Here is a 57,671-nt window from a genome sequence, read left to right as displayed (position 1 = left end):
GTGGCCCGCAGCGCGTCGACCGCGGCACGGAAGGGCACCGGAGTCGTCTCCGTCGTATGCGCCTCCCCCTCCTGCGCTTCGTCCATTCCGCCAGCGTCGTCCGTCAGTCGTCCCTGAGCCGCAGCCATGCGGGGAAGATTAAGCGGAAGAAAGCGGCTTCGCAGGGATTGCCTGCGGCGGTTTGGCCGGGAACGGCCGGGGTCTTGCCCCCGATGTTCCCCGCCTGTGCCTCATGGGAGACTTTCGGCGTGAGTGCGAACCTCCGCCCCGCGACGGGCCAGCCGACAGCGACGTACGACTCCGCCTTCCTGAAGGCGTGCAGGCGCGAGCCTGTGCCGCACACACCGGTGTGGTTCATGCGCCAGGCCGGGCGCTCGCTGCCCGAGTACCACAAGGTGCGCGAGGGCGTCCCCATGCTCGAGTCCTGCACGCGGCCCGAGCTCGTCGCGGAGATCACCCTCCAGCCGGTCCGTCGCCACGGTGTGGACGCGGCGATCTACTTCAGCGACATCGTCGTCCCGCTCAAGGCCATCGGTATCGACCTCGACATCAAGCCCGGCGTCGGCCCGGTCATCGAGCAGCCGATCCGCTCCCGCGCCGACCTGGCCCGGCTGCGCGATCTGACCCCCGAGGACGTCCCGTTCGTCACGGAGGCCGTCGGGCTGCTCACCGCCGAGCTGGGTGCCACCCCGCTGATCGGCTTCGCGGGCGCCCCCTTCACCCTGGCCGCGTACCTCATCGAGGGCGGCCCGTCGCGCAGCTACGAGCACACCAAGGCGATGATGTACGGCGACCCGGAGCTGTGGGCCGACGTGCTCGACCGGCTCGCGGACATCACGGCCGCCTTCCTCAAGGTCCAGCTCGACGCGGGCGCCTCCGCGGTGCAGCTCTTCGACTCCTGGGCCGGCGCGCTCGCCCCGGCCGACTACCGCCGCTCGGTCATGCCCGCCTCGGCCAAGGTCTTCGACGCCGTCGAGGAGTACGGCGTCCCGCGCATCCACTTCGGCGTCGGCACGGGCGAGCTGCTCGGTCTGATGGGCGAGGCGGGCGCGGACGTCGTCGGCGTCGACTGGCGGGTGCCGCTGGACGAGGCCGCCCGCCGGGTCGGCCCCGGCAAGGCCCTCCAGGGCAACCTCGACCCGGCGGTCCTCTTCGCCCCGCGGGAGGCCGTCGAGGCCAAGACCCGCGAGGTGCTCGACGCCGCCGCCGGACTCGAGGGCCATGTCTTCAACCTCGGCCACGGCGTCATGCCCCACACCGACCCGGACGCCCTCACCCGTCTCACGGAGTACGTCCACACGCAGACGGCCCGCTGACCACCCCGCCACCGGCCCACCGGGCGGTGGGCGGGTCAGGCATCGTGGATCTCCCCGGTGAGGGCGGCGTAGGCGCGGAGGCGGTCCGGGTGATCGGGCGTGCCGTCGATCCGCCGGGCCGCGAAGAGGCCGGCCGAGGCCGGCAGCCACGGTGCCTGGCGGACGACCAACTCGTCCCCGGGGCCGACGACTTCGTCCAGTACGGCTTCGACGAGCAGGTGGTTGAGGTGGACCAGACAGTCGGCGATGGTCACCCCGGCGGTGGCCACATGCAGCTCCCGCCGGACGGGAGCGCGGCCTCGCGGGTCCCGGTCGGCCAGGACCCGTACCACGGTGGACAGACGGGTCGGCAGTTCGGCCGACCCGTCGAAGAGCTTCAGCAGTCGGCGCAGGGTGGTGCTCTCCTCGGCGGGTGCCGGTCCCTGCCAGGCGGCTGACCCGTCGTCGGCCACATGGCCGAAGACGAACCGGTCCCTGAGGTTGTCCGGGTTTCCGGCGAGGAAGACGGTCCGGGTGAAGTCGCGGCGCCAGCCGACGGCCGCGGACGCGTCGACGCGCGCGGCGAACGCGCACGTGGCGCGCACCCAGGTCGGCAGGTCGAAGTCGCGCAGCACGCAGACCGCCTGCACCTTGGCATCCTGCGCGGCCCGAGTGATCTCCCGCTGTGCGGCGAGCAGCCCGTCGGCGGTCAGCAGGTCGAAGCGCGCGGCCAGTTCGGGCCGGGCGGTGGCGATGCGCCGAGCCACCTCCGCACGGAGCAGTTCCTGGGAAGTGGTCACAGGTAGACCGCCGACAGCAGGTCGTCACTCGGTGCCGGCCGGTGTCTGGCCAGCAGACCGGACGTCAGCCGGTACGGATTGACGTAGAGGTGGTCACCGCGGTGGCGGGAGAGTACCTCCGGCAGCGGCGCCGGGTCGGTGGTCCTCGTGCCGGACAGCAGCCGGGCGGCACGCGCCAGACTCTGGCGCAGCGCCTCGTGGCGGAAGGACTGCTGCTGGCCCTGGCCCAGCCCGGCGATGAAGTACAGCCGCATGCCCAGTCGGAGCACCGGCTCGTCGTACTCGGCCGCGGCCCTGCTCAGCAGCGCGCCGGTGGTGTGGTCGTGCCAGTCACCATGGCGCGCGGAGCGGATCTGCCCGTCGATGGGGACCCGGCCGAGAGTGACCCTGCGGATGGTTGCTCCGAACTCGGACAGTGTGCGCTCCAGCAGCAGGTAGTCGGGTTCCAGCTCGCGGTCGTACAGCAGCACCGTCTCGTCGAACCGCGGTGCCAGCGGTATGAGTTCCCGTAGCGCGCAGGCCAGGTAGTTGGGTCGGCCCCGGGCATCGACGATCTGGCGCAACGGCAGCCCGTACCGGGTGGCGTCGAGGAAGACCGGTCCGCCGTAGGCGCGTTGGTCGAGACACATACCGACGGCGCCGAGGCGGTCGATCGCCTCCTCCAGCCGCAGTCCGGGCGGCTGATGCGCGAGCAGTCCGGGGTCGTGCATGCCGAGGCGTGCGTAGTGCGCCGTCCACAGTTCCAGGACGCGGGCGCTCGCCGGGTGAACCCAGCCGTGCAGCTCGACCGCCTCCGCGTACGGCCGCAGGGCGGCGAGGCCGGCCCGCTGCCCCGCGGCCCGGTAGCCGACGTACAGCTCGCCGATGGCCTCCTCCGTGAGACCGGAGTAGTCGGTCTCCCCGGCGGTGCGGTCGAGGTACTCCCAGAACCCGAGGGTCTGCTCGGTGGGGTGGTAGGTGGTGGGGCTGTACCGATAGGTCACCTCGGCCAGTCGCGCGGTGGCCCGGTACATCACGTCGGTCCACAGCAGCCCTTTGAGATGGCTCGGGGTCAGGGGCTTGGACGGGGTCACGGTGATCGGTGCCAGCAGCACCCGGCGTCGCGCCGCACCGCGGGGCAGCCGCGCCTGGTCGCGTGCGGGGGCCGGACCGGCGGTGCTCCCGCCGGTCCCTGTCGCGCTCGTCATCTCAGCTCCGTCGACCGTGGACGAAGAACACCCGGCGTACGGCGGTCACGGAACGGTCCGGTACCGGGTCGGGCCAGCGCCCGTAGTCGGCCGCCGGTTCGCCCGGCTGCGTGGCCTCCACGGTGAAGCCGTGCGCGGCGAACAGCGCTTCCGGCTCGTCCGTGCCGGACACCCACGGGCAGCCCCAGTCGGCGAACACGTCGAGCAGGTCACGCATGTCCGGCAGGGTCAGCGAGGCCGCGTTGACGACGTCGGCGGCGATCCGGCTGCCCGGCTTCATGATCGCCGCCACGCGGTCGAGGACGCGGCGCGTGTCGTCGTCCGGGAGGTAGTAGAGCAGCCCCTCCAGCAGCCAGGTGGACGGTCGTTCCGGGTCGTAGCCCGCGGCTGTCAGCTCGCTCTCCCAGTCGGGCGAGGTGAGGTCGAGGGCGATCGAGCGATGGTCGACCCGCGGTCGTACGTCCCGCAGCAGCTCCTCCTTGTAGGCCAGGATCGCGGGCCGGTCGACCTCGAAGTAGCGGATGCGGGAGGGCCAGTCGAGCCGGTAGGCGCGCGAGTCCAACCCGGCGGGCGCCAGCACGATCTGGTTCATCGCCGGGTCCTCGGCCGCCTCCTGGAGGAAGTCGTCGAAGAACCGCGTGCGGATGGCGTTGTAGTCCGGGGTGCTCGGCACGGTGCGGTCCGCGTCCTTGGGGAAGGTGGCCGCGCGGACCGCGCGGAGCAGATCCGGGCCTCCCTCCCCGGCCAGCCGGGCCGCATACGGGTCGTCGTAGAGCCGGTCCTCCCGCGCGGTCTCCGCCGCGCGCAGCGCCGCCGTCAGGAGCGCGGTCCGCTCGACGGCGTCCAGCTTCTCGGTCATGCCGTGCCCCCTTCGCCGACCGGATCGGTGCCGGTCAGCCGCTCCCAGAGTTCGTGGTCCTGCCGGAACAGCCGGTCCTTGACCTGGGTCGGCCGGATGCCGGTGGCGACGCGGGCGTGCCAGTCCCGCAGGAAGGCGTCGCCGTCCAGACGCCGCACGGTCACGAGGCCGAGGCGGCCGGTCGAACGCGCCGTCCGATACGCGGCGGACTCCCGGCCGATGGCCGTGTCCAGCTCGGAGGCGAAACGATTCGTCTCCTGTTCGCTCCACCTGTCGCGGGCCGCGACAGCGAACTCGTAGTGCGCGACCGCGCCCTCGGGCCGGTCCGCCACCCGGCAGGCGGCGTTGCGGACGTCGAGACCGGTCGCCCGGGCGGCCTCGGCGAGCGCGCGGATGACCTGGGCGTCGCGCAGCCGCTCGCCGACGGCGTCCGACCGGGTGCTCCGGCCCGCGTACTCCACCCGTGGGACGCCGCGGACCCGGTCGACGACCCGGACCACGTCACCGACCGCGTAGCGGTACAGGCCGCCGATGTGGCTGAAGATCACGTGGTAGTCGCGGCCCGGCTCCAGCTCGTTCATGGTGAGGGTCAAGGAGTCGGGCCTGATGTCGGACTCGGCGTCCAGGAACTCGTAGGCCGAAGCGGTCACCACCAGGGAACCGGCGGAGCCGTGCCGGTCGAGGGCGACACCGACGGGTCCCTCGGACGCGGCCACGGGCGCGGGCAGCGCGGTCACACCGGGACCGAACTCCTCACGCAGCCGCTCCAGATAGAGCGACGCCATGCCTGTCGTCCAGAAGAACAGCGCCCGCATACGAGGCCAGACATGGGCCGGGCGCACCGTCCCGAAGTGGTCGGCCAGCCGCTCCAGCGTGGCCGCCCGCTCCGGGTCGGGAGTGCCGTACGGTACCCCGCCGAGCGTGCCGTCGCGGATCTCCTTGACCAGCCGGGGCCACCAGAGGGTGAGCTGGTAGGGCAGGGCGGCGACCATCGCCGGGTTGATCCCGATGACGCAGCGGACATCGCTCTCCACCGCGAGGCGCAGCCGCAGGTAGGCCTTCTCCAGGTGGTCGTTCTCCTCGACGGGCACCGGGAGAGTGCCCCACGATGCGAACGTGCCGGGCTCGGCGGACAGCGGCTCGCCGAACCTGGTGCCGAGGTCGACCTGGCTCGCGCCGACATGGGGCCGGCCCGAGGCGGTGGTCGGGGGCGTGGGGCGCGGGTCGTGCTTCAGGTTCAGGACGGCGTCCGGCCGGTCGAGCACGTCGGGGAAGTGCTCGATGAGCGGGGCCCAGGCCGCGTAGTAGAAGGGGAAGAAGGTCCGGCGCATGAAGCCCGGGGTGACCGGGATCTTCTTGTGGGAGCCGGTGGTGCCGCTGCTGGTGAAGTACACCGCCGGGTCGTCCGCGCTCAGCAGGTTGCTCTCGCCCGCCGCCATCCGCTCGATCCAGGGGGCCAGCGCCGCGTAGTCGTTGATCGGCACCGCTTTGCGGAAGTCGTCCAGGGAGCGGATCGCACCGAAGGAGTGGGCGCGGCCGTACTCGGTGTCGGCGTTGTGTTCCAGCAGTTCGGACAGGACCCGGCATTGGTGGTCGTCCGCGTCCGCGAGCGCGGCTTCGAGGTTCGCGCGTTCTTCGAGGACCCGCTTCCGGTAGTCGCGCATCCTGGACGGGTCCGTCCATAACTCAGCCGATTTCACGGTCCATCACCTCTCCTAGTATCTGTACGGTCCGCGAGACGTGTTCCTGCTCCTCGACGACGGTGACCGGAAGGTGCTGGACCTCTTCCCACATGGCCGCGCGCAGGTCGGACTGGAACTTCTCGAACGATGCCTGGTCGGGCTGTTCGCCGTAGTACTCCAGGGAGTTGGTCCAGGCTCCTTCGCCGCAGCGCTGCCAGGCGGTGGTCGTCGACACCTCGAGGAAGACCACGCGGTGCGGCTGGGGAAAGGTGCGCCACCAGTCGAACACCGGATGTCTGTCGACTCCGGCGAGCCGGCACTTGGCGAGGATCTTGTAGTAGTACGAGTCGACCAGAACCGGTGCTCCGCCCGGACTGCGCTCGATGCTGTCGCGCAGATGGACCGTCGCCGTCTGCAGCAGGCTGACCATGAAGTCGAGGGAGTAGCCGTGGTGCAGATCCGGCAGGACATCGGCGACCAGGTTGCGGCGCAGTCGTCCGATCAGGGAGTGGCCGGACTCCAGGAAATCGTCGTCGAGGGAGACGATGTGCCAGGACGGCGCGTGGTCGGCGAGTTCTGTCAGCGCGGACGACTTGCCGGCGTAGTCGGTGCCGAGAAGCACGACGAACGGGGGTGTGGTGCGCAGCGCACCGGATGCGGGGTCGCGGGTGCCCATGAGGGTCGTGGCATCCCCCGTCATCAGCGGGCCTCCGCGCCCGGACAGTGTGTCCCGGCGCCGTGAAATCCGCGCCGCACGGGGTATCCGGAAGCGGGCACCGGTCGGTGGACCGGAGGGCGGTGCCTTCTCCGCGTGGAATTACTCAATGAGTCAGGGACGGTGGACCGTAAACCGGAACCTGCCGAAGTCGACACGCTTTCCCCCAATTTCGATGTGCGGTTCCATCGGCTCGCGCAGTTCATCCCCCTGTGCGGAGCCCATGGCTTGACCAACCGGGCAGACCATATTGCACCTCGCATTGTGGATCAAGACCCGATAGTCCCCCGCCCGATGGGCCGAAAGGGATCGTTGCACGCTGAATGTGCCTCTGGTTATGGGGCATCAGGGGGCCTGCCGCTTTCCGTAGACCGAGGCCGAAGGCTCTTCGCGGGGGCGGCTTTGCATCGCCTTCAACGGCGTTTCTTCTTCGCCCTGCCAGGGCCCCGCCCCTACCAGGACCCTCGCGCCTGACTGCCCCACAGTGGGCCGGGTGGTTGGGCGGGCTGTGGTGGCGATGGGGTGTTCCGGCGCAGTGGCCAGGCGATCAGCATGCCCACGATGAAGCCGACCACGTGGGCCACATACGCCACGGTCCCGGCCGAGGAGACGGCGCTTCCGGACGAGTAGATCGCCTGGAGCACGAACCAGAAGCCGAGCACGATCCACGCGGACAGCCGCAGCGGCAGGAACAGCAGGAACGGCACCAGGATCCAGACCTTGACCCGGGGATAGAGCACCAGATACGCGCCGAGCACGCCCGCGATGGCCCCCGAGGCGCCGATCAGCGGGTCGCGGGAGTCGGCGTTGAGGAGCGCGAAGCCGTACGCCGCCGCGTATCCGCAGGCCACGTAGAACACCAGGTACCGGATGTGGCCCATGCGGTCCTCGATGTTGTTGCCGAAGATCAGCAGGAACAGCATGTTGCCCAGCAGATGCAGCCAGCTTCCGTGCAGGAACATCGCGGTGAGGACGGAGACCGGCGGCGACTTGTCGTAGTCCGGTGGCGCGACCACACAACCCGCGCCGTGCGGGCCGACGCCAACCTCGCCCGTGGGGACCAGGTGGGGCATCTGGCCGTGGATCAGCTCGCGCGGGACCGCCGCGTACTGGTCCAGGAACGCCTGGAGATGACAGAGCTGCGCGAGGTTGCCCTGTCCCGCCACCGAGCCCGCGAGGCCCGGGGTGCGCAGGAAGACCACGACGTTGATCAGGATCAGCGCGTACGTCACGTAGGGCGTACGCCGCAGCGGGTTCACATCTCGGACGGGGATGACCACAAGGAAGTACTGCCCGGGATGGACCGGGCGAATCGGTGAATCCGGCGATCAGGAAGGGTGGACTTCAGCGGCGCGTTCCTCGGTGGTCTCAGTGGGGGGTGGCCGGTCCTTCTGGGCCGTGGCCGGGGTACTGGGGCGGTGCGGGCGGTGCCGGGAGCCTGCGCGCCGCCCGGCGGGGGCGTACCAGCCGTATCCACACCAGCACCAGCAGCCCGACCGGTACCAGGAAGGGCAGGGCCGCGGCGAGCGCGAGGCCGATCCAGCGCAGCATCGTGGCCAGGACATGCCAGCCACCCGCCAGCGCGTCCCCGAAGCCCGTCCGCTCGTCGTCCTTCGCCGCCTCGTGCACCGGCGTCTCGGACAGCGAGAGGGTGATGGTGGCGAAGCCGGTGCGGTTCTTCAGGGACGCCTGCTGGGCCAGCAGCGCCTCCAGATCGGCCTCGCGCGAACTCAGTTCCCCTTCCAGGGAGACCACATCGCTCAGCTTGGTCGCCTTGTCCATCAGGTCGCGCACGCGTGCCACGCTGGCGCGCTGCGACTTGATGCGGCTGTCCACGTCGACGACCTGCTCGGTGACGTCCTCGGCCTGGGCGGTGCGATCGAGGAGCTTGCCCGTGCCCTGGAGGTCGGCGAGCACCGCGTCGTACTTCTCGGTGGGCACCCGCAGGACGATCCGGGTGTGCTCACGGCCCCCGGAGTCGCGGTCGGTGTTCTCCTTGCCGACATAGCCACCCGCGTTCTCGGCGGCCGTCCGTGCCGTGTCGATCGCCTTTGGTACGTCCTTGACCTGCACGGTCAGCGACGCCGTACGGATGATGTCCTGCGCGGCGAGGCGGGGTGCGGCGGTAGCCCGCCCGGCGCCGCCGCCCTTGGCGTTGTCGGTGGCCCCCTGCTGCTCGGCGCCGGGCGCGGCGGCCTTGGCACCGGCGCGGTCGGCGGAACTCTTGCCGCCGGAATCGGTGGCGGTGCCGCTGCAGCCCGCGAGCGCGAGCGTGGCGGCGAGCAGGGTCGCGGACAGTAACCGGACCGGCCGTACACGGGATCGTGGAGCGTGCATGCGGGTGTCCCCCCGAGGGTCGTTGGTGACGGATGTTCCTGTCGAACATTCGACGCACGACCCGGCCGGAACGTTTGGCCGAATCCGGTCCCGATGCGGTCACGGTTGGGACTCGGCGGGGACACCCGGCCCATGCGGGACGGGGTCATGATCGGGACGCGGCAGGGTCCACCCGGCCCATGCGAGCGCCGTCACGGGGTCTGAGAGGCTTGGGGTCATGAGCGCAGATCGGGCCCGCGCGGACGCGGGGCATGTCGTTGTCGTCGGAGGCGGGATCGCGGGACTGGCCGCGGCCCACCGGCTGCTGGACCGAGGCGCCCGGGTGACGGTTCTGGAGGCCTCGGACCGGATCGGCGGGAAGCTGCTGCCCGGCGAGATCGCGGGCGTACGGGTGGACCTCGGGGCCGAGTCGATGCTGGCGCGGCGGCCCGAAGCGGTGGCGCTCGCCCGCGAGGTCGGCCTCACGGACGACCTGCAGCCCCCGGCCACCGCGACCGCCTCGATCTGGACACGCGGCGCCCTGCGGCCGATGCCCAAGGGGCACGTCATGGGCGTGCCCGGCGCCGCGTCCGCGCTCTCCGGCGTGCTGTCCGACGACGGCCTGCGCCGGATCGAGCGCGACGCCGAACTGCCGCGCACGGAGGTCGGCGACGACGTGGCGGTGGGCGAGTACGTGGCGGCGCGCCTCGGCTGCGAGGTCGTGGACCGCCTGGTGGAGCCGCTGCTCGGCGGGGTGTACGCGGGCGACGCGTACCGCATCTCGATGCGCTCGGCCGTCCCGCAGCTCTTCGAGGCCGCCAAGGAGCACGACTCGCTCACGGAAGCGGTCCGCGCGATCCAGGCCAGGGCCGCCGCGGCGCCGCAGACGGGCCCGGTGTTCATGGGCATCGCGGGCGGTGTGGGCCGGCTCCCGCTCGCCGTCGCGGAGTCCGTACGGGCGCGGGGCGGCGAGATCCTCACGGGGACCCGGGCGGACGCGCTGAACCGCACCCCCGAGGGATGGCAGGTCCTGATCGGGAACCGCGTGCTGGACGCGGACGCGGTGGTCGTCGCCGCGCCCGCCCGGGCAGCCGCCGAGCTGCTGCGCCCCACGTCCCCCGGCGCCGCCGACGAGCTGCGCGCCATCGAGTACGCCTCCATGGCCCTCGTCACGCTCGCCTACCGCCGTGCGGACATCGCCCTGCCCGAGGGCAGCGGCTTCCTGGTGCCGCCGGTCGACGGGCACACGATCAAGGCGTCGACGTTCGCCTCGCAGAAGTGGGGCTGGCTCGCCGAGCAGGACCCGGACCTGGTCGTGCTGCGGACGTCCGTCGGCCGCTACGGCGAGACCGAGATCCTGCGGCGCGAGGACGACGACCTCGTGGACGTCTCCCGGCGCGACCTGCGCGAGGCGACCGGCCTGGACGCCGCCCCGGTTCAGACCCGCGTGACCCGCTGGACCGACGGGCTGCCCCAGTACCCCGTCGGCCACCACGCGCGCGTGGCGCGCATCCGCGCGCGGGTCGCGGAACTTCCGGGCCTGGCCGTGTGTGGTGCGGCCTACGACGGCGTCGGCATCCCGGCCTGTGTCGCGAGCGCGTACGCGGCCGTGGACCAGCTCGGCGGTGACCTGTGCGGTGTGCAGCAGCTCACCGCACACCCGGTGCAGAGCCTTCACGGCGGAGCGGGAGAATAGGAACATGAGTGACGACGCCACCACCACCGAGACCGGCAGGATCCCGAACAAGGGCAAGCTGGCCAAGGACCTCAACGAGGTCATCCGCTACACCCTGTGGTCGGTCTTCAAGCTGAAGGACGTGCTGCCCGAGGACCGCACGGGGTACGCCGACGAGGTCCAGGAGCTGTTCGACCAGCTCACCGCCAAGGACGTGACCATCCGCGGCACGTACGACCTGTCGGGCCTGCGCGCCGACGCCGACCTGATGATCTGGTGGCACGCGGAGAACAGCGACCAGCTCCAGGAGGCGTACAACCTCTTCCGCCGTACGAAGCTGGGCCGGGCCATGGAGCCGGTCTGGTCGAACATGGCGCTGCACCGCCCCGCCGAGTTCAACCGCTCGCACATCCCGGCGTTCCTCGCCGACGAGACGCCGCGCGACTACATCTGCGTCTACCCGTTCGTGCGCTCGTACGACTGGTACCTGCTGCCCGACGAGGACCGTCGCCGTATGCTCGCGGACCACGGCAAGATGGCCCGCGGCTTCCCGGACGTGCGCGCCAACACGGTCGCCTCGTTCGCCCTCGGCGACTACGAGTGGATGCTGGCCTTCGAGGCCAACGACCTGCACCGCATCGTGGACCTCATGCGTCATCTGCGCGGTTCCGAGGCCCGGATGCACGTCCGTGAGGAAGTGCCGTTCTTCACCGGCCGCCGCAAGTCGGTCGCGGACTTCGTCGCCGGGCTCGCCTGACGCTACCGGCTACCGGCTACCGGCTACCGGCTACCGGCTACCGGTTCACCGGCACCGGCTCCTCGACGACCCCGCCGTGCGCGGGGTCGTCGGTGTTTCCAGGCCCGCCTTGCCGCGCTCACACCGGCTGCCGGAACAGGACCCGGCGGGTGGCGCGGGCCAGTCGGGCCGCGGGGTGGCGGGACGGCGGGGTCGGGCCCGAACGCTCCAGCCACCAGGCGCGCAGCCGCCGCCGGGTGGCGGTGTCCGCCGACTGCCCGCTGAGGAGCACCTGTTCGGCGAAGTCGAGGGCGTCGCGGCGATAGCCGCCGGTCATGGGGTGGCCCTCGGCGTAGGCGAGGAAGGCGGGCCGGTACGACTCCCCGAGGATCACGGGCAGTTCGGGCGCGACCTTCGCCACGACACTCGCCCGCTTGGCGGCGAGCGCACGCGCCTGCACACCGAGCCGCACCCGGTCGAACCCCTCCGGCGCGGGGGTACCGGCGACGAGCGTGGAGAGCAACGCGGCCTGCGCGAGCGCGAGTTGCTGACGGGCCGGGGCGGTGTCGACGGCGGCCTTTCGTTCCACCGCTTCGCGCGAGAGCGGGTCACGGGCCTTCACCGTCGCCGTCTCCACCCGCTCCGCCGTCTCCACCCTCACCGCCTTCTCCACCGTCTCCCGGATGACCGCCAACTCCCGCTCCAGCTCGGCCGGTTCGGGGAAGTTGTCGTCGCGTTCCAGGAGCACGCCGGGCGGGGATGTCCGGGACGCGAGGTCGGCCAGGACGTCGAGGACGGGCCGTGTCACCGGGTGGGCGTGGCTGTCGTGCCAGACGCCGTCGCGTTCGAAGCCGCCCGCGACATGGACGTACGCGAGGGCCTCGACGGGCAGTTCGTCCAGTGCCCTCGCCGGGTCCTCGCCCCGGTTGACGTGGTTGGTGTGGAGGTTGGCGACATCGATCAGCAGCCGTACGCCGGTGCGGTCGGCCAGCTCGTACAGGAACTGACCCTCCGTCAACTCCTCGTCCGGCCAGGCGAACAGCGCTGCGATGTTCTCCACGGCGAGCGGGACGGGCAGCGCGTCCTGCGCGATGCGGACGTTCTCGCACAGGACGTCCAGCGCGTCGCGGGTGCGCGGGACCGGGAGCAGATGACCGGCCTCCAGGCGCGGCGAGGCGGTCAGCGCCCCGCCCGCCCGTACGAACGCGATGTGCTCGGTGACCAGCGGTGAACCGAGCACCTGCGCGCGCTCGGCGAGGGCGGTCAGCCGCTTCTCGTCGGGCCGTTCCGCGCCGCCGAGGCCGAGGGAGACGCCGTGCGGGACGACGGTCACGCCGCGCTCGCGCAGCCGGAGCAGCGACTCGGGGAGATGCCCCGGGCAGACGTTCTCGGCCACGGTCTCGACCCAGTCGATGCCCGGCATGCGCTCCACCGCGTCGGCGATCTCCGGCCGCCATCCGATGCCCGTTCCCAGTCGCACCCTCGTCCCCCTCCTTCGACGGACCGCCCCCTGTGTGACCACGTCATGGCCCCGGAGTACGGGACCGAACCCTCCTGCGGGGACGTTCAGAGCAATACTTGAGGTTCCGGACGTCGGCCCTGCGAGTCAGTCCCGCAGGGCCGGATGGTCCGCCACCACGGTGCAACTCCCGGGCGCGATCTCGGTGTAGCCCGCGTCCCTCACCAACGGCAGGCCGGACCCGGTCAGTTCGCTCCAGTACCGCGGGTCGGCGGTGCGGACGGCGAGGGGGAAGCCCGCGTCGCGCCAGGACGCGCGCTCCTCGTCGGGCAGGGCCCACCAGGCGAGTTGGGCGCCATGACCGGCCTGGGCCATCGCCTTGCCCGCCGACATCTCCAGGCCGGGGTTGAGCCACAGCACGGGGGTCACCCGGTCCGCGTCCAGGGGCGGCTCCGGGTCGTCGAGGTCCGTGCCCGACACCTGGAGCCGGGCCAGATCCTTGGGCCAGCCGTCCAGCGGGACGGGCGGATAGACCCGGACCTCCGCCGACTTGCCCGTGACCGTGATGCCCGGCAGCGCCTCGGCCCGCCGCCATTCCGCGCCGCGCGCCCGGCGCACCACCTTGCGGATGCGCGCGTCCTGCCAGTCCCGCATCGCCTCGGCCCACTCGCCCTCGCCCAGCGAGCGCTCGTCGCTCAGGATCACGAGGACGGCGCGCGCGGCGGTCTCCAGGGCGTCGGTGCGTGCCGGAGGGGCGGCGCGTTCGATGCGGACGACGAGTGGCAGGACGAACTGCCGTGCCTCGTCGGCGTCGGTGGGCTCGGAAGGGGAGGCTCCCTGCGGGGCGGAGGTCTGGTCGCTGGTCACGTCGTCCAGTCTGCCAGGCGGGGGTGCGGCGCGACGTGGGGGAGAGCGGCGACCGTCGTCCGTATCGGGACGCGGTGCCTCACGCCCGTCCGGCCGACGCCGCGATCAACTGGGAGACCTTGGCGAACCGGTAGCCCCGCGCGCGGAGTCGGGGCACGACCGTCCGGACCACCTGTTCGGTCAGCGGCGCCCCGGCGCGCGTGCAGTGCATGACGACCACGGAACCGGGCCGCACCCCGTCCAGTACCTGCCGTACGACCGTCTGCGCGTCCACCGCGAACGCGTCGCCGCTGGGCACGTCCCACTGGACGGCGGTGAGACCGAGCGAGCCGATCACCCGCAGGGCCTCGTTGTCGTAGCAGCCACCGGGGAAGCGGAAGTACGGCATCGGACGGGGCACGCCAGCTCTGCGGATCGCGGTGTCGGCGTGCTCCACGTCCGCGCGCATCCGGTCCTCGGGCAGCGCCGGCATTCCGAAGCAGCCGCGAATGAAGGCGTAGTGGCTGTAGGAGTGGTTGGCCACCTCGAAGAGCGGGTCGCGCCCGATCGACCGGGCCTGCGCGGGGTACGCGTCGGCCCACCGGCCCGTCATGAACACGGTCGCGGGCACCTTCGACGCACGCAGCGCGTCGATCAGCCCGGGGTTGTCGAAGTGTTCCCCGGCCGCCGCGCGCGACTCGTCGTCCGCGGTCATGTCGGCGTCGAAGGTGAGGGCGACGATCTTCTCGTGGGTGGTCGCGCGCTTGAAGACGGGCGTCAGCCCGCCCGGTCCCGGAACGAACGGGGGAGGCGTCGACGCCGGCCCCGAGGGGATCGTCTCCAGTTGCACGGGCCGAGGGGCGTCGGAGGCCCCACAGGCGGCGAGCGCCGCGACGAGGGCACAGAGGGGGGCGATACGTCGTACAAGAGAGATCACCATACGAACGTAATGGCGGGAATGAGAGGGAATGCCCACCTGCCGCCCGCGCCGGGCGCCCCGGCCCGCGAAGTCACCCGCCCGGCTGCCCGATCAGGGTCGGCAGGCTCGTCAGGGCTCGTCAGGGCTCGGCAGGGCTCGTCAGGGCTCGGCAGGCTCGTCAGGGCTCGTGGGTGAGGAACGTCGTCGTGGGGTCCAGTGGGGTTGTGGGGTCGGTGCTGCCCGGCAGGTCCGGTGGGGGCTCTGGTTCGTTCGGCAGGCCGGGCAGGGGTTCTTGGGTCGCGGTCTTGGGCGGTGGTGGATGGGGTTCCTGTTGTTGGGCCGCTCGTTCCAGGAAGCGGAGGAGTTCCACCGGGAAGGGCAGGACGAGGGTGGAGTTCTTCTCGGCCGCGACCGCCACCACGGTCTGGAGCAGCCGCAGTTGGAGCGCGGCCGGCTGGTCGGCCATGACTCCGGCGGCCTCCGCCAGCTTCTTCGACGCCTGGAGTTCCGCGTCCGCGTTGATGACGCGCGCGCGGCGCTCGCGGTCCGCCTCGGCCTGGCGGGCCATGGACCGCTTCATGGTGTCCGGCAGCGACACGTCCTTGATCTCGACCCGGTCGATCTGCACACCCCAGCCCACGGCCGGGCTGTCGATCATCAGCTCCAGGCCCTGGTTGAGCTTCTCCCGGTTCGACAGCAGATCGTCCAGATCGCTCTTGCCGATGATCGAACGCAGCGAGGTCTGCGCCATCTGCGAGACGGCGAACCGGTAGTCCTCGACCTTGACCAGCGCGTTCGCCGCGTCGATCACCTTGAAGTAGACGACGGCGTCCACACGCACGGTCACGTTGTCCCGGGTGATGCCCTCCTGCGCGGGGATCGGCAGCGTCACGATCTGCATGTTGACCTTGTGCAGTCGGTCGATCACGGGGATCACCATGGTGAAGCCCGGCGGCCGGGGCGTGTCCACGAGCCGTCCGAGGCGGAAGACCACCCCGCGCTCGTACTGCTTGACGACCCGTGCCGCGGCGGTCAGATACACGAGCCCGCTCGCACCGGCCGCGACCAGCGCACCCACCAGCTCCGGGAGCATGAGACCTCCTCGTCGAGAGGTCGGATATATCTGCTTCTCTCACGATAATTCCGGCCGATGGTGCGAGGCGAGGGCAGTCCGGGCCGGTGAGGGGTCGGCGATGGGCCGGTGATGGACTGGTGAAGCCGTGGATGCGCGGCCGTGGAGCGAGGCCCCGCCGGTGCGGCGGCGGGACCCGGGGGAGCGCGGAGCCTGCGGTCTCCCTGTCAGCCGCGGGCGGGCGTCACCCGTACCGGTTCCGTCCCCGCCGCGCTGTGCCGCTCCGCCCAGTGCGCCAGGGCCGTACGGCAGGCGTGGTCCAGATGGTGCAGCCCGGACAGGTCCAGCTCCACGGGGCGGTCCTGCGGCAACGCCTCCAGCGCGCCGAGGAGCTTCGGCAATCGCAGGAACGTCGCGTTGCCCGACAGATGGACCTGCACCGGACCCGCGCCCTTGTCGACGACGTCCAGCCTGAGGTGCGAGGCCTCCCACGCGGTCTTCACCACGGACAGCGCCAGTCCGACGAGCACGCCCTCGAACATGCTGACCACCATGACCGAGACCGCCGTGACCACCAGGATCAACGCCTCGCCCGGATGCTCGCGCCACAGCGCGACCAGGCGTCGTACGGGCACGAGCTTGGCGCCCGAGTACACCAGGACGCCCGCGAGGGCCGGGATCGGGATGTACGCCAGCAGGGACGGCAGCAACGCCGCGAACAGCAGCAGCCACACCCCGTGCAGCACCCGCGAGGCCTTGGTCCGCGCCCCCGCCTGGACGTTGGCCGCGCTGCGGACGATCACCGCGGTCATCGGCAGCGCGCCGAGCAGCCCGCACACCGTGTTGCCCGCGCCCTGCGCGATCAGCTCGTGGTCGTACTGGGTGCGCGGACCGTCGTGCATCCGGTCCACGGCGGCGGCGCTGAACAGCGACTCGGCCGACGCGATCAGGGTGAAGGCGACGACCGTGCCGAGCATGCTCACGGTCGCCAACTCGCCGAAGGCCTCCAGGGGCGGTGGCTGAAGGGACTCCAGCAGGCCCCGTACCTCGACGGTGGCCACCGGCAGGGCGAGCGCCGTGGCCGCGGCCGTGGCGAGGCCGACCGCCGCGAGCGGCGCCGGGACCGTACGGACCGCGGGCGGCAGGCGCTTCCACAGCACGAGGACGGCGATGGTGCCCGCGCCGAGCGCGAGCGACGCCGGTGCGCGGCTGCTCTGCGCGGCGTCGACGAGCACCTGCGGCAGCCCGGCTATCTTCGCGAGGCCCGAGGCCGGGGCCGTGGCGTCGGCCACCGGGTAGAGCTGTCCGGCGATCAGGACGAGCCCGATACCGGCCAGCATGCCTTCCACGACCGAGACCGAGATGGCCCGGAACCAGCGCCCGAGCCCGAGGGCGCCCAGGGCGAGCTGGAGGAGCCCGGTGGTGAGCACGACCGCGCCGAGCACGGGCAGCCCCGAGTCCCGGACCAGCTCGAAGACCAGCACGGTCAGCCCGGCCGCCGGTCCGGAGACCTGAAGGGTGCTGCCGCGCAGCAGACCGGTGACGAGGCCGCCCACGATCCCGGTCACCAGACCGAGTTCGGCGGGCACGCCGGAGGCGACGGCCACGCCCACGCACAGCGGGAGCGCGACCAGGAACACGACGAGGGAGGCGGCGAGGTCCTGCCGCAGATGAGGGAACCTCTTCGGCGCGGTCATCGGGTCCTCACCGCGCCGGAGTCGGGCCGCGGGCGCGGTGACCGCGCGCGGGCATGAGCCTGATCGACAAGGGGCTGCATGTGTCAGTTCCTCCTGGCGCGCCTCGGTCGGCGCGTCGGTGTGACAGAACGGGCAGATGCGGGCACGACGACACGACCCACGTCGGGACGCTCGGCCGACGTGGCGTGGTGGGGGGAGGTCGTGGTCAGCCCGTACCCGGAGAGCGGCTCAGCTCGGCCGCGACACCTGGGGCGCCGCGAGGCGATGAGCGGCCCCGGGTCTGGAGACGCGCGGCGGGGCGGGCCGGGCGGCGAGTGCGGGGACGGTCGTCATGTCGGATGCCATGCGGACCCTCCCCGCGGCGTGCGTCCGTTCGGCGCGCCGTCGGCACGCCCTGACGGATACGGTACGTGATGGCTCCGCCACGGTGCGGTTCGGGTAAAGAAGAGCCCAAAAATCGAGGTGAGGATGGCTGGAACTTGTCGAAGCCGTATGGCTGTTCGGTTCGGCTGCGACTGGTGGTGCTGCGGCTCGGCTACGGCGTCACGAGGCCCTTCGCGTCACGGGCGAGGGCGGTGAGGCGGGAGATCGCGCGGAAGTACTTCTTGCGATAGCCGCCGTTCAGCATCTCCTCGCTGAACAGCCGGTCGAACGGCAGCCCGGAGGCGAGCACCGGCACCTCGCGGTCGTAGAGCCGGTCCGCGAGCACCACGAGCCGCAGCGCCGTCGACTGGTCCGGGACCGGCTGCACGTCGGTGAGGCAGACGGCCGCGAGGTCGTCGGTGAGGGCTCCGTACCGGCTGGGGTGGACGCGCGCGAGATGCTTCAGCAGCGACGGGAAGTCGTCGAGGGAGGCGCCCGGGGTGGCCTGGGCCGCCCTCGTCACCTGCTCGTCGCTGTAGGGGGCCGGTGCCTCGGGCAGCCCCCGGTGCCGGTAGTCCTCGCCGTCGATGCGCAGCGTACGGAAGTGGGCGGACAGCCCCTGGATCTCGCGCAGGAAGTCCACGGCGGCGAACCGGCCCTCGCCGAGCTTGCCCGGCAGGGTGTTGGACGTGGCGGCGAGCGCGACGCCCGCCTCGACGAGCTTGCCGAGCAGGCTGGAGACGAGGACCGTGTCGCCGGGGTCGTCCAACTCGAACTCGTCGATGCACAGCAGACGGTGGCCCGACAGCGTCCGCACCGTCTGCTGGAAGCCGAGCGCGCCGACCAGGTTGGTCAGCTCCACGAAGGTGCCGAAGGCCTTGAGCGAGGGCTCGGCCGGGGTCGCGTGCCACAGCGAGGCGAGCAGATGGGTCTTGCCGACTCCGTAGCCGCCGTCGAGGTAGACGCCACGGGGACCGGCGGGGGCCTTGGGGGACTTCGCCTTCGCCTTGCCGAATCCGAAGAACGAGCGCTTGGCGGGGGCGGCGGCACCCCCGAGCCCGGCGGCGAAGCCTTCGAGGACGCCTACGGCCTCGCTCTGGCTGGGCTGGTTCGGGTCCGGGATGTACGTGGCGAACCGGACCGAGTCGAAGCGCGGCGGCGGCACCATCTCGGCGACGAGCCGGTCGGCGGGCACATGCGGCTCGCGGGCGCACAGGGACAGCGGGACCGCTTCGGCTATCGGATCGGTCGCGGGGACGGCGGTGGAGGACGACACGATCCACCACTCTAATTGCCGTGCCACACTGCACGACATGCGACGCCTGTTCCCTGTGACCGACCAGACAGTGACCTCGCCGCCGGGCGCGGCCCCGCGGAGCGGGGAGGTTCAGGGCGACGCGCGCGCGGACCGCGAGTGGACATTGGCGGAACTGGCCGCCGCCTACGCCTACCCCGAGCCCCACTCTGGCCGCCGGGAGCCCTGGCTGCGCGCCAACATGGTCTCCTCGCTCGACGGCGCCGCCCAGCACGACGGGCGCTCCCAACCGATCTCCTGCGCCGCCGACATGCGCATCTTCGGCACGCTGCGGGGCCTCGCGGACGCCGTGCTGGTGGGTGCCGAAACGGTACGGCAGGAGCAGTACCGCCCGGCCCGCGCGCGCGAGGCCTTCGCGGCCCGGCGCGCGGCGGCCGGACAGGGGCCCGCGCCCGCGATCGCCGTGGTGAGCAGGGGCCTCGACCTGGACTTCACGCTGCCGCTGTTCACCTCGCCCCTGGTGCCCACCCTCGTCCTGACCGGGGCGGGGGCGCCGCAGGAGCGCGTGGCGGAGGCCGAGAAGGCGGGTGCCCGCGTGGTGATCGCCGGGGAGGGCGCGAGCGTGGACCCGGCGCGCGCCGTACGGGCCCTCGCGGACCTCGGCCTGACCCGGCTGCTGACCGAGGGCGGCCCCCGGCTGCTGGGCCAGATCGTCGCGGCCGGGGTGCTGGACGAGATGTGTCTGACCCTCTCGCCTATGCTCACGGCGGGTGACGCGCAGCGGATCGCCTCGGGGCCCGCGGTGGCGGTGCCCGAGCGGTTCACCCTGGCCGCGTTGCTGGAGGAGGACGGATTTCTGTTCGGCCGGTACTGCCGGACCTGAGATCACGGGGCAGGATGGTTTCCGCAGGGCCTCGACGGCCCATGGACGAACGAGACCCCTCGGGGCCTCGCAGGAGAAGGGGCGCGTGGCGTGTTCACGAGCGTACTGATGATCGAGAAGGCCCTCACGTCCGCTGACGTCGAGTTCGTCACCACCTTGCACGGCGAGGAGCCGGTCTCCTTCCACGTCCTGTTGCAGCCGCGCGGCGACCAGGCGGACCGGCTGCTGCGGGCCATCGACGACATCGCCCTCGGCGAGCTGGACGAGGCGGCGCACGAACGGGAGACCCCGGAGGGCAAGGACGCCGAGGCGCTCGGTCGGCAGGCCCTGGAGGTGTCGCTGTCCGCGCTCCACGCGGCGGGCAGCGAGGCGAAGGGCCACATCGTCGAGGACCATCCGCTGGAGGCGCTCAAGGCGCTGGTCGGCGAGAGCGGCGCGGACGAGGTGATCGTGCTGACCGACCCGCACTACGTGGAGGAGTTCTTCCACCGCGACTGGGCCTCGCGGGCCCGGCACAAGGTGGGTGTGCCCGTGCTCAAACTGTTCTCGCACAGCAAGGCGTAGTCCCGACCGGGCGGTGCGGTGTACGGGGTTGCTCGCGTCACGGCATAGGCTGGGCCGCTGACCGCAGCCGTACCAGCACCCAGGAGACACGCATGGCACCCGGCCTCCCCACCGCCATGGACCGACCGCACTTCATCGGCATCGGCGGCGCCGGAATGTCGGGTATCGCGAAGATCCTCGCGCAGCGGGGCGCCAAGGTGACCGGCAGCGACGCGAAGGACTCCGCGACCGCCGAGGCGCTGCGCGCGCTGGGCGCGGTCGTCCACATCGGTCACGCGGCCGAGCATCTCGCCGACGACGCGACCTGTGTGGTCGTCTCCTCCGCGATCCGCGCGGACAACCCCGAGCTGGCCCGCGCGGCGCGGCTCGGCATCCCCGTCGTGCACCGCTCGGACGCGCTGGCCCGTCTGATGGACGGTCTGCGCCCGATCGCGGTCGCCGGTACCCACGGCAAGACGACGACGACGTCGATGCTCGCGGTGTCCCTGACCGAACTGGGCCTCACGCCCTCGTACGCGATCGGCGGCGACCTGGACGCCCCGGGCTCCAACGCCGAGCACGGCGCGGGCGAGATCTTCGTCGCCGAGGCCGACGAAAGCGACCGCAGCTTCCACAAGTACGCGCCCGAGGTCGCGATCGTCCTCAACGTCGAACTGGACCACCACGCGAACTACGCGTCCATGGAGGAGATCTACGACTCCTTCCGCACCTTCGCGGACCGGATCGTGCCCGGCGGCACGCTGGTGATCTCGTCGGACCACGAGGGCGCGCGCGAGCTGACGCGGCGGCTGGACGGCGCGGTGCGCACGGTGACGTACGGCGAGTCGCCGGACGCCGACGTCCGCATCCTCTCGATCACCCCGCGCGGCCTGACGAGCGAGGTGACGGTGGTCCTGGACGGCGCGGAGCTGAGCTTCGCGGTCTCCGTCCCCGGCAGCCACTACGCGCACAACGCCGTGGCCGCGCTGGCGGCGGGCGTCGCCCTCGGTATCCCGGCGGCCGACCTGGCCCCGGCGCTGGCGGCGTACACGGGCGTCAAGCGCCGCCTCCAGCTCAAGGGCGAGGCGGCCGGGGTGCGGGTCATCGACTCCTACGCGCACCACCCCACCGAGATGACCGCCGACCTGGAGGCGATGCGGGCCGGGGCCGAGGGCCGCGTCCTGGTGGTCTTCCAGCCCCACCTCTTCTCCCGCACGCAGGAGCTGGGCAAGGAGATGGGCGAGGCGCTCGCGCTGGCGGACGCGTCGGTCGTCCTCGACATCTACCCGGCCCGTGAGGACCCGATCCCGGGCGTGACGAGCGAGCTGATCATCGAGTCGGCGCGGGCCGCGGGCGCCGAGGTGCAGCCGGTGCACGACAAGGCGGGTGTCCCCGAGGCCGTGGCGGGAATGGTCAAGCCGGGGGACATGGTTCTCACCATGGGCGCGGGTGATGTCACGGAGCTGGGCCCGCGCATCCTGGACCGTCTGTCGAACCAGCCGAACCAGTCGAAGTAGCCGAACCGAGGGGCTGACACTCATGGCGTACGACGTCGAGAAGCCGGACGAGCAGTGGCGTGCGGAGCTGAGCCCGGCGGAGTACACGGTCCTGCGGCAGGCCGGCACGGAGCCCGCCTTCACGGGTGAGTACACGGACACCAAGACCAAGGGTGTCTACTCCTGCCGTGCCTGCGGCGCCGAACTCTTCACCTCGGAGACGAAGTTCGCCTCGCACTGCGGCTGGCCGAGCTTCTACGACCCGCGCTCCTCGGACGCGGTGGAACTGATCGAGGACCGCTCGCACGGGATGGTGCGCACGGAGGTGCGCTGCGCGAGGTGCGGCTCCCATCTGGGCCATGTCTTCGAGGGCGAGGGCTATCCGACGCCGACGGACCAGCGCTACTGCATCAACTCGATCTCGCTGCGGCTGGTTCCGGCGGAGGACTGACCGGCCCGGTCAACAGACCAGGGTCGGTTTCACCCGGGCGGTGGAGTCAGTGGTACGTCGACGCGATTCCGCTTGCCGAGGCCCGCTACGCCACGTACTTGGCCGACGTGCGACGCACAGGAGAGGACGGCGGTGTCCGGTGAGCGGTCACAGTAGTTGGGCTGGGGTGAAGCGGCAGGTGCGCGAGGCGCACCCTGAGGTCTCCGACGCCGAGTGGGTGGCCCGCAGGCAGGTGGCCCGGACAGCCACCGAAGCCTATGTGCTCGGGCACCACCTGCGGTAGATCCGTGAGGAGCAAGGTCTCACCCAGGCGCAGGTCGCGGCGTCCGTCGGCATCTCACAGGCCAGGGTGTCCCAGATCGAGCGGGGTGAGATCCACAACCTGGAGACGATGCGCACCTATGCCGCGGCGCTGGGCGCTCGTATCACGGTGTCCATCGAGTACGGGGACCGGACCATCGGGGCTGCCTGAGCGTCGGTCGCACCGGTATCACGATCGCGTTCCGGGCGGGTGACGCCTCGTCGCCCGCCGGGGACCCGTATCTCGCGGCGTTTAGACTCTCCCGGCAACGGCCCGCACGTCACGGCCGATTGAGGCCGCTCACTGCCCCACCCCGAAGGGTATTCGGCACTTTGATACGGATAGATTCAGTCACCAAGCGGTACCCGGACGGCACGGTGGCGGTCGACCGGTTGTCGTTGGAGATACCGGACCGCTCGATCACCGTTCTCGTCGGCCCCTCGGGCTGCGGCAAGACGACGACCCTGCGCATGATCAACCGGATGGTCGAGCCCAGCGAGGGCACGATCACCCTCGACGGCGTCGACATCAGCCGCCAGCCGGTGAACTCGCTGCGCCGGTCCATGGGTTACGTCATCCAGAACGCCGGACTCTTCCAACACCGCACCATCGTCGACAACATCGCGACCGTGCCCCGGCTGCTCGGCCAGAGCAAGGCCCGATCCCGCGCCCGCGCACGGGAGTTGATGGAACGGGTCGGGCTGGACGTTTCGCTCGCCAAGCGGTATCCGTACCAACTCTCCGGCGGACAGCAGCAGCGCGTCGGCGTGGCGCGTGCGCTCGCCGCCGACCCGCCGGTGCTGCTGATGGACGAGCCGTTCTCCGCCGTCGACCCGATCGTCCGCAAGGGTCTTCAGGAGGAACTCCTGCGGATCCAGGAGGAGTTGGGCAAGACCATCGTCTTCGTCACCCATGACATCGACGAGGCGATCCGGCTCGGCACCATGGTCGCCGTGCTGCGGACCGGCGGCCGGCTCGCCCAGTTCGCACCGCCCGCCGAACTGCTCTCCTCGCCCGCCGACGCCTTCGTGGAGGACTTCCTCGGTGCGGACCGCGGCATCCGGCGGCTCTCGTTCTTCCCCGCCCAGGCCCTGGAGTTGAAGAAGACGCCGATCGTCGCCGTCGACTCCACCGCCGAGCAGATCGCCGCGCGGACGACGCCCGAGACGCCGTATCTGCTCGTCACCGGCCTCGACGGCAGGCCGCTGGGCTGGAGCGAGCCCGAGGACCTGGTCGCCGGTGACATCGACGTGGCCCGACTGCTGCCGTACGGGCGGCCGTTCGCGTACGGCACGGACTCGCTGCGCGCCGCGCTCGACGGCGCCGTGCTCTCGCCCACCGGCTGGGCCGTGGCGGTGGACGACGCCGGACGGGCCGTCGGGGTCGTCTCCCAGCAGGCCGTCGGCGAGGCGATCCGGGCCGCCCACGCCAAGGGGCTCACCGCGGCGAAGGTCGCCGGATGAACGACTTCCTTCATATCCCGAGCGACCTCCAGAACACCTACTCCGGGCTGATCGTCCTGCACCTGAGGGAGGCCCTGATCCCCGTCCTGGCGGGGCTGGTCGTCTCGCTGCCGCTGGCCCAACTGTGCGTGCGCTTCCGCTGGTTGTATCCCCCCGTGCTGTGGTCGACGACCGTGCTGTACGCCATCCCGTCGCTGGCCTTCTTCGTCGTCCTCATCGACTACACGGGCATGAGCGAGACCACCGTGATGATCCCGCTCTCCGTCTACAGCCTGGTCGTCCTCGTCCCGGCCATCGTGGACGCCGTCCGCTCGGTGCCGCAGGAGACGCTCGACGCCGCCACCGCCATGGGCTTCGGGCCCGTACGCCGGTATCTCCAGGTGCAGTTGCCGATCGCCGTGCCCACGATCATCGCCGGGCTGCGGGTGGCCACCGCGTCCAGCATCAGCCTCGTCAGCGTCGGCATGCTGATCGGCAACCAGGGCGCGCTCGGCAATCTGCTCCATGACGCGAACATCTACAACCGGCCCGTGTACGCGGTGAATTCGGTGGTCACGACGGCGGTCCTGGCGATCCTCGTCGACGCCGCGCTGGTCCTGACCCGCGTCCTGCTGACCCCCTGGATGCCGAGAGGTACGGGCCGTGCGGGACGGAAGACGTCCGGGGACCGCGCCGACGCGGCCGTACCAGCCCTCGAGGAGTCGGCCCGGTGAACGTCCTGACCTTCATCCACGCGTTCTTCAGCGACGGATCCCACTGGCACGGATACGACGGCATCCCCACCCGGCTGACGGAGCACCTCCACTACTCCCTCCAGGCCCTCGCGATCGCCGCCGTCATCGGTCTGCCGATCGGGCTGATCACCGGCCACTACGGGCGCGGCGGCAACGCCATCGCCCTGGTCGCCACCGGCAGCCGGGCGCTGCCCACCTTCGGCCTGCTGGTACTGATGGTCATGTGGCTCGGGTTCGGGCTGGGGCCCGTGATGATCCCGCTGGTCGTCCTCGCCGTCCCGCCGATCCTGGTCACCACGTACGAGGCGGTCCGGTCCGTCGACCCCTCGCCCGTGGACGCCGCGCGCGGCATGGGGATGCCCGAGTCACGGATCCTCCTCCAGGTGGAGCTGCCCGGCGCCCTGCCGCTGATCCTCGGCGGCCTGCGCTCGGCGGCCATCCAGATCGTGTCGACCGCCACCATCGCCGCGTACGTCGGCCTCGGCGGGATCGGCCGGTACATCATCGACGGGCTCTACCAGAGGAACTACGAGAAGGTGGTCGGCGGCGCCACGCTGGTGGCCGTGCTGGCGCTCGTGACGCTCGGGGTGTTCTGGGCGGTCGCGCGGGTCGCGGTGTCGCCGGGCGTCCGCAGGAGCGGCTGAGCACCGGATCGCCGGTCGAAGCGACGACGGGCCCGGGACGGCTTCCACACCGTCCCGGGCCCGTCCTGCGTGTATCCCGTCCGCGTATCCGTGGCCGTCGTCGGTCAACTGCCGCCGCTGCGGGCCAGCGCCTGCTCCAGGACGACGAGCAGCGCGTCACGGACCGAGCCGCGCTCGCGGGCGTCGAAGACGATGACCGGGACGTGCTCGGAGACGTCCAGCGCCCAGCGGGCCTGGTCGACGTCGTACTCGACCTTGCCGTCGAAGGCGTTGAGCGCGACGGCGAACGGGATCTGCCGGTGCTCGAAGTAGTCCACGGCCGCGTAGCAGTCGTCCATGCGCCGGGTGTCGACGATGACGAGCCCGCCCACCGCGCCCTCGACGATGTCGTCCCACATGAAGCCGAACCGGTCCTGGCCCGGGGTGCCGAACAGATACAGCTTCAGCGTCGGGTCGATGGTGATGCAGCCGAAGTCCATCGCCACCGTGGTCGTCGTCTTGCGCGGGGTGTGCGTGAGGTCGTCCACGCCCGCCGCGACCTCGGTGATGGCCGCCTCGGTGGTCAGCGGCTCGATCTCGGAGATCGAACCCACGGCGGTGGTCTTGCCCACGCCGAAGCCGCCCGAGATCACCATCTTGACCGGCAGCGGCGGCCGTACGGTGCCCCGCGCCGCCGTGCCGGGACCCCGCCCCGGCCGGGCGGGACCGGGAGCACGGGGAGGGCAGGCCGGTTCAGTCGGTGTCACGGAGTACCCCCCGGGAGTCGGGGATGGCCCGCAGGCCATCGATAACCCTGCGCAGGACGGATGCGTCGTGTGTGACGTCGGCGTGCGGCACGTGCACCGTCAACTGCCCGGCCGCGCGCAGGTCCTCGGCGAGGACCCGGACCACGTTGAGATGCAGCCGCAGCCGGGCCGCGATCTCCGCGATGGACTGCGGACGCCGGCACGCGGCCACGATGTCGTGCTGCTCGAAGGAGAGCTGGTCGAGCCCGTCGAGCCCCGCGGGGGTGGCCACCACCTGCGTCTCGACCGGGATCGGCCGGCCGGACGCGGTGGGCGCCACCCGGCCGGCGGTGAGCAGGAACGGCCGTACGGCGGAGGCGGGCCCCACCGTGTCCGACGGAGGGGAGCCGTCTTCGCCGGCGCCGCGCGGCGTGCGGCCGTCCGCCATGGGTGTTCTGTCCTTCCTGGACCGGATGGATACCGGTCACCCCGTTGACACGGCGCCGACGCTGTTCTTCAGCTCCAGCACGAGCTGGGGGCTGAGCGCGGTACCGGCCCGATTCGCGAACAGGGTCATCTCGTAGGCGACGTTGCCCAGTTTGGCCTCCTTGTCGGCGACCACGCCGAGCACGGCGCCGCTGCCGATCGCGGAGACCAGGACATGGCCGCCCTCCAGATCGATGATGACCTTGTTGAGACCGCCGAGACCGTAGTTGCCGGAGGCTCCGGCGGCCAGGCTGGTGATGCCGGAGACGATGGCGGCGAGCCGTTCCGAGTCGGCGTGCTCGCGCAGTTCGGAGACGGCGATGAGCAACCCGTCGGAGGAGACGGCTATGGCGTCGACGACACCCGCGGTCTCCGTCGCGAAACGATTGAGCAGCCAGGTGAAGTCGGCTGCGGCGGCCTGGAGTTCGGCCGGCGTGGCGGCTCCTGCCGGAGTCTCACCTGTCGACGTGCTCACTGTTCCGCTCCTTCCGGGAGGTGGTTCTGGTCGTGCTGGTCGTGCTCGTGCGGGGCGGTCCGCCGGGCGCTGTCCCGATGGGCGCGCTCCACGGCCGCCTCGAACTCCTCGAGTGCGGAACGGACTTCGTCCGCGTCGGCGAGCCGGGGGGCCTGCCGCGCCTGTCCGGCGGCATCGACGCCGGTGGTCCGCAGGGTCGCGCCCCGGACGCGTCGGCGCAGGGGGCGGGCGCCGCCCGGCGGGTCCCCGGCGGGTGACGGCGCCGATGCCCGGTCGGCCGGTTCCGGCTCCTCGGTCCGGGGCCGGGGGACCAACGGGGCTTCCTCGGCGCGGTCGTGGGAGGTCGTACGGTCAACGGGCGCCGTCTTCGCGGGAGTCGGGCCCTGCTCGGCGACCGGCCCCGCGTCCGGCTCCTGCTCCCGGCGGGGAACGCGCCGCGGCAGCGCGGCAGCCGCCGGGATCTCACCCGCGGCGCGGGCCGACGACGGCACGGGGCCGCCGCTCGGCGCGGGCGCCTTCACCTGGTTCGGTCCCTGCGCGGCCACCGGGCTCATCGTCAGCAGCAGCGACGAGGGGATGCCGACGGTCGCCGTGACACCGCCGCCGGGCGTACGGGACAGCTCGACCGCCACCTCCCAGCGGCGGGCCAGCGTACCCACCACGAACAGGCCGAGCACCTTCGTCGGGACGACGTCCAGTCGCTCACGGCGGATCAGCCGGGCGTTCTCCTCGGTGAGCCGCTCGGCGCTCATGCCCAGGCCGTGGTCGACGACCTCGATCGCCGCGCCCTGGCCGGTCGTCCGCACGGTCACCTCGACGGGGCTGCCCGCGGGCGAGAACGAGACGGCGTTCTCCACGAGTTCGGCGATCATCAGGGTCAGGTCGCCGATGATGTCGGGCTCCACCATGACCTCGGTACCGGCGCGCAGCCGTACCCGCTGGAAGCCCTCGATCTGGCCGAGCGCGGCCCGTACGACGTTGGTGAGCGCGGTGGGACCGGCGTCCAGGACCGTCTCGCGGATCCCCGCGAGCAGCATCAGGCTGTCGGCGTTGCGCCGCAGACGTACGGCGATGTGGTCGATGGAGTAGAGGCGTTCGAGCAGGGCGGGGTCGGTCTCGCCACGCTCCACCGCGTCGATCAAGGCGAGCTGACGGGTCGTCAGATTGCTGACCCGGCGTCCGACGTTGCCGAACATCTCGGCGACGTTGCGGCGGCTGAGCACCTGACGCTCCAGGAGCGCCGCCGCGGTGGTCTGCACATGGTTGAAGGCCTCGGCGAGTTCGCCGATCTCGTCCCGTACGGTGACCGGCACTTCGCGCAGCCGCGGCGGTCCGGCGTCCTCGGCGTCGTCGTCGGCCACGCGGGCCAGTTCGCGCCCGGCGACCTCGGCGACCTGCTGGGCGGCGTCGGTGAGCGCCTGCACCGGCTGGACCACCGAGCGGCGCACCGCCACCGAGAAGGCGAGCCAGAAGCCGAAGCCGAGGATCGCCACGCCGAGCAGCAGACCCGCGCGCCACCAGGCGTCGTCGGAGGTGTCCTGCGCGCGGTCGGCGATCTGGCCGATGAGCGAGGCGGTGATGTGCAGTCGGCTCGCGGCCTGCTTCGGGTAGTCCGGGTAGTTGCTCAGGGCGTGCTCGAAGGCACGGCGGATCTCGGCGGGGGTGCTCGCCTGCAACGCGCTGGGGTCGACCTGGAGTTCGGCGTACGCCTGGGCGATCGACCGCTGGGCCGCGCTGCGTTCGATACCGGACAGCTCGTCCGCCTGCGCCTCGGTCGCGAACCGCCCGAAGCGGTCCGCCTGGTAGGTGTACAGCTCGTAGGAGCCGACGGCGTTCGTGAACTCGATGAGGGCGTTGCTGTCCCCGGTCGTCGCCGAGAACACACTGGTCTCGAAGGCGCTGTGGGCGGCGTCGGCGCGCAGCAGGGAGTCCAGCAGATTGCCGGTGAAGGTGGCCGCTAGCCCGGCGTTGCGGTCGAGGCCGAGACCGTCGAGCAGTCCGCTCGCAGCGTTGGTGTAGGCCGGGTCGATGTTGTCGGCGGGCAGATAGTCCCGCGCGATCGTCTCGCGCAGCGTCGTGAGGCCCTCGACCTCCTTGAGGGCCTGCGCCTCGGACAGCGGCAGCCGGTCACCGAAGGTGGCACGGACCTTCTGGACCTGCTTGTCCACGGCCTGTTGCGCCCGGCGGTAGGCGGTGAGCGAGGGCTTCTCGTCGCCGGTCGCCGCCTCGTACCGCACGGAGAGCAGGACGGCCTGCTGGTGTTCGCGTTCCACCCGGTCGACGAGGATCGCCACCTGCCCGCTGTCGCGCACCAGTTGGGCCGCCGCCGCCGCTTCGCGCGCCTGCTGCACCTGGTCGACGATGACGAGCGCGAGCAGCACGCCGAGCATGGCGAGCGGAACGCCGACGAGGACATTGAGCTTGCGCCGGAACGTCCAGCGGTCGGCGAAGCCGCGTATGCCACTCTGGGGCGGCGACGGCGCCGGCCGGGTCGGCGCGTCCACCTCGGTCGTGGACACCAAGCCTCCTTCGAGGGCGTGTCAGGGCGTGCGAAGAGTGCGTGTGACCGTCGTCGGCCGACCGGGGGCACCGGTGAAGCCCGTGGTGCCGGGCGCGGAACGACCCACGAAGGGCAGGGACTTCGCATGTGTTCCGCAACGCGGCGCGCCGCCGGTTGCCCGGAGACTATCGCCTCTTCAGGCGCCTGATCGTGTCGCCCTAAGTCAAGAATCCATTACAAAGGGCGCGTGCTTCCCTTGTGGCCCGGTCCGCGCTCCACCACAACCCGACGTTCACAATTGGCTACCCATTGAAGCCAATTGGTGATCAGAAGGCCCTTGACTGATCAAGAACGGGCTGGATTGGATCAGTAGGTGCGATGCCTCGTGCTTCGCACCACTGCGCCATGCCCTGCCCAAGCCTCAGCCCGGAACGGGAACCGTGACTTCTACGAACACCAGCACGTCCAGCAGGAGATTCCCCGGCGCGGCGGTCGTCGCGCTCGCCGCCACGACGGCACTGCTCGCGGGGTGTGGCTCGTCCTCCGACGACAAGTCCGACCCGCTCAAGGAAGGCAAGGCGAGCGGTGATTCGGTCGTCGTCGGCTCCAACAACTTCGCCGAGAGCATCCTGATCGCGGACATCTACGGCGAGGCGCTCAAGGCCAAGGGCATCGACGTCACCTACAAGCCGAACATCGGCAGCCGCGAGACCACCTACGGCCTGCTGAAGAACGGCTCCATCACCGTTCTGCCCGAGTACAACGGCGCGCTGCTGGCCTACCTCGACAAGGACGCCGCGCCGAAGACGCTCGCGGAGACGACGGCCGCCCTCAACGCCAAGCTCGACTCCAAGCTGACGCTCCTCGACCCGGCGCCCGCGCAGGACAAGGACTCCGTCACCATCAACGCGGCCACCGCGAAGAAGTACCACCTCACCAACAAGTCCAGCATCGCGGACCTCAAGGGCGTCGCGAAGGACCTGGTCATCGGCGGTTCGCCGGAGTTCCAGACCCGTATGCAGGGCCTGGAGGGTCTGAAGAAGCTCTACGGCGTGGAGTTCAAGTCCTTCAAGGCACTCGACGCGGGCGGCCCGCTGACCCAGGCGGCGCTGACCAAGAACACCGTGCAGGCCGCGGACCTCTTCACCACGGACCCCACCATCACCAAGGAGAAGTTCGTGGTCCTCCAGGACCCGAAGAACCTCTTCGGGCTGGAGAACGTGCAGCCGCTGGTCTACAAGTCGGGGCTGCCCAAGAAGGGCGTCGACGCGCTCAACGCCGTCTCCGCCAAGCTGGACACGGCGACCCTCCTCGACCTCGACACCCAGGTCCAGCTCGAGAACAAGGACCCGCTGGACGTCGCCAAGGCCTGGCTGAAGTCGGCCGGCCTGGACTGACCCACATGGACGTCACCGCGGACGGACCGACGCGGGTCCCCTCGCCCTCCGGAGCCCCGGGGCGTGTTGCGCAACACGCCCCGGGCACCCGCGTCGTCCTCGACGGCACCGGACTTCGGGTCGACGGGGTGGTCGGCCTCGCCGACGGCACGGCCGCACCCGTGGTGCCCGAGGCGGCGCTGGAGCGGGCCCGGCGCTCCTGGCACACGGCCGACCGGCTCGCCAGGACGGGCCGGCTCTACGGCCGCGGCACCGGCGTCGGCGCCCACCGCTCGGTGACGGTCACGGCGGGCGACGAGACCGACCACGGGCTACGCCTGCTGCGCAGCCACGCGGGCGGCGCGGGCGCCCTGCTCCCGGCCCGCCACGTACGCGCGATGCTGGCCGTGCGGGCCAACCAGCTCCTGGCGGGCGGCTCCGGGATCCAGCCCGCGTTCATCACCGCCCTCACCGAAGCGCTGCGGCTCGGCGTCCATCCCGCCGTCCACGAGTACGGCGGACTCGGCACCGGCGACCTGACCGCGCTGGCCGAGACCGGCCTCACCCTCATCGGGGAACGCCCCTGGCTCGGCCGACGCTCGGGCGGCCTGCCCGCGCCCGTGTCCCTGCGCCCCGGTGACGCGCTCGCGCTGCTCAGCAGCAACGCCCTCGTCCTCGGCCGGGCCGCGCTGGCCTGTCATGAACTGTCGATGCTGCTGCGCGCCACGCACGCCGTGGCGGCCCTCTCGCTGGCCGCCGTCTCCGGCTCCCTGGAGGCGTACGCGGCCCCGGTCCACGCCGTACGCCCCTACCCGGGACCCGCGCGCGCCGCCGCGGAGGTACGGCGACTGCTCGGCGTCCCCGACCGGCCAGGACCGTCGCAGGGGCGGATACAGGACCCGTACGGCTTCCGCGCGTTCCCGCAGGCGCACGGGCCCGCCCTGGAAGCGGCCGAGGCGTTGCGCCGCGTCGTGGAGGTGGAGGTCAACTGCCCTTCGGAGAACCCGCTGATCGGTGCGGACGGCACCGCTCACCACCACGGCGGCTTCTTCGCGGCCCCGCTCGGACTGGCCCTGGACGGGCTGTGCCTGGCCCTCCTGCAGACCGCCCAGCTCTCCGGCGCCCGGCTCGCCGCGCTGGGCCGCCCCGACCTCACCGGACTGCCCGCCTTCCTCGCCTCGGGAGCCGCGAGCAGCTCGGGGACGATGATCCTGGAGTACACCGCCAACTCCGCGCTGGCGGAGCTGCGTTCGTGCGCGGCACCCGCGTCGGCGGGCCACGCGGTCCTCTCGCACGGCCTGGAGGACGCGGCATCCTTCGCCTCCCAGGCCGCGCGCCAGACCCTGCGCGCCGCCGAGGCCTACCGCACCGTACTGGCCTGCGAACTCGTCACGGCCGTACGGGCGTTGCGCCTGCACCCGGACCCGCCGTCGGTCCCGGCATTCACCATGGCCGCCGCGGCGCTCCCCGCCGACACCGAGGACCGCCCGCTGACGGGAGATGTGACGGCCGCGGCCGAACTCCTGCCTGCATTGGCCGAGTTGTAGGAAGGGTCACTGCCTCGCCGGGCCGGGTGCTGAGCGCCCCGCGTCATCGCCGCCGTCGGTACGGGCTTCCCGTACGGCACGGACGTGGACGTGGGGCAGAGGCGCAGGCGTAGCCGTCCCGGTGGGTCCGCCTGCCCGGCCCCGGACCAGTCACCTCGCGTAGACACGCATCACTCGGAACGGTGACTCTCCGTGCAAGCCCCGCTCCGCCCTGCCGTCTAGTCGGTCATCCGGCCGGTACGATCCCGCACGGGTCGCCGGGCAACGGCGCCCACGGCGGGTTCAGGCCCCGAGAGCCTCGGGCGACCGGTCTCCGGATGACGTCCGGCGCCTGGTGACGCATCCTTGCATGGGGTGTGTTCGGGGTACCCGGGGACCCTGAGCGAACGACGGAGGAGGCGTACGGCGACCGCCTCCGGGAACCGGGCGGTGTGGTCATGGTCGAGAACGAGGCACGCGACTGGGCGGAAGTCCCCGGGTGCTCGGTGTTCGGCGCACCGTGCTGGGTCAGCCTGACCACCCGCGACGTCGAGGTCGCCGAGAGCTTCTACCGGGCCGTGTTCGGCTGGGAGTGGCAGCAGGACAGCCTCGGTGACCGCTTCCGGGTGGCGCTGGCGGACGGGGTGCCCGTCGCCGGGATCGCCGCCGTGGCCTCGATGTGGCAGATGGCCGTCACCTGGACGCCGTACTTCGCGGTCCGCAGCGCCGACGACACCGTCTCCCGCAGCAGGGAGCGCGGCGGGACGACCGCCGTCGGACCGATCTCCCTGCCGCCCGGCAGGACGGCCGTGCTCGCGGACCGCGACGGCGCCGTCTTCGCCGTCTGGGAGGGCCGTCTCGTATCGGGCTGGCAGCAGTGGCGCGAGGCCGCGCCCACGTTCATCCGGCTGCACACCCGCGACGCCTTCGACGCGGCCATCTTCTACGGCGAAGTCCTCGACTGGGCGTCCCCGCACAGCAGTTGCGAGGTCAACTACGACGGGGACGAGGTGGTCCTGCGCAGCGAGGGAACGGTGGTGGCGCGCATCCACTCGGGAGCGGTCGAGGCGGCGCCCGACCCCGCGGTCCGCCCGCACTGGGAGGTGCACTTCGCGGTCACGGACCTCGAGACCTGTATCGAGACCGCCCGCGCGAACGGCGGCGAGGTCATCCAGTGGGAGCGGGGCGCGCAGGAGGCGCTGCTGGGCGATCCCGACGGGGCGCGGTTCACCGTGACCTCGAAGCGGGAGCCCTGAGCCGTTCGACCAGGAGCCGGGAGCCGGGAACGGGTAGCCAGGGCCCCGTACGCGGTGCACGGGCGCGGTGCGCGACGCGCGGCCTCGACGGACGGGAACCGGTGGCCGAGCCCCGCAGGAGCACGGGACCGGCGCCCGCCCGCCGAGGGCGCGGCGGTCAGGAGGTGGCCGACTCGGCGGAGGCGACCGGAGGCGTGGTCGACTCGGCGTCGGTCGGCTCGGCGTCGGCCGACCGCTCGCGACGGCGGCGCAGAAGGCCGCGGCGCGGCTCCTGGTCCGGCAGCCAGCCGAAGGTCAGACAACTGCCCGTCACGCCGAGCAGCAGCCCGATCAGGAAGCCGCCCAGGTTGGACGTGAGCCAGGTGCCCAGGGAGAGCAGGACGCCGATGATCGAGTAGAACAGCCGCTGGGCGGGGTTGAAGAGGATCAGCAGCCCGCACAGCAGCATCACCGTCGGCAGCAGATACCCCGCGAGGCCCTGCATACCGACGTGCAGTACCACCTTCAGCGACGCCTTCTCGGTGAGCAGGACCTCCCCACCGCCCAGCGTCAGCAGCAGCCCGCCCCAGAAGGGACGCTTCGCCCGCCACTGCCGGAACGCGATTCCGGGCCGGGCCATCAGCACCCCGAGCTGCTGAAGCGGAGCTTGAGTCCGGGCAGCTTGAACACCCCTGCCGTGGTGGCGTAGTTGGTCTGCCGCAGGTTGCCGATGTGCACGGTGTCGGCCTGCTGGCTGAACACACCCTTGTTGCCACGGGCGTTGGCCTTGTTCAGCGTGCTCGCGTCGTTGCCGATCTCGATGTTGTTGAACGAGGCGTCACCGGACAGCTCGGTCGAGTCGGTGGTCAGATCCTTCGCGGTCACCGGAGTCGAGCCGTTGCCCGCGGTGATGAGGAGGTTCGTGCCACCGAGGTCGACGCTCTGACACAACTTGGTGAGCGTCGCGTTCTTGATCGCGGAGGTGACGACCAGCACCTGGCCGCCGGTGTCGCCGGCGTTCGGGCTGTCCTCCGCCATGTTGTCGAGGTTGCCGAACTGCTCGAAGCCGGTGCCGTCGAGGTTCGTGGCGGTGACCGTGAACGGCATCCCGGAGATGGCGAACTGGACGCCCAGCGCTCCCTGGGCGGTCATGATCGCGAGAGTCGCGGCGACCGCGGTGGCGGGCACCGCCATGATCGCGGTACGGCGCAGGCGGACCCGCCCGCGTCTTTCGGGTGCCACCGGGGCGGTCGTGCCGCCTTCCGGGGGCTCAGGGGTCGAACCGGTGGACGCCAAGGCGTCCGAGGACGAGGCCATGTCTGCTCCTGGGCATAGTCAATGCGAGTAGGGCTTCCTGGCACGTTGTCCTGGCGCGGACAGCGCCTGCCGTGCACGCTTCCTCGCACCTCCCGGCGTATGCGAGGCCTTCTCGTGGTAGGGCAGTGGCCGCCGAAGTTACCCGTGGTTACACCCACGGTCAAGGGAGTTGTGAGACAAAGGTGTTGATTGTACGGCGCGCGCGTGAACACGAGTCGTGGGACGCCAACTTCCGCTCGACTCCTTGACATTGACGAAGCGTCAGGTCTACAACAACCCCTGCATTCCCATGGATCCGTGGCGCCGGATCCCTCGTACGGCGCATCTCGCACTCCCGGCCCCGCCCCGCTGGGGCGTCGGTGACCTCTCTGTGTGCGCGGTGCGATGCACGGATCTCTCGCATGGCCGCGATCCATCGTTCTGCCGCGGCACCGGCACGGCCGCCACGCCCCTTCCCCGGCCCGTCCGGCGCCGCTCGTCGCTGCCGACCCGTCACGTACGGAGAAGGCGTCACGGGTCGGCAGCGTCGTACCCCACCTCCAGCCCCCACTTCGGAGAAGAGGCCCCCATGCGTACGACCCGAACCCTGCTCGCTCTCGCCGGTGCCGCCGCCCTCGGCGTGGCCCTGGCGTCCCCCGCCTCCGCGAGCGGCGAGGTGCTCACCACGACCGACGGCACCGCCGTCGCCGTCGGGGACGTCCTCAACGCCTCGCTCGCGAGCGGCACCGCCGCCACGCTCTACTCCAGCGCCACCGGCACCAGCGGTGTCTCCTGTACCGGCTCCACGTTCACCGCCAAGGTCACCGGCAACCCGGCCGCGCCCGGCACCGCCACCGAGTCGCTCACCGGCCACACCTTCGACAGCACGACGTGCTCCAGCAACGTCGTCGGTGTGACGGGGGTCAGCGGCATCACCGTCGACCACCTGCCGTACACCACCACGGTCGGCTCCGGCGGCACGGTCACCGTCACCCCGGCGGCCGGCTCCACCATCCAGACCACGGCGACGCTGAAGACCCTGCTCGGCACGATCACCTGTGTCTACCAGGCCCCCAGCCTGACCGGTTCCGTGAACGCCTCCACCCACGGCATCGAGTTCAGCAGCCAGCACTTCACCAAGGCCTCCGGCTCGTCCCTGTGCTTCAACGACGGCTACTTCACCGCGAAGTACGCGCCGGTCGTCGACACCAGCCAGGCGGGCAGCCCGGTGGTCCAGGTCAACTGATCGGTGATCGACGGACGCGTCCGGCACGGTGGGCTCGCGCGATACGGGCCGCCACCGCCGGACGCGCCCGGCTTGCGGGGAGACAGTGGCTTCGCGCGGTTTACTGATCACTCGGCGTGCCCACGAAGCGATCTCCGACGCGCCTTCTCGGCGTCCGGGGATCGCTGTCGACCGCGAGGAGAGTGAAGCCGTGTCCGTCATGCGAGTGGCTCAGGTGGCCGAGCCGGGTGGGAAGTTCGAGATCGTCGAGCGGGAACTGCCCGAGCCGGGACCGGGGCATGTGCGCATCGCCGTGGAGGCCTCCGGTATCTGCCACAGCGACGCGATGTTCGTCCAGGCGTCCTTCCCCGGCATCACGTTCCCCGTCGTGGCGGGGCACGAGGTGGCAGGCCGGATCGACGCCGTGGGAGAGGGGACGAGTGACTGGAAGGTCGGCGACCGGGTCGGGGTGGGCTGGTTCGGAGGGCAGTGCGGCCACTGCCCGCCCTGCCGTCAGGGCGACTTCGTGAGCTGCTTCGAGCTGAAGGTCCCCGGCCTGTCCTACGACGGCGGGTACGCCACGCACATGGTCGCGCCCGTCGAGGCCCTCGCGCGTATCCCGGAGGGCCTGGACGCGGCCGACGCCGCCCCGCTCGGGTGCGCGGGGGTGACGACGTTCATGGGACTGCGCAACAGTCCCGCGCGTGCCGGTGACCTCGTCGCGATCCTGGGCGTCGGCGGCCTCGGGCACCTGGGCGTCCAGTACGCGGCCAAGATGGGCTTCGAGACCGTGGCGATCGCCCGCGGCCAGGACAAGGAGCCGCTGGCGCGACGGCTGGGCGCGGACCACTACATCGACAGCACGGCCGCGGACCCCGCGCGGGCGCTGAAGGACCTGGGCGGCGCGAAGGTGGTCCTCGCCACCGCGGCCAACTCCGACGCCATGGCCGCGACGATCGACGGGCTCGCGCCGCGCGGCCGGTTGGTCGTCATCGGCGTCACGGACCAGCCGATCAAGGTGACGCCGTTGCAGCTCATCACCGGCAGCCAGTCCGTGGCCGGACACGCGTCGGGCACGGCGCGGGATGTGGAGGAGACCATGGCCTTCAGTGCGCACGCCGGTGTCCGCCCGATGATCGAGGCCGCACCGCTGGACGAGATCAACACCGCCTTCGCCCGGATGCTGTCCGGCGCGGCGCGCTTCCGTATGGTGCTGAGGACGACCTGATGCACCGGCATCAAGTGATCGTCAGTCGCAGCGACTTGATGCCGTTGATGAAGTTCGAGACGAGCCGCTCGGGCGGTGCGGCGAGCCGGGGAGCGGGCAGCGCACGCAGCATCTCCTCGTAGAGCACCCGCAGTTGCAGCCGCGCGAAGTGCGCGCCGAGGCAGACGTGCGGGCCGTCGCCGAAGGAGACGTGCGGGTTCGGGGTGCGGGTCAGGCCGAGTCGGTCGGGCGCAGTGAAGGCGCGCTCGTCGCGGTTGGCCGACGCGTGGAAGACCACCACCTTGTCGCCCTCGCGGATGCGCCGACCGGCCAGCTCGGTGTCGACGGCGGCGGTCCGCCGGAAGCTGAGGACCGGCGGATGCCAACGCAGCAACTCTTCGATGGCAGAAGGGAGTTGCTCAGGGCGGTGGCGTAGGTCCTGGTACGCGGACGGGTGTTCGGCGAGCGCCAGGAGGCCGCCCGGTGCCGCCGAGCGCACCGTGTCGTTGCCCGCGATCGTCAGCAGGAAGAAGAACATCTCCAGCTCGGGGCCGGTGAGTTCGGGGTCGGTGGCGAGGGTGGTCATGATGTCGTCGGCCGGGTGGTCCCGCTTGTACGCGGCCAGGTGCCCGGCGTAGGCGAACATGTCGCGCAGGGCGCCCGGCGAGCGCGGGTTCACCGGTCTGCCCTCCGCGTCCACCAGCGGCTCACCGGCCTCGTCCGGGTCCTGGTAGCCGATCACGCGGTGGGTCCAGTGCAGCAGCAGGCCCCGGTCGGATGCGGGAACGCCCAGCAGATCGGTGAGGTTGAGGACGGCGTAGTCGTCGGTGACGGCGGCGACGACATCGCAGGTCCCGTCCTCTTCTCCTTCTCCTTCCCCGTCCGCGGCGCGGGCCCGGTCGAGGGCGTCCGCGACCAGGGTGCGGGCACGCTCGCGGGCGGTGGCCGCGAAGCGGTCGATACGGCGCGGGGTGAAGGCACGGCTCACCAGGCGCCGCAACCGGCCGTGGCCCGGCGGGTCCTGATTGAGCATCATGCGTCGGATGAACGGCAGGTCGTCCGGGTCCGGGTCGCGGATCTGCGTGGCGCCGAGGCACGAGGACCAGGTCCCCGCGTCCTTGAGCACGCGCACCACGTCCGCATGTCGCGTGACCGCCCAGAACCCGGGCCCCGCGGGCCAGCCGAGCACCTCCGGCTCGTCCTGCCAGGCGACCGGGTGGTGGTCGCGCAGGGTGCGGTACGCGGTATGGGGGACCCCCTCGGCGTACCGGCGCGGGTCGAAGACGTCCGGGACGGGCGGTGCGTCCCGGACGCTCACGCGACCTCCTCGGCCCGCAGGAAGTCCTCGACCGTGCGCAGCAGTTCGAGGGGGGTCTCGTCCATCGCGTAGTGCCCGGCGGCCGGCAACTCGCGCAGCGCGCCTTGCGGATACCAGCGCAGCCAGGTCTCGCGCATCAGGGCCGCGGACAGCGCGGGGTCCAGCGCGCCCGTGACGGCCAGCGCGGGCACGCGCGAGCCCGTGACCTCCGCGTGGAAGTCCTCCAGGGCCCAGGAGTCCAGCCACGTACGGAAGGCCTTCGCGTCACTGTGCGCCAGCGAGCGCGCGACCATCCGGTCCAGCCACGCGGCCGGGCGCCGTCCGCCCGTGGTGACGTCGAGGATGGCGCGCCGGTGGTCCGGGCGGTGCGCGGCGCCCGCGAACAACTCCCACTGGTCGGCGGGCAACCGCAGGCCCGAGGCCGGGACGGGGGAGACCCCGACGATCCGGCGCAGCCGCGCGGGCGCGAGCGCCAGCAGCCGCTGGGCGACCGCGCCGCCCATCGAATGCCCGATCACGGAGAACCGCTCCCAGCCCAGCCGGTCGGCCAGCGCCACGAGGTCCGCGGCGGCCTCGGCGGTACTGAAGGCACCGGCCGCGTCCTTCGCCGCCCCGTACCCGCGCAGGTCCACCAGCGCGTAGGTGAACTCCCGGCGATCGAGGTCCGGGAGCACCGCCGCGTACGCGGCCCGGTCGGCGAACCAGCCGTGCACCGCGAACACCTGGTGGGCGCCGTCGCCGTGCACTTCGTGAGGCAGTACGAAGGAGGTCATGGGACCACGGTGGCGTGGGGGAGTTGGCTCGGCAAGGGGGCGTGCGATCACGGTGGGGGCTCGGCAAGGGGCGTGCGCACTCAGGAGTCGCCGTCGCCCGCGACCGCCGGACCGTTGCCGCCCTGCCCCGCGGAGCTGCCACGACCGGCACCGTCGCGAGGCCTCCACGCCCCGAATGCACACGATGGTGTGATCATGTTCTGCCCCGCGGATGCCCCCGACGGGCCCTGGGTAGGGCCGGGCCATGACGCAGCCGTTCGAACTCCCTCACTTCTACATGCCGTACGCCGCGCGGCTGAACCCCCATGTCGACGAGGCGCGGGCCCACACCACCCAATGGGCGCGCACCATGGGCATGTTGGAGGGGTCCGGTATCTGGGACCAGGCCGACCTCGACGCCCACGACTACGGCCTGCTGTGCGCGTACACCCATCCCGACTGTGACGGCCCGGCCCTCTCGCTCATCACCGACTGGTACGTGTGGGTGTTCTTCTTCGACGACCACTTCCTGGAGACCTTCAAGCGCACCCAGGACCGAGCGGGCGGCAAGGCCTATCTGGACCGGCTGCCGCTGTTCATGCCGCTCGACCTCGCGACCCCGGTACCCGAGCCGCAGAACCCCGTCGAGGCCGGACTCGCCGATCTGTGGGCGCGTACGGTGCCGTCGATGTCCCTGGACTGGCGCAGGCGGTTCGCGGTCGCCACCGAGCATCTTCTCAACGAGTCCCTGTGGGAGCTGTCCAACATCAACGAGGGCCGGATCGCCAACCCGGTCGAGTACATCGAGATGCGCCGCAAGGTCGGCGGCGCCCCTTGGTCCGCCGGGCTCGTCGAGTTCGCGACCGCCGAAGTGCCCGCCGTCGTCGCGGGGTCGAGGCCGCTGCGCGTGCTCATGGAGACGTTCTCCGACGCGGTCCATCTGCGCAACGACATCTTCTCCTACCAGCGCGAGGTCGAGGAGGAGGGCGAACTCAGCAACGGCATCCTCGTCCTGGAGACGTTCTTCGACTGCGCCACGCAGCAGGCCGCCGACACCGTCAACGACATCCTCACCTCGCGCCTGCACCAGTTCGAACACACCGCGCTCACCGAAGTGCCCGCACTGGCCCTGGACAAGGGCCTGACCCCGGACCAGGTCGCGGCCGTCGCCGCGTACGCGCAGGGACTTCAGGACTGGCAGTCCGGCGGCCATGAATGGCACCTGAGGTCCAGCCGCTACATGAACCAGGGAGCCACCGAGAAGCAGCGGCCCCTCGGCCTGTCGGGCATCGGGATGTCCGCCGCCGATGTGCGCGGACTGCTCGCCGACGCGGGGGCCGAACGGATGCGCGCGTACACGCACGTCCCCTTCCAGCCGGTGGGGCCCTCGCTGATCCCCGATCTCCCCATGCCCTACGAGGTGCAGCTCAGCCCCCATCTCGACGGCGCCCGACGCCGCCTCGTCCCCTGGATGCACGAGACGGGCATGCTCGAAGAAGGCGTCTGGGACGAGGACAAGCTCGCGGCGTACGACCTTCCGCTGTGCGCGGCGGGCCTGGACCCCGACGCCACCCCCGAGGCGCTGGACCTCAGCTCCCGCTGGCTAGCCTGGGGCACCTACGGCGACGACTACTACCCGCTGGTCTTCGGCAACCGACGCGACCTCGCGGCGGCCAAGCTGTGCACCGAACGGCTGTCGTCGTGCATGCCGCTCGACGGCGAGACGCCGCCCGTGCCCGTCAACGCCATGGAACGCGGACTGCTCGATCTGTGGACGCACAGCACGGCCGCGATGACGCGTGAGCAACGGCGCTCGCTGCGCGCCGCCGTGGACACGATGACGGAGAGCTGGCTGTGGGAGCTGTCCAACCAGCTCCAGCACCGCATCCCGGACCCCGTCGACTACTTGGAGATGCGCCGCGCCACCTTCGGCGCCGACCTCACCAAGAACCTGTGCCGCATGGGGCACGGCCCCGAGGTCCCGCCCGAGGTGTACAACAGCGGCCCGGTCCGCGCGTTGGAGAACGCGGCCATCGACTACGCGATGCTGATCAACGACGTGTTCTCGTACCAGAAGGAGATCGAGTACGAGGGCGAGGTGCACAACGCCGTCCTCGTCGTGCAGAACTTCTTCGGCTGCGACTACCCGACGGCCACCCGCGTCGTGGGCGACCTGATGAACCAGCGCCTGGAGCAGTTCCAGCATGTCGCCGCACACGAACTGCCCGTGCTCTACGACGACTTCGACCTGTCCGGCAAGGCACGCGCGACCATGGACGGCTACGTCGGGGAACTGCAGAACTACATGTCCGGCATCCTCAACTGGCACCGCGGCTGCCACCGCTACGGCGCGGCCGACCTGGCCCGCCGCGCCCACGGCTTCGTACCGGATCTGGCACCTGCTGCCATCAAGTGGTCGGTCCCGAAGGCCCACTTGGCAGTTCACTGACGGCGACAGCCCACTGGGCAGGACGACCGAAAGTATTCGCCCGGAACGGGGCATTCAGGGAACTATGGCGTGGCGCCAGGAGTCCTTGGATGTGACGGCGGTTCGACCAGGCTGCCGGGACGAAACGAGCACAAGGGAACACGGGGGGGTGTTCGACCTTGACCGACATCATCGAGCGAGCCATCGGCACAGGGGCGGGGGAGCAGGAGGGAACGCCGGGCCGACCGGCGCCGGGTGAACTGACGCCGTACGTGGCGCCGTTGACGATCCCGCCCGTCCTGCGCCCGTACGCGGGCGATGTCCTGCGGGAGACCGAGATCGCCCTGCGCCCCACGTGGGTGCGCCTGCATCCGCAGTTGCCGCCCACGCTCATGTGGGGGTACGACGGGTCGGTGCCGGGCCCGACCATCGAGGTGCGCCGTGGTCAGCGCATCCGCATCGCCTGGACCAACCGCATCCCGAAGGAGAGCGAGTATCCGGTCACGGCCGTCCAGGTCAAGTCGCGTGAGCGGGGCGCCCCGGCGAGCACGGAGCCGGGGCGTGGGGGCGTCGAGCCGGACAAGGACGTGGCGGCCCTGCCCGCCTGGTCGGTGACGCATCTGCACGGCGCCCAGACCGGCGGCGGCAACGACGGCTGGGCGGACAACGCCGTGGGATTCGGCGACGCCCAGCTCTCGGAGTACCCGAACGACCACCAGGCGACGCAGTACTGGTACCACGACCACGCCATGAACATCACGCGCTGGAACGTGCAGACGGGACTGTTCGGCACGTATCTGATCCGCGACGACGAGGAGGACGCGCTCCGACTCCCCTCGGGGGAGCGGGAGATCCCGCTGCTGCTCGCCGACCGGAACCTGGACACGGACGAGGACGGCCGTCTCAACGGCCGCCTGCTGCACAAGACCGTCATGGTCGAGGAGCGGAACGCCGAGACGGGCAAGCCGGTGACCCTGCCCTTCACCGGCCCCTACACCACGGTCAACGGCGGCATCTGGCCGTATGCCGAGGTGGCCCCGGCCTGGTACCGCTTCCGGCTGCTGAACGCGTCCAACGCGCGCATCTACGACCTGGTCCTCGTGGACGAGGAGAACACCCCGGTGCCGGGTGTGGTGCACCAGATCGGCAGCGACGGCGGGCTGCTGCCGCGCCCCGTGCCGATCGACTTCGACGACGCGCTGCCGACGCTGACCGCCGCCCCGGCCGAGCGGTTCGATCTCCTGGTCGACTTCCGGCAGTTGGCCGGGCGGACGCTGCGGCTGGTCGACAAGGGCCCGAACCAGCCCGCGGGGGTGCCCGACCCGGAGGGCGACGTGCGCTACCCGGACGTGCTGGAGTTCCGCGTCGGCGGGTGCGACGACGAGACCGCGAAGGGCGAGACGGGGGCAGACGCCTTCGAGTTGCCCGAGGTGCTCTCGGGCTCCTTCCGCCGCCTCACCCACGACATCGACCACGGCCACCGGCTGATCGTGCTCACCCCACCGGCCACCAAGGGCGCCGGTGGCCACCCGGAGATCTGGGAGATGACCGAGGTGGCGGACACGAGGGGCCTCCGGCTCCCCGCCGAGGGCGTCATCCAACTCACCGGCGCGGACGGCAGGACGAAGACGTACCGGCGTACGGCCCGCACGTTCAACGACGCTCTCGGCTTCACCCTCGCCGAAGGCAGCTACGAACAGTGGAGCTTCCTCAACCTCGCCCCGATCGTCCACCCCATGCACATCCATCTGGCCGACTTCCAGATCCTCGGCCGCGACGCGTACGACATCTCGGGCTTCGACCCGGCGATGGGCGGCACCCGCGCCCCGATCGCGTTCACCCCGGCCACATCGATACCCCTCGCTCCCAACGAGCGTGGCCACAAGGACGTGTTCCGGGTGCCGGGCGGCCAGATCCTGCGCGTGATGGGCCGGTTCGACGGGGCGTACGGCCGGTTCATGTACCACTGCCACCTCCTCGAACACGAGGACATGGGCATGATGCGGCCGTTCGTCGTCATGCCGAGCGAGGCGATGAAGTTCAGCCACGACATGGGGCACGGCGGGCACGAGGGTCACATGGGCTGACCGGTCGCGGGCGAGCGGCGGTTCGGCCATCGGAGGTTCATTCGGCCTTCGGAGGTTCAGCGGAGCCGCGCCCGCTCGCCCGCGTGCTCCACCGCGGCTCGCGCCAGCGCCCGGACGATCGGGTGCGGGCGCGAGCCGTCGCCCGCCAGCTCCGGCTGGAAGAGGGTGGCCAGGAAGAAGGGATGGCCGGGGAGTTCGGCTACCCGGACGGCACCGTCCTCGTCGTGACCACTGAACCGCAGCCCGTGCGCGCGCAGCGCGTCGAGGTGCCGGGTGGGGCCGTACGCGCAGAAGTACTGCTCGACGGTCCGCTCGGCGCCGATCACCGACCGGGCCAGCGAGTCCGGCTCGACACGGACCGCGGCCTCGTGGCCGAGCAGGGAGCAGGCGAGCGGTTCGATGAGCGGGTCGTCGGCATCGGGGTCGTTCTCGGCGTGGGCGACCCGGGTCAGACCGCAGACCGTACGGGCGTACTCCAGCAAGGTGTGCTGGAAGCCGCCGCACGTACCGAGGAACGGGATGCCGTGCTCGCGGGCAGCCCCTACCGCGGCGAGGACACCCGCCTCGCTGCGGTAGGGGCTGCCCGGCACGACCCACACCGCGTCGAACCCGCGCACCACGTCCTCGTCCCCCGCCTCCTCGGACGGGATCCAGTACGCGTCGAGGACGAGCCGGTCCCGCTCGACGAGCGCCGCGAGCAGGCGAGGGATACGGCTGTGCGAGACGACGGTGGGGGAACGGTCGCCCACCAGGGCGAGACGGGCGGTGTGCGAGGCGGTGTCTGTCATGCCCCCATGCTCGACGCACCCCGTGATTCACGTCCAACGATGATTCATGGTGATTCGATAAGCAGCGCTAATGTCACCCTGATGTCATGAGCCGATAGGAGGTCGGCTGGGACGAAGGAAGGCTGCTGAAAGGCAATGGACCCACATCTCCTGCGGACGTACGTCACCGTGGCCCGGCTCGCCTCCTTCTCGGAGGCCGCGCGGGAACTCGGCTACACCCAGTCCGCGGTGTCGCAGCACATCGCCGCACTGGAGCAGGACCTCGGCGCACCGCTGCTGACCCGGCGCCCGGTCGCGCCCACCGCGGCGGGCGAACGGCTGCTGGAGCACGCCGGACCGCTGCTGCTGCGCCTGGAGGCGGCGCGGGCCGACGTGGCCCGGATCGTGGCCGCGCCGCCTCTCGGGGTGAGCCTCGCGGCGACGCCCACCGCGCTCGGGCCGCGCGTCCTCGCCGCCCTGCCCGCCGCGGGCGTGACGCTGCGGGTGCTCGCGCGCGAGCGGATCCCGGCCATGGTCGCCACGGGCGGCGCGGACCTGGGCCTGATCGACGGACTGGCCGCGCCCAGCGATCCGCTGCGGCTGCCCGACGTGGCGCCGCTGACGACCGAGGGCGCGGGAGAGGAGCCCGTGTGCGTGCTCCTGCCCGAGACCCATCCGCTCGCCGCACGCGCGGGGCTCCGACTCGCCGACCTCGCGGACGCCCGCTGGCTGGACGCCCCCGACGCGGGCCTGCCCCTCGCCCACCTGCGCGCCGCGACCGGCGCCGCCGGCTTCACCCCGGCCCTGCGCTACGACGGCACCGACCTGCGTACCCTCATCGCCCTGGCCACCACCGGCCACGGCCTGACCCTCCTGCCCCGCTCGACGGCAACCGCCCTCCCTGGCACCACCGCCGTCCCCCTCACCGCCCCACGCGTGGTCCACCGCACGGAACTGATCCACGGCACCCCCCTGCGCGGCGCGGCAGCGACACTGGCGAAGCGCTTGCTGAGCCACGCGAAGGACTGACCACCAGCACCCCGCCCCGGCAATGGGCTCGCGTCGGCCCCCGTCGCGGGGCAGGATGCTGCCCGGAGAACCCGGCTTGCTCGACCTGTGGAGGACATGGATGACCGCGCTGCCCGACGACGACGGACCCGTGCGCTTCACCGCCGAGGACTACGCGGCCCGGATGCGGCGTGCCGCCGAGAGCGCGGCCGGGGCCGGGCTCGACGGGCTGCTGATCGCGCCCGGACCCGACCTGGTGTGGCTGACGGGATACCGGCCGGTCGAGACCGAGCGGCTCACCCTTCTGGTGCTGCGGGCCGGGCAGGACCCCGTCCTCGTCGTACCGACCCTGGAGGCCCCCGACGCCGCCGCGGCGGTCGGCGCGCCCGCGCTGACCCTGCGCGACTGGACCGACGGCCAGGACCCGTACCAGGCGGCCGGCTCCCTGCTCGACTCCACCGGCCGCTACGGCATCAGCGACAACGCCTGGGCCCTGCATCTGCTCGGCCTGCGCGACCGGCTCCCGGACAGCGGCCACATCGCCCTCACCCGCGCGCTCCCGATGCTGCGGGCCGTCAAGGACGCCGCGGAACTCGACCGGCTCGCGGCCGCCGGCGCGGCGGCGGACGCGACGTACGAGGAGATCCGGAAGGTCTCCTTCGGCGGACGCCGCGAGCGCGAGGTCGCCGCGGATCTCGCCGGTCTGCTGCGGCAGTTCGGGCACGAGCAGGTCGACTTCACCATCGTCGCCTCGGGCCCCAACGGCGCCAACCCGCACCACGAGGCGGGCGAGCGCGTCATCGAGCGCGGTGACATGGTCGTCCTCGACTTCGGTGGCCTCAAGCACGGCTACGGTTCGGACACCTCCCGCACGGTCCACGTCGGCGAACCGACCGACGAGGAGCGCAGGGTGCACGAGCTGGTGCACGCGGCCCAGGAGGCGGGCTGCCGGGCGGTCAGGCCGGGCGCGGCCTGCCAGGACGTGGACCGGGCGGCCCGCGCGGTCATCGCCGACGCCGGATACGGCGAGTACTTCATCCACCGCACCGGGCACGGCATCGGCGTCACCACCCACGAGCCGCCCTACATGATCGAGGGTGAGGAACAGCCCCTCGTCCCCGGCATGTGCTTCTCCGTGGAGCCCGGCATCTATCTGCCGGGCCGCTTCGGCGTCCGTATCGAGGACATCGTGACGGTGACCGACGACGGCGGACGCCGCCTCAACACCACGGCCCGCGAGCTGGCGTTGGTCGACTGACCGGGCCGACGGCACGCTCATGAACCAGGCACCGACACCCACGGCGGAGACGGTACGGCGACTCGCCCGCTCCCACCTCCACGACGGCGGAGGCGAGGGCGACGGACCGGCCGTGTCGCCCGTCGGCGGGGGCGGTGGCCCCCTCTCCACCTGGTGGGTCGGCACGAGCCATGTGCTGCGCCTGGCCACCGACCGCGACGCCACCGGGCGCCAGCGCCGCGAACTGCGGCTGCGCGCCCTGGTGCGGTCCCACGTCCGGATCGCGGCCCCGACGAGCGTCGCGCGCGGAGAGTGGGCCGAGGGCCTCGGCTATACCCTCGACACCCGGCTGCCCGGCGCCGCGGGCGAGGGCCGGAGCGTCTCGGCGGTCGGCGAGACGGACCTCGCGGCGCTGCTCGCCGGGCTGCGCGAGGTGCCCGTACGACAGGCCGAGGCGCTCGGCGTCCCGCGCGTGCCGCCCCGCTCCCTGGAGACCCTGCGGACGGACGCCGCGCGCGCCGCCGGACGCCTCGCCGAGGCGGACGAGTTCGACCCCGTCCGGCTCGCCCAGTTCACCGCGCCCGCCGCCCGCCAGCTCGCGACGCAGCCCGGCGCTTCCGTCCTGGTGCACCACAGCCTCCGCGGCGACCATCTCGTGGTGAGCGGCGACGGACGCGTGCGCGGTGTGCTCGGCTGGACCGACGCGATCGTCGGCGACCCGGCCGAGGACATCGCCCAACTCGCCGTCGCCCTCGGCGCGCCCGCCGCCGTACGCGCCGCCACCCTCGCCGGGTACGGCGCCCGCCCCTGCCTGCGCGGCCTGTGGCTCGCCCGCTGCGACACGCTCGTCCGCCTCGCCGACGGGCTCGAGGGCCGCGACCGCACCCCGCTCCCGGTCCTGCGCGAGCGGTCGCGGCGCGCCTGGGAGGCGATCCTGCTGGAGCGGCTCGCCGAACTGCCGGACGACGACACGCCGTAGAAGCGGTGGGCGCGCTCCTGTCACGCCTGCGTCAGCACCACGCACGACTCGCCCGGCAGGTTCAACACCCCGTCCTCGCCCGGAGGCGCCACCGGCTCCCACGCGGCCAGCACGCGCGCGTGGACGCCGAGCGGGATGCGGGCCGGTCGCCGGGAGAGGTTCACGGCGACCCGTACGTCCCCGCGGCGGAAGGCGAACCAGCGGGCGTCCTCGCCGTAGGCGACCTTCACGTCCGCGAGGTCGGGTCCGGAGAGGTCCGGCTGGGCGTGGCGCAGGGCGATCAGCTCGCGGTACCAGGCCAGCACGCGCGCGTGCGGGGCGCGTTCCGGCTCGGACCAGTCGAGGCAGGAACGCGCGCGTGTCGCCGGGTCCTGCGGGTCGGGCACGTCCTCCTCCGCCCAGCCGTGCGCCGCGAACTCCCGGCGCCTGCCGTGCCGTACGGCGTCGGCGACGCCGGGATCGGTGTGGTCGGTGAAGAACTGCCAGGGGGTTCCCGCGGCCCACTCCTCGCCCATGAACAGCATCGGTGTGAACGGGGCGGTGAGCACCAGCGCCGCCGCGCACGCCAGCAGCCCCGGGGAGAGAGACGCGGCGAGCCGGTCGCCCTGCGCGCGGTTGCCGATCTGGTCATGGGTCTGGGCGTAGCCGAGCAGCCGGTGCGCGGGGACACGGGTACGGTCCAGCGGGCGGCCGTGATGGCGGCCCCGGAACGTCGAGTAGCTGCCGTCGTGGAAGAAGCCGCCGGTCAGGGTCTTGGCGAGGGCCGCGAAGGGGGCGCGCGCGAAGTCCCCGTAGTAGCCCTGCGATTCGCCGGTGAGCGCCGTGTGCAGGGCGTGGTGGAAGTCGTCGTTCCACTGCGCGTGCACGCCGAGACCCGACTGCGCGCGCGGGGTGATGACACGCGGGTCGCCCAGGTCCGACTCGGCGATCAGGAACAGCGGTCGGTCCACCTCGGCCGCCAACGCGTCCACCGCCTGCGACAGTTCCTCCAGGAAGTGGATCGCGCGCGTGTCGCGCAGCGCGTGCACCGCGTCCAGTCGCAGCCCGTCGAGCCGGTAGTCGCGCAGCCAGGCCAGCGCGCTGCCGACGAGATACGCGCGTACCTCGTCCGAGCCCGGCCCGTCGAGGTTCACGGCGGCGCCCCAGGGGGTGCGATACGTATCGGTGAAGTACGGTCCGAACGCCGGGAGATGGTTGCCCGAGGGGCCGAGATGGTTGTGCACCACGTCCAGGACGACACCGAGGCCGAGTTCATGGGCGCGGTCGACGAATCGCTTCAGCGCCTCGGGCCCGCCGTACGGCTCGTGCACCGCCCACAGGGACACGCCGTCGTACCCCCAGCCATGACGGCCCGGGAACGGACACAACGGCAACAACTCGACGTGCGTGACGCCCAGGTCCGCCAGATGCCCGAGCCGCTCGGTGGCCGCGTCCAGCGTGCCCTCGCGCGTGTACGTCCCCACGTGCAGCTCGTACAGCACCGCGCCCGGCAGCGCCCGCCCCGACCACGCGGCACGCCAGGGGTACCGCCCCTGGTCGACGACCGCGCTGAGCCCGTCGGGGCCGTCCGGCTGGCGACGCGAGCGCGGGTCGGGCAGCACGGGGCCGTCGTCCAGGGCGAATCCGTACCGGGTGCCGTCCTCGGCCTCCGCCGTACCGGTCCACCACCCCGCGCGTTCCGGATCGCGTTCCAACGCGCGCGTGGCGCCACCGCAGTGGAGCGTCACCCGGGCGGCCTGCGGCGCCCACACCTCGAACTGCACGGACAGTTCCCCCTTGTCTGCTCATGTGACTGCCAGGTGACCGCTCATGTGTGTCTGCACATGTGTGTCCGCCCATGGCGATCCCGTGGATCCCTCGTGGGTCACAGGAGATCAATTCCCGGGGGAACCTTCCCCGTTGACACACCGATGCAAGCGCACAGCCCCAAGTGCCGCCCCTCCGTTTTCTGGACACCTCCACCCGCTCTGACCCACAATCACCTGTGTGACGTCGTCCTTCGAGTTCCATACGTACCCCGCGCGGCTGTCGGACGCCGAGCGTGACAGGGCGCTGAAGGTGCTCCGTGACGGCGTCGCCCTCGGGCGTCTGTCGCACGAGACGTTCATGCGGCGCATGGAGTTGGCGCTGGCCGCCCGTCAGCCGCATGAACTGGTCGCGCTCACCGCGGACCTGCCGCCCGAGAAGCGCTGGTCCCGGATCGTCTTCGGGAGCGTCGAGGCGGTGTCGGGGTTCACCGTACGGCTGCGCAGGGCCTGGCGGGCCGAGCGGCTGCCCAAGCTGCTGCTGCCGCACCCCGCCAGCCCGCACCCGCTGCGGATAGGCCGTGACCCCGCCAGCGGCCTCAGACTCAGCCATGACACGGTCTCCCGCGTGCACGCCGAACTGACCCACCAGGGCGGCCTGTGGGTGCTGCGCGACCTCGGCTCGACCAACGGCACGACGGTCAACGGCCGCCGCGTGATCGGCGCGGCGGTCGTCCGCGACGGCGACCAGGTGGGCTTCGGAGACATGACGTTCCGCCTGGCGACGGAGTAGCCCGACGACGACGCTCTGCCCGGCTGCCCCGCCCCTCACTCCCCGTCGGCCCGCTCCAGCAGGGCCACCGGTAGCCGGGCGAACAGGTCGCTCACGCGTGTGCGGCCCTCGAACTCCCGGTCAGGGGCGAGCGCGTCGGTCCAGCGGCCCGGTGGCAGCGGGAGAGAGGTGTCGCGCCAGCCGCCCGCCTCCGCCAGACGCAGCGACAGTCGCGTGACCGCCGTGAGCGCCTGGCCGGAGCGTACGAACGCCACACAGTGCGCGGCGCCCGGTCCCTCGGCGGACAGTGGCGTGTACGTCGCCGACGTGCCGAAGACCTCCGGGCGTCGCCGGCGCAGTCGCAGGGCCGCCCTGGTGAGATCCAGCTTGCCGGAGGCGCGGGTCTGCGGTGCGAACGGGGCTCGGTTGTCCGGGTCGACCAGCGCCCGGTACTCGCCCTCCGTGCCCTGGTAGACGTCCGGCACGCCCGGCATCGTCAGATGGATCAGGGCGGCCCCCAGGACGTTGGCGCGGATGTGCGGCGCCAGCGTGTCACGGAACCCCGTCACCAGCCGTCCCGGCGCCCCGCACGGACCGCCCGCGACGAACGCCGCCACGGCCTCCTCGTACGCGGGATCCTGCTCGGTCCACGAGGTGCGCAGCCCCGCCTCGCGGACGTGCTTGAGCAGTGCCCCCTGAACGCGCTCCGCGTCCGCCCGCCCCAGTCCGAAGAACGTCTGCCACCCGGCCCACACCATTTGCGCTCCGGGCGCCACGTGGCCCGCGCGGGTCACCTCGGCCAGCACGTCGGCCCAGCGGTCGGGGGCCTGTGTGAGCACCGAGATCGCCGCGCGTACGTCCGCGCTGCGCTTCGTGTCGTGCGTCGACAGGGCGGTGCCGGTGGCGGGCCAGTCGCGCTGCACGCGCGCGCAGTACGCGTGGAAGTCCTCGGCGCTCACGGCCGGAGCTCCGGGATCGCCGCCCACCTCGTTCGCCGACAGCAGCGGCACATAGCGGTAGAACGCCGTGTCCTCCACGGACTTGGCGCGCAGCGCCGACGCCGTCTGCGCGAACCGGGCCCGGAACTCCGCGTGTCCGGGGCCGTCCTCGGCCCGCCCCAGCACCAGATCCCGTACGACGTCCACCGCGTGCGCCTCCTCGGGCACCGTGAAGGCGGTACGGGCCTCGGCGGCGGCCTGCTCGGTGACCACCGCGGCGGCGTCCGTGGAGGCGTACGGACGGTAGACCTCCAGCCGGACGAGGAGTTCCCGCAGTGCGGTGCGCAGCGCCCACGGGGCGTGGTCGCGCAGGGCGGGGTCCTCGGCGCACACCCGGCTCGCCACGCGCGTGAGGCGGTCCGTCTCGGCGGCCAGCTCGTGCGTGACGACCCGGTACGCGGCCCGGCGCACCGTCGGGGCCCACGCGCCGCCCTCGTCGTCGGGCGGTGCCGCAAACCGCCGGTAGAGGTCGAGCAGTTCCTCGGCGCCCGCCGGGTCGATGAAGAGCCCGTCCACCCGGCGCAGCGCGTCGTAGCCGGTGGTGCCCGCGACCGGCCAGCTCGCGGGCAGCCGCTCGTCCGCCGCAAGGATCTTCTCGACCACCGTCCAACGGCCCCCGGTGGCCTCGTGCAGACGGCACAGATACGCGTCCGGGTCGGCGAGGCCGTCCGGATGGTCCACCCGCAGCCCGTCGATCACGCCCTCCTCGACGAGCCGCAGCAGCGTGCCGTGCGTCGCTGCGAAGACCTCCGGGTCCTCGACGCGCACCCCGATGAGGTCGGAGATGGTGAAGAACCGCCGGTAGTTGAGCTCCGTACGGGCCAGCCGCCACCACGCCAGGCGGTACCACTGGGCGTCGAGCAGCCGTGGCAGCGGCAGCGACTCGGTGCCCTCGCGCAGCGGGAACACCTGGTCGTGACAGCGCAGTACGGCCCCGTCGACCGTCAGCTCCCCCAGCTCCTCGCCGAGCCGCTGCCCCAGCACCGGCAGCAGCACCCGGCCGCCCCCCGCGTCCCAGTCGATGTCGAACCAGCGCGCGTACGGCGACGCCGGGCCCTCGCGCAGCACCTCCCACAGGGCGCGGTTGTGGCGCGGCGAGAGCGCCATGTGGTTCGGGACGATGTCCACGACCAGGCCGAGGCCGTGCTCGCGCGAGGTGCGGGCCAGGGAGCGCAGCCCCGCCTCGCCGCCCAACTCGGCGCGCACACGCGCGGGGTCGACGACGTCGTACCCGTGGGCCGAGCCCGGCACGGCCTCCAGGACGGGGGACAGATGCAGATGCGAGACACCCAGCCCGGCCAGGTACGGCACGGCCGCCTCCGCCGCCGCGAACGGGAACCGCGGCTGCACCTGGAGCCGGTAGGTGGCCGTGGGCACGGCCCGGTCGGAGCGCACCGGGGTCATGACGTGCCCCGTACGGTCGTTCCGTACGGTCATGAGGCGCCCCGCACCCGCTCCGCGCCAGAACCGTCTCCCGCGCCCGGCGGTCGCTGCAGCACCGTCAGGCTCCGGTCCACCAGGGTCAGCCGGTCCCCGGCCGCGACCTTCGTGCCCGCGCCCGGCGCCACCGCCTTCGCGAGCGCGGTGTCGGCGACCACCTGCCACGGCCCTCCGAGCCCGAGCGGTACCACGAACTCCAGCGTCTTCGGGGAGGCGTTGAACAGCAGCAGGAACGAGTCGTCCACGATCCGCTCCCCGTGCGGGCCCGGCTCGGAGATCGCGCTGCCGTTGAGGAACACGGTCAACGCGCCGACCTGCGCCGACGTCCAGTCCCGCGGGGTCATCTCCGCGCCCCGCGGGGTGAACCACACGATGTCGGACAGCTCGTCGCGCGCGCCCGCGGCCGACGGGCCGTGGAAGAAGCGGCGGCGGCGGAAGACCGGGTGGTCGCGGCGCAGCCACACCATCGCGCGCGTGAACTCCAGCAGATCGCTGCCGTCCTTCGGCCACTCCACCCAGGACACCTCGCTGTCCTGGCAGTACGCGTTGTTGTTGCCCCGCTGGGTGCGCGCGAACTCGTCGCCGTGGCTGAGCATCGGCACCCCTTGGGAGAGCATCAGTGTGGCGACGAAGTTGCGCATCTGGCGCGCCCGCAGCTCCAGCACCGCCGGGTCGGTGCTCTCGCCCTCGGCGCCGCAGTTCCAGGAGCGGTTGTGGCTCTCGCCGTCGCGGTTGTCCTCGCCGTTGGCCTCGTTGTGCTTGGTGTCGTACGCGACGAGGTCGTGCAGCGTGAAGCCGTCGTGGCAGGTCACGAAGTTGATGGAGGCCAGGGGGCGGCGCCCGTCGTCCTGGTAGAGGTCCGAGGAGCCCGTCAGCCGGGACGCGAACTCCGCGAGCGTGCGCGGCTCACCGCGCCACAGATCCCGCACGGTGTCGCGGTACTTGCCGTTCCACTCGGTCCACAGCGGCGGGAAGTTGCCCACCTGGTAGCCGCCCTCGCCCACGTCCCACGGCTCGGCGATCAGCTTCACCTGGGAGACCACCGGGTCCTGCTGGACCAGGTCGAAGAACGACGACAGCCGGTCCACCTCGTGGAACTGCCGCGCCAGGGTCGCCGCCAGGTCGAAGCGGAAGCCGTCCACATGCATCTCGGAGACCCAGTAGCGCAGCGAGTCCATGATCAACTGCAGGACGTGCGGGGAGCGCATCAGCAGGGAGTTGCCGGTGCCCGTGGTGTCCGTGTAGTACCGCGGATCGTCCGCCAGCCGGTAGTACGAGGGGTTGTCCAGGCCGCGGAAGGAGAGCGTGGGGCCCAGGTGGTTGCCCTCGGCGGTGTGGTTGTAGACGACGTCCAGGATGACCTCGATGCCCGCCTCGTGCAGCGCCCGCACGGCCGACTTGAACTCGAGGACCTGCTGGCCGCGCTCGCCCCAGGAGGCGTACGCGTTGTGCGGCGCGAAGAAGCCGATGGTGTTGTAGCCCCAGTAGTTGCTCAGGCCCATGTCCACCAGACGGTGGTCGTGGACGAACTGGTGTACGGGCATCAGCTCCAGTGTGGTGACGCCGAGTTCGGCCAGATGCTCGATGACCGCCGGGTGCGCGAGGGCCGCGTAGGTGCCGCGCAGCTCTCCGGGCAGCGCGGGGTGACGCATCGTCAGGCCCTTCACATGGGCCTCGTAGATCACCGTGCGGTGGTACTCGGTGCGTGGTCGCCGGTCCTCGCCCCAGTCGAAGTACGGGTTGATCACCACGGACGTCATGGTGTGCGCCGCCGAGTCGAGATCGCTCCGCTTCTCGGGCGCCCCGAAGGGATAGCCGTACACCTCCTCGCCCCACCGCACGCTGCCGCAGACGGCACGCGCGTACGGGTCGAGCAGCAGCTTCGCCGCGTTGCAGCGCAGCCCGCGCTCGGGAGCGTACGGGCCGTGCACCCGGAAGCCGTAGCGCTGCCCCGGCATCACCCCCGGCAGATACGCGTGCCGTACGAACGCGTCGTTCTCCCGCAGTTCCACGGCCGTCTCCGAGCCGTCGTCGTGCAGCAGACACAGCTCGATCCGGTCGGCGGCCTCCGAGAAGACCGCGAAGTTGGTCCCGGCGCCGTCATAGGTGGCGCCGAGCGGATACGCCTCTCCAGGCCAGACCTGCATGGAGAAGACCTTCCCAGGTCCACCGGTCTTCGCGGGGTGTCCTGGCGTCGAGTCTCCCGGAATGGACGTGTCAACAGATATCCACCGGATCGCTCTGTGGGGTGAACGGCTGCGGGTTGTCGCCGTCCCGCGTGGGACGCGGACCGAACAGCCCTGCGACGCTCCCTCACCGGGCTTCTCTCTCGCCTCACACGACGTCAACGCTATGAATCCGCTCACTTCGCCCGCCCCTGTCAACCGGAACACGCTTGTGTCGACGGGGAGTTGAGAAACGACCCTGTCCATCCGGCTGCACCGCGCGGCGATCCCGGAGTACCCTTCCTTGATCGTTGGCTGGGGCGTGCCACACGAGAGGCCCTAGCCCCTGGGGAGGCTCGGGGGAGCGGAAGGCGGTGCGCGGGTGGGCTCGGGAGGGCTGGAGCTGCCCCCTGGTGGCGAGGGTCATGAGGGGAACTCCACGGATGTCCCGCCCGGGGCGGTGTCCCTGACACGGCCGATGGACATGGGCTCCATCGGACCGGAGCTGGACTGGGACGCCGACGCCTGGCACGAGGTGCGCACGCGCGCCCAGCGGGCGGGGCGGGCCTACATCTGGCTGAACCTCGTCGAACAGCGGCTGCGCGCCGTCGTGGCCGCGGTCCTGCGCCCCGTCTACGAACCCGTCCACGGCGACGACTGGGTGGTCGCCGCCGCCGGTCCGGCCGGTCAGGAGTGGGTGCAGCGCGCGGTCGCGGTACGCGAGGTCAGCCGCCGCAAGGGCTATCTGCTCGACCCCGCCGACGACAACGTCCTGAGCTTCCTCACCCTGCCGCAGCTGCGCGAGCTGATGGTGCAGCACTGGCCGTGCTTCGAGCCGTACGTCGACGAGCGGCGCGATGTCGAACTCGTCCTGGACGAGCTGGAAGTGACCCGGAACGTGGTCTCGCGCAACCGGGCCCTGTCGGAGGCCGTCCTCGCCCAGGCCGAGCGCGCCTCGGCCCGGCTGCTGGAGATCCTCGGCGCGGGCAGCGATGTGCCCTCCGCGCGGCGGCTGCCCGTCGACGCGGTGGAGGACCTGGTGGGCGACCGGTACGCGGACGTGGTCGCCGTCCACCCCGACCGGGTACGGCTGCTGCGGCAGTTCCCCGCCGAGGACCTCTTCGGCGGCTCCCGGCGCCTGGACGCCGTCGGCATAGGCCTCAACCTGCTGGTGCAGAACTTCTCCGGTCGCCGGCTGGTGCGGCTGGCCGAGTCGGGCTGCCGGGTGCGCGTGCTGTTCCTCAACCCCGCCTCCAGCGCGGTCAAGCGGCGTGAGCGGGAACTGGGCATCAAGAAGGGCGAGCTGAGCCGCGCCGTCGAGATGAACATCCTGCACATGCGCCGGGTCCGCTCGAAGCTGCGCGATCCGGGCGCCTTCGAGATCCGGGTCTTCGACGAGACCCCCCGCTTCACCGCGTACCTGGTCGACGGGGACGGCTCGGACGGCATAGCGGTCGTGCAGTCGTATCTGCGGCGCACCCGGGGCATGGAGGCGCCGGTGCTGGTGCTGCGCGGCGGCAGCAAGGTGGTCAGGTCGCAGGACATCGACGAGGGCGGCCTCTTCCCGACCTACCGCGAGGAGTTCGAGATGATGTGGGCGGATTCGCGACCGGTGTCCTGAACTGTCCGGTGGGGTGAGCGGAACGCGATCCTCGGATTGTCAGTGGCGCATGCGAGGGTGGAAGCCACTGGGGGAACGCACCACCGAGAAGGGGGGCCGCCATGGCCTGGCACCAAGAGCTGCTGATCGGCTTCGACCTGGAGACGACCGGGACGGATCCGTTCGAGGCGCGCATCGTCACGGGAGCGGTGATCGAGGTCGAGGACGGCCGACCGCGAGGACGCCGCGAGTGGCTGGCGGACCCGGGCGTCACGATCCCGGACGAGGCGGTCGCGGTCCATGGCATCAGCAATGAACGCGCGACCACCGAGGGCAGCCCGGCCGACCGGGTCGCGGACGCCCTCGCCGAGGTCCTGGTGGGGTACTGGAAGACGGGCGTCCCGGTCGTCGCCTACAACGCGGCCTTCGATCTGACCCTGCTCTCCGCCGAGTTGCGGCGGCACGGCCTGCCGTCCCTGCGCGACCGCCTGGGCGGCACGGACCCCGCGCCCGTCATCGATCCGTACACGATCGACCGCTGGGCCGACCGCTACCGCCGCGGCAAGCGCACGCTCGAAGCGGTCTGCGCGGAGTACGGGGTCGAGTGGGAGAAGGCGCATGACGCCGGGGCGGACGCCCTGGCCGCGGCCCGCCTCGCCGGGGCCATAGCGCGCCGCCACCCGAAGGTCGCGGCCCTCGGCCCGGCGGAGCTGCATCGCCGTCAGATCGAGTGGTACGCGGCCTGGGCGGCGGACTTCCAGAGCTTCCTGCGCCGCAAGGGCGACGCGGACGCCGTGGTGGACGGCGCCTGGCCGATGAGGCGGGCGGTGGAGCGGACGGCCTGACGGGGGCCGGGGGATCAGGGGATCGGGGGACTGGCGGGGGCGGGGGGGCGAAGGGGGGACCACGGGCCGGGGCCGCCCCCCCCCCCCC

51 protein-coding genes (1 of these 51 running past the window's edge) are annotated in these 57,671 nt (G+C 71.9%); 25 read left to right on the top strand and 26 right to left on the bottom strand.

Features of this window, described 5'->3' with window-relative positions:
* Window positions 1-128, bottom strand: partial view of a DUF3000 domain-containing protein gene (locus NGF19_RS19245; protein WP_252426227.1) — the beginning only. 541 nt of this gene lie to the left of the window's left edge; only the first 128 of its 669 coding nucleotides appear in the window; its start codon is at window positions 126-128; the stop codon falls past the left edge of the window.
* Window positions 129-248: 120 nt separating this feature from the next.
* Between NGF19_RS19245 and hemE the strand changes: the two genes are divergently transcribed.
* The gene (gene hemE / locus NGF19_RS19240; RefSeq protein WP_252426226.1) at window positions 249-1,316 is read left to right on the top strand and encodes a uroporphyrinogen decarboxylase; all 1,068 of its coding nucleotides are present in this window, start codon (window positions 249-251) and stop codon (window positions 1,314-1,316) included.
* Window positions 1,317-1,351: 35 nt separating this feature from the next.
* Here the strand turns inward: hemE and NGF19_RS19235 are convergent, their stop codons facing one another.
* The 7 genes from NGF19_RS19235 to NGF19_RS19205 form a co-directional block, all read right to left on the bottom strand.
* Window positions 1,352-2,095: a DUF6182 family protein gene (locus tag NGF19_RS19235; protein WP_252426225.1), complete on the bottom strand. Its 744-nt coding sequence runs from the start codon at window positions 2,093-2,095 to the stop codon at window positions 1,352-1,354.
* Window positions 2,092-3,282: a hypothetical protein gene (locus tag NGF19_RS19230; protein WP_252426224.1), complete on the bottom strand. Its 1,191-nt coding sequence runs from the start codon at window positions 3,280-3,282 to the stop codon at window positions 2,092-2,094. Before NGF19_RS19230 ends, NGF19_RS19235 begins: the two co-directional genes overlap by 4 nt.
* Window position 3,283: 1 nt before the next feature.
* Window positions 3,284-4,141 carry a class I SAM-dependent methyltransferase gene (locus tag NGF19_RS19225; RefSeq protein ID WP_252426223.1) on the bottom strand — a complete coding sequence of 286 codons (858 nt, stop codon included), beginning with the start codon at window positions 4,139-4,141 and terminating at the stop codon, window positions 3,284-3,286.
* Entirely contained in the window at window positions 4,138-5,805 is a 1,668-nt protein-coding gene (locus NGF19_RS19220; protein WP_252426222.1) for a GH3 family acyl-acid amido synthetase, read from the bottom strand. Before NGF19_RS19220 ends, NGF19_RS19225 begins: the two co-directional genes overlap by 4 nt.
* A 22-nt stretch (window positions 5,806-5,827) precedes the next feature.
* Window positions 5,828-6,523, bottom strand: a complete 696-nt coding sequence (locus tag NGF19_RS19215; protein ID WP_252426221.1) for a hypothetical protein — start codon at window positions 6,521-6,523, stop codon at window positions 5,828-5,830.
* A gap of 467 nt (window positions 6,524-6,990) precedes the next feature.
* Window positions 6,991-7,818 (bottom strand): rhomboid family intramembrane serine protease, encoded by an 828-nt coding sequence (locus NGF19_RS19210; protein ID WP_252426220.1) that lies wholly within the window; start codon window positions 7,816-7,818, stop codon window positions 6,991-6,993.
* Window positions 7,819-7,906: 88 nt separating this feature from the next.
* Window positions 7,907-8,875 (bottom strand): DUF4349 domain-containing protein, encoded by a 969-nt coding sequence (locus NGF19_RS19205; RefSeq protein ID WP_252426219.1) that lies wholly within the window; start codon window positions 8,873-8,875, stop codon window positions 7,907-7,909.
* A 217-nt stretch (window positions 8,876-9,092) separates the two neighbouring features.
* On the opposite strand from NGF19_RS19205, the gene hemG reads away from it, so the two are divergent.
* Both hemG and hemQ read left to right on the top strand, forming a co-directional pair.
* Entirely contained in the window at window positions 9,093-10,550 is a 1,458-nt protein-coding gene (gene hemG / locus NGF19_RS19200) for a protoporphyrinogen oxidase (RefSeq protein ID WP_252426218.1), read from the top strand.
* 4 nt (window positions 10,551-10,554) lie between these two features.
* Window positions 10,555-11,286: a hydrogen peroxide-dependent heme synthase gene (gene hemQ / locus NGF19_RS19195; RefSeq protein ID WP_252426217.1), complete on the top strand. Its 732-nt coding sequence runs from the start codon at window positions 10,555-10,557 to the stop codon at window positions 11,284-11,286.
* 118 nt (window positions 11,287-11,404) lie between these two features.
* Here hemQ and NGF19_RS19190 read toward each other — a convergent pair whose 3' ends face one another.
* From NGF19_RS19190 to zapE, 6 genes are all read right to left on the bottom strand, one after another.
* Window positions 11,405-12,688 (bottom strand): MbnB/TglH/ChrH family RiPP precursor modification enzyme, encoded by a 1,284-nt coding sequence (locus NGF19_RS19190; RefSeq protein WP_252426307.1) that lies wholly within the window; start codon window positions 12,686-12,688, stop codon window positions 11,405-11,407.
* A 183-nt stretch (window positions 12,689-12,871) separates the two neighbouring features.
* Window positions 12,872-13,591 carry a peptidyl-tRNA hydrolase gene (locus tag NGF19_RS19185; protein ID WP_252426216.1) on the bottom strand — a complete coding sequence of 240 codons (720 nt, stop codon included), beginning with the start codon at window positions 13,589-13,591 and terminating at the stop codon, window positions 12,872-12,874.
* 79 nt (window positions 13,592-13,670) lie between these two features.
* Window positions 13,671-14,507 (bottom strand): polysaccharide deacetylase family protein, encoded by an 837-nt coding sequence (locus NGF19_RS19180; protein WP_252426306.1) that lies wholly within the window; start codon window positions 14,505-14,507, stop codon window positions 13,671-13,673.
* Between the two features lie 160 nt (window positions 14,508-14,667).
* Window positions 14,668-15,582: a slipin family protein gene (locus NGF19_RS19175; protein WP_252426215.1), complete on the bottom strand. Its 915-nt coding sequence runs from the start codon at window positions 15,580-15,582 to the stop codon at window positions 14,668-14,670.
* Window positions 15,583-15,788: 206 nt separating this feature from the next.
* Entirely contained in the window at window positions 15,789-17,258 is a 1,470-nt protein-coding gene (locus tag NGF19_RS19170; RefSeq protein WP_252426214.1) for a SulP family inorganic anion transporter, read from the bottom strand.
* A 535-nt stretch (window positions 17,259-17,793) separates the two neighbouring features.
* On the bottom strand, window positions 17,794-18,897 hold the full coding sequence (gene zapE / locus NGF19_RS19165; protein WP_252426213.1) for a cell division protein ZapE: 1,104 nt from the start codon (window positions 18,895-18,897) through the stop codon (window positions 17,794-17,796).
* 37 nt (window positions 18,898-18,934) lie between these two features.
* Here zapE and NGF19_RS19160 point away from each other — a divergent pair, with 37 nt between their 5' ends.
* The 9 genes from NGF19_RS19160 (at window position 18,935) to NGF19_RS19120 (ending at window position 25,391) form a co-directional block, all read left to right on the top strand.
* Window positions 18,935-19,759, top strand: a complete 825-nt coding sequence (locus NGF19_RS19160) for a pyrimidine reductase family protein (RefSeq protein WP_252426212.1) — start codon at window positions 18,935-18,937, stop codon at window positions 19,757-19,759.
* Between the two features lie 90 nt (window positions 19,760-19,849).
* Window positions 19,850-20,323: an indole-3-glycerol phosphate synthase gene (locus NGF19_RS19155; protein ID WP_252426211.1), complete on the top strand. Its 474-nt coding sequence runs from the start codon at window positions 19,850-19,852 to the stop codon at window positions 20,321-20,323.
* 92 nt (window positions 20,324-20,415) lie between these two features.
* Complete coding sequence (murC, locus tag NGF19_RS19150) at window positions 20,416-21,819, top strand: UDP-N-acetylmuramate--L-alanine ligase (protein ID WP_252426210.1); 1,404 nt, start codon at window positions 20,416-20,418, stop codon at window positions 21,817-21,819.
* A gap of 22 nt (window positions 21,820-21,841) precedes the next feature.
* Window positions 21,842-22,249, top strand: a complete 408-nt coding sequence (gene msrB / locus NGF19_RS19145; RefSeq protein ID WP_252426209.1) for a peptide-methionine (R)-S-oxide reductase MsrB — start codon at window positions 21,842-21,844, stop codon at window positions 22,247-22,249.
* 139 nt (window positions 22,250-22,388) lie between these two features.
* Entirely contained in the window at window positions 22,389-22,532 is a 144-nt protein-coding gene (locus tag NGF19_RS19140; protein WP_252426208.1) for a hypothetical protein, read from the top strand.
* Complete coding sequence (locus tag NGF19_RS19135; protein ID WP_308288503.1) at window positions 22,533-22,721, top strand: helix-turn-helix domain-containing protein; 189 nt, start codon at window positions 22,533-22,535, stop codon at window positions 22,719-22,721.
* Between the two features lie 161 nt (window positions 22,722-22,882).
* A complete protein-coding gene (locus NGF19_RS19130) occupies window positions 22,883-24,013 on the top strand; it encodes an ABC transporter ATP-binding protein (protein WP_252426207.1) in 1,131 nt (376 codons plus the stop codon).
* The gene (locus NGF19_RS19125) at window positions 24,010-24,726 is read left to right on the top strand and encodes an ABC transporter permease (protein WP_252426206.1); all 717 of its coding nucleotides are present in this window, start codon (window positions 24,010-24,012) and stop codon (window positions 24,724-24,726) included. Before NGF19_RS19130 ends, NGF19_RS19125 begins: the two co-directional genes overlap by 4 nt.
* Complete coding sequence (locus tag NGF19_RS19120) at window positions 24,723-25,391, top strand: ABC transporter permease (protein ID WP_252426205.1); 669 nt, start codon at window positions 24,723-24,725, stop codon at window positions 25,389-25,391. The genes NGF19_RS19125 and NGF19_RS19120 overlap by 4 nt, the downstream gene beginning before the upstream one ends.
* 104 nt (window positions 25,392-25,495) lie before the next feature.
* Here NGF19_RS19120 and NGF19_RS19115 read toward each other — a convergent pair whose 3' ends face one another.
* Genes NGF19_RS19115 through NGF19_RS19100 form a run of 4 tightly spaced genes read right to left on the bottom strand, consistent with a single transcriptional unit; the run spans window position 25,496 to window position 29,596 of the window.
* Window positions 25,496-26,137, bottom strand: coding sequence for a GTP-binding protein (locus tag NGF19_RS19115; RefSeq protein ID WP_372505692.1), 642 nt, complete (start codon window positions 26,135-26,137; stop codon window positions 25,496-25,498).
* Window positions 26,124-26,564, bottom strand: coding sequence for a DUF742 domain-containing protein (locus NGF19_RS19110; protein ID WP_252426204.1), 441 nt, complete (start codon window positions 26,562-26,564; stop codon window positions 26,124-26,126). Before NGF19_RS19110 ends, NGF19_RS19115 begins: the two co-directional genes overlap by 14 nt.
* A gap of 36 nt (window positions 26,565-26,600) precedes the next feature.
* Complete coding sequence (locus NGF19_RS19105; RefSeq protein ID WP_252426203.1) at window positions 26,601-27,077, bottom strand: roadblock/LC7 domain-containing protein; 477 nt, start codon at window positions 27,075-27,077, stop codon at window positions 26,601-26,603.
* Window positions 27,074-29,596, bottom strand: coding sequence for an ATP-binding protein (locus NGF19_RS19100; protein ID WP_252426202.1), 2,523 nt, complete (start codon window positions 29,594-29,596; stop codon window positions 27,074-27,076). Before NGF19_RS19100 ends, NGF19_RS19105 begins: the two co-directional genes overlap by 4 nt.
* Before the next feature lie 421 nt (window positions 29,597-30,017).
* Between NGF19_RS19100 and NGF19_RS19095 the strand changes: the two genes are divergently transcribed.
* The 3 genes from NGF19_RS19095 to NGF19_RS19085 all read left to right on the top strand — a co-directional run bounded on the left by NGF19_RS19095 (window position 30,018) and on the right by NGF19_RS19085 (window position 33,735).
* Window positions 30,018-30,974, top strand: coding sequence for an ABC transporter substrate-binding protein (locus NGF19_RS19095; protein WP_252426201.1), 957 nt, complete (start codon window positions 30,018-30,020; stop codon window positions 30,972-30,974).
* 5 nt (window positions 30,975-30,979) lie between these two features.
* Window positions 30,980-32,500, top strand: coding sequence for an aromatic amino acid ammonia-lyase (locus NGF19_RS19090; protein ID WP_252426200.1), 1,521 nt, complete (start codon window positions 30,980-30,982; stop codon window positions 32,498-32,500).
* Between the two features lie 437 nt (window positions 32,501-32,937).
* On the top strand, window positions 32,938-33,735 hold the full coding sequence (locus NGF19_RS19085) for a VOC family protein (protein WP_252426199.1): 798 nt from the start codon (window positions 32,938-32,940) through the stop codon (window positions 33,733-33,735).
* Window positions 33,736-33,892: 157 nt separating this feature from the next.
* Here the strand turns inward: NGF19_RS19085 and NGF19_RS19080 are convergent, their stop codons facing one another.
* Together NGF19_RS19080 and NGF19_RS19075 are read right to left on the bottom strand one after the other, a co-directional pair.
* Window positions 33,893-34,354, bottom strand: coding sequence for a DUF6114 domain-containing protein (locus NGF19_RS19080; protein ID WP_252426198.1), 462 nt, complete (start codon window positions 34,352-34,354; stop codon window positions 33,893-33,895).
* Window positions 34,354-35,031 (bottom strand): DUF6230 family protein, encoded by a 678-nt coding sequence (locus NGF19_RS19075; protein WP_252426196.1) that lies wholly within the window; start codon window positions 35,029-35,031, stop codon window positions 34,354-34,356. Before NGF19_RS19075 ends, NGF19_RS19080 begins: the two co-directional genes overlap by 1 nt.
* Before the next feature lie 568 nt (window positions 35,032-35,599).
* Between NGF19_RS19075 and NGF19_RS19070 the strand changes: the two genes are divergently transcribed.
* Both NGF19_RS19070 and NGF19_RS19065 read left to right on the top strand, forming a co-directional pair.
* Window positions 35,600-36,256, top strand: coding sequence for a Tat pathway signal sequence domain protein (locus NGF19_RS19070; protein ID WP_252426194.1), 657 nt, complete (start codon window positions 35,600-35,602; stop codon window positions 36,254-36,256).
* A 190-nt stretch (window positions 36,257-36,446) separates the two neighbouring features.
* The gene (locus NGF19_RS19065) at window positions 36,447-37,463 is read left to right on the top strand and encodes an alcohol dehydrogenase (RefSeq protein WP_252426193.1); all 1,017 of its coding nucleotides are present in this window, start codon (window positions 36,447-36,449) and stop codon (window positions 37,461-37,463) included.
* Window positions 37,464-37,473: 10 nt separating this feature from the next.
* On the opposite strand, the gene NGF19_RS19060 is transcribed toward NGF19_RS19065, so the two are convergent.
* Window positions 37,474-38,760 carry a cytochrome P450 gene (locus NGF19_RS19060; RefSeq protein WP_252426192.1) on the bottom strand — a complete coding sequence of 429 codons (1,287 nt, stop codon included), beginning with the start codon at window positions 38,758-38,760 and terminating at the stop codon, window positions 37,474-37,476.
* Window positions 38,757-39,533, bottom strand: coding sequence for an alpha/beta fold hydrolase (locus NGF19_RS19055; protein ID WP_252426191.1), 777 nt, complete (start codon window positions 39,531-39,533; stop codon window positions 38,757-38,759). Before NGF19_RS19055 ends, NGF19_RS19060 begins: the two co-directional genes overlap by 4 nt.
* A gap of 244 nt (window positions 39,534-39,777) precedes the next feature.
* Here NGF19_RS19055 and cyc2 point away from each other — a divergent pair, with 244 nt between their 5' ends.
* Together cyc2 and phsA are read left to right on the top strand one after the other, a co-directional pair.
* A complete protein-coding gene (gene cyc2, locus NGF19_RS19050) occupies window positions 39,778-41,961 on the top strand; it encodes a germacradienol/geosmin synthase Cyc2 (protein WP_252426190.1) in 2,184 nt (727 codons plus the stop codon).
* A gap of 158 nt (window positions 41,962-42,119) precedes the next feature.
* On the top strand, window positions 42,120-44,027 hold the full coding sequence (phsA, locus tag NGF19_RS19045) for an O-aminophenol oxidase PhsA (RefSeq protein ID WP_372505691.1): 1,908 nt from the start codon (window positions 42,120-42,122) through the stop codon (window positions 44,025-44,027).
* A gap of 56 nt (window positions 44,028-44,083) precedes the next feature.
* On the opposite strand, the gene NGF19_RS19040 is transcribed toward phsA, so the two are convergent.
* On the bottom strand, window positions 44,084-44,815 hold the full coding sequence (locus NGF19_RS19040) for a CTP synthase C-terminal region-related (seleno)protein (protein ID WP_252426189.1): 732 nt from the start codon (window positions 44,813-44,815) through the stop codon (window positions 44,084-44,086).
* Window positions 44,816-44,950: 135 nt separating this feature from the next.
* On the opposite strand from NGF19_RS19040, the gene NGF19_RS19035 reads away from it, so the two are divergent.
* From NGF19_RS19035 to NGF19_RS19025, 3 genes are all read left to right on the top strand, one after another.
* Complete coding sequence (locus NGF19_RS19035; protein WP_252426188.1) at window positions 44,951-45,823, top strand: LysR family transcriptional regulator; 873 nt, start codon at window positions 44,951-44,953, stop codon at window positions 45,821-45,823.
* A 100-nt stretch (window positions 45,824-45,923) separates the two neighbouring features.
* Window positions 45,924-47,060 carry a M24 family metallopeptidase gene (locus tag NGF19_RS19030; RefSeq protein WP_252426186.1) on the top strand — a complete coding sequence of 379 codons (1,137 nt, stop codon included), beginning with the start codon at window positions 45,924-45,926 and terminating at the stop codon, window positions 47,058-47,060.
* Between the two features lie 19 nt (window positions 47,061-47,079).
* Window positions 47,080-48,018 carry an aminoglycoside phosphotransferase family protein gene (locus NGF19_RS19025; RefSeq protein WP_252426185.1) on the top strand — a complete coding sequence of 313 codons (939 nt, stop codon included), beginning with the start codon at window positions 47,080-47,082 and terminating at the stop codon, window positions 48,016-48,018.
* A gap of 20 nt (window positions 48,019-48,038) precedes the next feature.
* Here NGF19_RS19025 and treZ read toward each other — a convergent pair whose 3' ends face one another.
* On the bottom strand, window positions 48,039-49,781 hold the full coding sequence (gene treZ, locus NGF19_RS19020; RefSeq protein ID WP_252426184.1) for a malto-oligosyltrehalose trehalohydrolase: 1,743 nt from the start codon (window positions 49,779-49,781) through the stop codon (window positions 48,039-48,041).
* A 223-nt stretch (window positions 49,782-50,004) separates the two neighbouring features.
* On the opposite strand from treZ, the gene NGF19_RS19015 reads away from it, so the two are divergent.
* Complete coding sequence (locus tag NGF19_RS19015; protein ID WP_252426183.1) at window positions 50,005-50,556, top strand: FHA domain-containing protein; 552 nt, start codon at window positions 50,005-50,007, stop codon at window positions 50,554-50,556.
* A gap of 35 nt (window positions 50,557-50,591) precedes the next feature.
* On the opposite strand, the gene treY is transcribed toward NGF19_RS19015, so the two are convergent.
* Both treY and glgX read right to left on the bottom strand, forming a co-directional pair.
* A complete protein-coding gene (treY, locus tag NGF19_RS19010; protein ID WP_252426302.1) occupies window positions 50,592-52,937 on the bottom strand; it encodes a malto-oligosyltrehalose synthase in 2,346 nt (781 codons plus the stop codon).
* A gap of 29 nt (window positions 52,938-52,966) precedes the next feature.
* On the bottom strand, window positions 52,967-55,120 hold the full coding sequence (glgX, locus tag NGF19_RS19005) for a glycogen debranching protein GlgX (protein WP_252426182.1): 2,154 nt from the start codon (window positions 55,118-55,120) through the stop codon (window positions 52,967-52,969).
* A gap of 400 nt (window positions 55,121-55,520) precedes the next feature.
* Here glgX and NGF19_RS19000 point away from each other — a divergent pair, with 400 nt between their 5' ends.
* Entirely contained in the window at window positions 55,521-56,759 is a 1,239-nt protein-coding gene (locus tag NGF19_RS19000) for a DUF5919 domain-containing protein (RefSeq protein WP_252426181.1), read from the top strand.
* A 101-nt stretch (window positions 56,760-56,860) separates the two neighbouring features.
* On the top strand, window positions 56,861-57,583 hold the full coding sequence (locus NGF19_RS18995) for a 3'-5' exonuclease (RefSeq protein ID WP_252426179.1): 723 nt from the start codon (window positions 56,861-56,863) through the stop codon (window positions 57,581-57,583).
* Window positions 57,584-57,671 lie beyond the last annotated feature (88 nt).

Origin of the sequence: Streptomyces macrolidinus, assembly GCF_023887685.1 — a bacterium.
GTDB lineage: Bacteria > Actinomycetota > Actinomycetes > Streptomycetales > Streptomycetaceae > Streptomyces > Streptomyces macrolidinus.
The sequence above is the reverse complement of the archived record's forward strand: the minus strand, read 5'-3'. Positions and strand labels throughout refer to the sequence as shown.

Excerpts from the sequence above, each read along its gene's own strand:
- NGF19_RS19175 (WP_252426215.1), bottom strand. The coding sequence starts at position 15,582 with ATGCTCCCGGAGCTGGTGGGTGCGCTGGTCGCGGCCGGTGCGAGCGGG.
- cyc2 (WP_252426190.1), top strand. The coding sequence starts at position 39,778 with ATGACGCAGCCGTTCGAACTCCCTCACTTCTACATGCCGTACGCCGCG.
- NGF19_RS19215 (WP_252426221.1), bottom strand. The coding sequence starts at position 6,523 with ATGACGGGGGATGCCACGACCCTCATGGGCACCCGCGACCCCGCATCC.
- NGF19_RS19080 (WP_252426198.1), bottom strand. The coding sequence starts at position 34,354 with ATGGCCCGGCCCGGAATCGCGTTCCGGCAGTGGCGGGCGAAGCGTCCC.
- NGF19_RS19085 (WP_252426199.1), top strand. The coding sequence starts at position 32,938 with ATGGTCGAGAACGAGGCACGCGACTGGGCGGAAGTCCCCGGGTGCTCG.
- NGF19_RS19110 (WP_252426204.1), bottom strand. The coding sequence starts at position 26,564 with ATGGCGGACGGCCGCACGCCGCGCGGCGCCGGCGAAGACGGCTCCCCT.
- NGF19_RS19220 (WP_252426222.1), bottom strand. The coding sequence starts at position 5,805 with ATGCGCGACTACCGGAAGCGGGTCCTCGAAGAACGCGCGAACCTCGAA.
- NGF19_RS18995 (WP_252426179.1), top strand. The coding sequence starts at position 56,861 with ATGGCCTGGCACCAAGAGCTGCTGATCGGCTTCGACCTGGAGACGACC.
- NGF19_RS19070 (WP_252426194.1), top strand. The coding sequence starts at position 35,600 with ATGCGTACGACCCGAACCCTGCTCGCTCTCGCCGGTGCCGCCGCCCTC.
- NGF19_RS19055 (WP_252426191.1), bottom strand. The coding sequence starts at position 39,533 with ATGACCTCCTTCGTACTGCCTCACGAAGTGCACGGCGACGGCGCCCAC.
- NGF19_RS19125 (WP_252426206.1), top strand. The coding sequence starts at position 24,010 with ATGAACGACTTCCTTCATATCCCGAGCGACCTCCAGAACACCTACTCC.
- NGF19_RS19205 (WP_252426219.1), bottom strand. The coding sequence starts at position 8,875 with ATGCACGCTCCACGATCCCGTGTACGGCCGGTCCGGTTACTGTCCGCG.
- NGF19_RS19090 (WP_252426200.1), top strand. The coding sequence starts at position 30,980 with ATGGACGTCACCGCGGACGGACCGACGCGGGTCCCCTCGCCCTCCGGA.
- NGF19_RS19035 (WP_252426188.1), top strand. The coding sequence starts at position 44,951 with ATGGACCCACATCTCCTGCGGACGTACGTCACCGTGGCCCGGCTCGCC.
- NGF19_RS19160 (WP_252426212.1), top strand. The coding sequence starts at position 18,935 with ATGCGACGCCTGTTCCCTGTGACCGACCAGACAGTGACCTCGCCGCCG.
- NGF19_RS19075 (WP_252426196.1), bottom strand. The coding sequence starts at position 35,031 with ATGGCCTCGTCCTCGGACGCCTTGGCGTCCACCGGTTCGACCCCTGAG.
- NGF19_RS19040 (WP_252426189.1), bottom strand. The coding sequence starts at position 44,815 with ATGACAGACACCGCCTCGCACACCGCCCGTCTCGCCCTGGTGGGCGAC.
- NGF19_RS19030 (WP_252426186.1), top strand. The coding sequence starts at position 45,924 with ATGACCGCGCTGCCCGACGACGACGGACCCGTGCGCTTCACCGCCGAG.
- NGF19_RS19225 (WP_252426223.1), bottom strand. The coding sequence starts at position 4,141 with ATGACCGAGAAGCTGGACGCCGTCGAGCGGACCGCGCTCCTGACGGCG.
- murC (WP_252426210.1), top strand. The coding sequence starts at position 20,416 with ATGGCACCCGGCCTCCCCACCGCCATGGACCGACCGCACTTCATCGGC.
- NGF19_RS19190 (WP_252426307.1), bottom strand. The coding sequence starts at position 12,688 with ATGCCGGGCATCGACTGGGTCGAGACCGTGGCCGAGAACGTCTGCCCG.
- NGF19_RS19025 (WP_252426185.1), top strand. The coding sequence starts at position 47,080 with ATGAACCAGGCACCGACACCCACGGCGGAGACGGTACGGCGACTCGCC.
- NGF19_RS19170 (WP_252426214.1), bottom strand. The coding sequence starts at position 17,258 with ATGACCGCGCCGAAGAGGTTCCCTCATCTGCGGCAGGACCTCGCCGCC.
- treY (WP_252426302.1), bottom strand. The coding sequence starts at position 52,937 with ATGACCCCGGTGCGCTCCGACCGGGCCGTGCCCACGGCCACCTACCGG.
- hemQ (WP_252426217.1), top strand. The coding sequence starts at position 10,555 with ATGAGTGACGACGCCACCACCACCGAGACCGGCAGGATCCCGAACAAG.
- hemG (WP_252426218.1), top strand. The coding sequence starts at position 9,093 with ATGAGCGCAGATCGGGCCCGCGCGGACGCGGGGCATGTCGTTGTCGTC.
- NGF19_RS19230 (WP_252426224.1), bottom strand. The coding sequence starts at position 3,282 with ATGACGAGCGCGACAGGGACCGGCGGGAGCACCGCCGGTCCGGCCCCC.
- msrB (WP_252426209.1), top strand. The coding sequence starts at position 21,842 with ATGGCGTACGACGTCGAGAAGCCGGACGAGCAGTGGCGTGCGGAGCTG.
- glgX (WP_252426182.1), bottom strand. The coding sequence starts at position 55,120 with ATGCAGGTCTGGCCTGGAGAGGCGTATCCGCTCGGCGCCACCTATGAC.